The sequence below is a fragment of the Clostridium pasteurianum BC1 genome (assembly GCF_000389635.1).
Classification (GTDB): Bacteria; Bacillota; Clostridia; order Clostridiales; family Clostridiaceae; genus Clostridium_I; species Clostridium_I pasteurianum_A.
Map to the genome: position 1 here is coordinate 1 of NC_021183.1, position 53,393 is coordinate 53,393.

At 28.9% G+C, this 53,393-nt stretch carries 52 protein-coding genes and 3 pseudogenes; 19 read left to right on the top strand and 36 right to left on the bottom strand.

The features are described 5' to 3' along the window. Positions 1–454: 454 nt before the first annotated feature. Entirely contained in the window at positions 455–1,519 is a 1,065-nt protein-coding gene (locus CLOPA_RS23225; RefSeq protein WP_015617852.1) for a replication initiation protein, read from the top strand. 459 nt (positions 1,520–1,978) lie between these two features. Here CLOPA_RS23225 and CLOPA_RS23230 read toward each other — a convergent pair whose 3' ends face one another. Then, positions 1,979–2,299 (bottom strand): hypothetical protein, encoded by a 321-nt coding sequence (locus tag CLOPA_RS23230; RefSeq protein WP_015617853.1) that lies wholly within the window; start codon positions 2,297–2,299, stop codon positions 1,979–1,981. A 12-nt stretch (positions 2,300–2,311) separates the two neighbouring features. After that, the gene (locus CLOPA_RS23235; RefSeq protein ID WP_015617854.1) at positions 2,312–3,316 is read right to left on the bottom strand and encodes a ParM/StbA family protein; all 1,005 of its coding nucleotides are present in this window, start codon (positions 3,314–3,316) and stop codon (positions 2,312–2,314) included. Between the two features lie 279 nt (positions 3,317–3,595). Here CLOPA_RS23235 and CLOPA_RS24005 point away from each other — a divergent pair, with 279 nt between their 5' ends. Further along, positions 3,596–4,300: a hypothetical protein gene (locus CLOPA_RS24005; RefSeq protein WP_015617855.1), complete on the top strand. Its 705-nt coding sequence runs from the start codon at positions 3,596–3,598 to the stop codon at positions 4,298–4,300. 143 nt (positions 4,301–4,443) lie between these two features. Continuing rightward, entirely contained in the window at positions 4,444–4,578 is a 135-nt protein-coding gene (locus CLOPA_RS26595) for a hypothetical protein (protein ID WP_015617856.1), read from the top strand. A gap of 426 nt (positions 4,579–5,004) precedes the next feature. Here the strand turns inward: CLOPA_RS26595 and CLOPA_RS23245 are convergent, their stop codons facing one another. Beyond that, positions 5,005–6,426 (bottom strand): IS4 family transposase, encoded by a 1,422-nt coding sequence (locus tag CLOPA_RS23245; RefSeq protein WP_015617857.1) that lies wholly within the window; start codon positions 6,424–6,426, stop codon positions 5,005–5,007. 418 nt (positions 6,427–6,844) lie between these two features. Here CLOPA_RS23245 and CLOPA_RS23250 point away from each other — a divergent pair, with 418 nt between their 5' ends. Beyond that, on the top strand, positions 6,845–7,477 hold the full coding sequence (locus CLOPA_RS23250) for a CatB-related O-acetyltransferase (protein WP_015617858.1): 633 nt from the start codon (positions 6,845–6,847) through the stop codon (positions 7,475–7,477). A 203-nt stretch (positions 7,478–7,680) separates the two neighbouring features. On the opposite strand, the gene CLOPA_RS23255 is transcribed toward CLOPA_RS23250, so the two are convergent. From CLOPA_RS23255 to CLOPA_RS23265, 3 genes are all read right to left on the bottom strand, one after another. Further along, positions 7,681–8,265, bottom strand: coding sequence for a group II intron maturase-specific domain-containing protein (locus CLOPA_RS23255; protein ID WP_051115711.1), 585 nt, complete (start codon positions 8,263–8,265; stop codon positions 7,681–7,683). Between the two features lie 52 nt (positions 8,266–8,317). Next, a complete protein-coding gene (gene ltrA, locus CLOPA_RS23260) occupies positions 8,318–9,565 on the bottom strand; it encodes a group II intron reverse transcriptase/maturase (RefSeq protein WP_015617859.1) in 1,248 nt (415 codons plus the stop codon). A gap of 508 nt (positions 9,566–10,073) precedes the next feature. Then, a complete protein-coding gene (locus tag CLOPA_RS23265; RefSeq protein ID WP_051115712.1) occupies positions 10,074–10,922 on the bottom strand; it encodes a reverse transcriptase domain-containing protein in 849 nt (282 codons plus the stop codon). A 472-nt stretch (positions 10,923–11,394) separates the two neighbouring features. Here CLOPA_RS23265 and CLOPA_RS26700 point away from each other — a divergent pair. The 5 genes and pseudogenes from CLOPA_RS26700 to CLOPA_RS23280 all read left to right on the top strand — a co-directional run. Then, positions 11,395–11,667: pseudogene (locus tag CLOPA_RS26700) on the top strand (isocitrate lyase/phosphoenolpyruvate mutase family protein); the annotation flags it as partial. A 102-nt stretch (positions 11,668–11,769) separates the two neighbouring features. Continuing rightward, complete coding sequence (locus CLOPA_RS23270) at positions 11,770–12,198, top strand: RrF2 family transcriptional regulator (protein ID WP_041711869.1); 429 nt, start codon at positions 11,770–11,772, stop codon at positions 12,196–12,198. Between the two features lie 109 nt (positions 12,199–12,307). Continuing rightward, positions 12,308–13,327: pseudogene (locus tag CLOPA_RS23275) on the top strand (NAD-dependent epimerase/dehydratase family protein). Position 13,328: 1 nt separating this feature from the next. Continuing rightward, entirely contained in the window at positions 13,329–13,469 is a 141-nt protein-coding gene (locus CLOPA_RS25445) for a hypothetical protein (RefSeq protein WP_015617861.1), read from the top strand. Continuing rightward, on the top strand, positions 13,466–14,218 hold the full coding sequence (locus CLOPA_RS23280) for an EFR1 family ferrodoxin (protein WP_015617862.1): 753 nt from the start codon (positions 13,466–13,468) through the stop codon (positions 14,216–14,218). Before CLOPA_RS25445 ends, CLOPA_RS23280 begins: the two co-directional genes overlap by 4 nt. Before the next feature lie 762 nt (positions 14,219–14,980). On the opposite strand, the gene CLOPA_RS23285 is transcribed toward CLOPA_RS23280, so the two are convergent. Continuing rightward, the gene (locus tag CLOPA_RS23285) at positions 14,981–16,168 is read right to left on the bottom strand and encodes a DUF4158 domain-containing protein (protein WP_015617863.1); all 1,188 of its coding nucleotides are present in this window, start codon (positions 16,166–16,168) and stop codon (positions 14,981–14,983) included. Between the two features lie 12 nt (positions 16,169–16,180). Further along, complete coding sequence (locus CLOPA_RS23290) at positions 16,181–16,780, bottom strand: site-specific integrase (RefSeq protein WP_015617864.1); 600 nt, start codon at positions 16,778–16,780, stop codon at positions 16,181–16,183. 183 nt (positions 16,781–16,963) lie between these two features. Between CLOPA_RS23290 and CLOPA_RS23295 the strand changes: the two genes are divergently transcribed. Further along, positions 16,964–17,866 carry a transposase gene (locus CLOPA_RS23295; protein WP_015617865.1) on the top strand — a complete coding sequence of 301 codons (903 nt, stop codon included), beginning with the start codon at positions 16,964–16,966 and terminating at the stop codon, positions 17,864–17,866. A gap of 588 nt (positions 17,867–18,454) precedes the next feature. Here CLOPA_RS23295 and CLOPA_RS24010 read toward each other — a convergent pair. The 5 genes from CLOPA_RS24010 to CLOPA_RS24630 all read right to left on the bottom strand — a co-directional run bounded on the left by CLOPA_RS24010 (position 18,455) and on the right by CLOPA_RS24630 (position 23,165). Continuing rightward, positions 18,455–20,005, bottom strand: a complete 1,551-nt coding sequence (locus CLOPA_RS24010; RefSeq protein ID WP_015617866.1) for a S8 family serine peptidase — start codon at positions 20,003–20,005, stop codon at positions 18,455–18,457. Continuing rightward, positions 20,006–20,302, bottom strand: coding sequence for a hypothetical protein (locus CLOPA_RS23305; protein ID WP_015617867.1), 297 nt, complete (start codon positions 20,300–20,302; stop codon positions 20,006–20,008). Positions 20,303–20,317: 15 nt separating this feature from the next. After that, positions 20,318–21,430, bottom strand: a complete 1,113-nt coding sequence (locus tag CLOPA_RS23310) for a TIGR04066 family peptide maturation system protein (protein ID WP_015617868.1) — start codon at positions 21,428–21,430, stop codon at positions 20,318–20,320. Continuing rightward, positions 21,427–22,878, bottom strand: coding sequence for a Cys-rich peptide radical SAM maturase CcpM (gene ccpM / locus CLOPA_RS23315; RefSeq protein ID WP_015617869.1), 1,452 nt, complete (start codon positions 22,876–22,878; stop codon positions 21,427–21,429). Before ccpM ends, CLOPA_RS23310 begins: the two co-directional genes overlap by 4 nt. Positions 22,879–23,015: 137 nt before the next feature. Continuing rightward, positions 23,016–23,165 (bottom strand): CLI_3235 family bacteriocin precursor, encoded by a 150-nt coding sequence (locus CLOPA_RS24630; RefSeq protein WP_015617870.1) that lies wholly within the window; start codon positions 23,163–23,165, stop codon positions 23,016–23,018. 302 nt (positions 23,166–23,467) lie between these two features. Here CLOPA_RS24630 and CLOPA_RS23320 point away from each other — a divergent pair, with 302 nt between their 5' ends. The 3 genes from CLOPA_RS23320 to CLOPA_RS23330 all read left to right on the top strand — a co-directional run bounded on the left by CLOPA_RS23320 (position 23,468) and on the right by CLOPA_RS23330 (position 27,607). Beyond that, on the top strand, positions 23,468–24,934 hold the full coding sequence (locus CLOPA_RS23320) for a glycosyltransferase family 39 protein (RefSeq protein ID WP_015617871.1): 1,467 nt from the start codon (positions 23,468–23,470) through the stop codon (positions 24,932–24,934). A gap of 25 nt (positions 24,935–24,959) precedes the next feature. Continuing rightward, entirely contained in the window at positions 24,960–26,762 is a 1,803-nt protein-coding gene (locus tag CLOPA_RS23325) for an ABC transporter ATP-binding protein (RefSeq protein WP_015617872.1), read from the top strand. Positions 26,763–27,247: 485 nt separating this feature from the next. Further along, on the top strand, positions 27,248–27,607 hold the full coding sequence (locus tag CLOPA_RS23330) for a hypothetical protein (protein ID WP_015617873.1): 360 nt from the start codon (positions 27,248–27,250) through the stop codon (positions 27,605–27,607). Positions 27,608–27,769: 162 nt separating this feature from the next. Here CLOPA_RS23330 and CLOPA_RS25450 read toward each other — a convergent pair whose 3' ends face one another. From CLOPA_RS25450 to CLOPA_RS23360, 7 genes and pseudogenes are all read right to left on the bottom strand, one after another. After that, positions 27,770–28,027 (bottom strand): hypothetical protein, encoded by a 258-nt coding sequence (locus CLOPA_RS25450; protein ID WP_155242025.1) that lies wholly within the window; start codon positions 28,025–28,027, stop codon positions 27,770–27,772. 308 nt (positions 28,028–28,335) lie between these two features. Then, positions 28,336–29,787: an IS1182 family transposase gene (locus CLOPA_RS23340; protein WP_015617719.1), complete on the bottom strand. Its 1,452-nt coding sequence runs from the start codon at positions 29,785–29,787 to the stop codon at positions 28,336–28,338. A gap of 106 nt (positions 29,788–29,893) precedes the next feature. Beyond that, the gene (locus CLOPA_RS23345; protein WP_155242026.1) at positions 29,894–30,802 is read right to left on the bottom strand and encodes a group II intron reverse transcriptase/maturase; all 909 of its coding nucleotides are present in this window, start codon (positions 30,800–30,802) and stop codon (positions 29,894–29,896) included. 52 nt (positions 30,803–30,854) lie between these two features. Then, positions 30,855–31,838 (bottom strand): annotated as a pseudogene (gene ltrA / locus CLOPA_RS23350) (group II intron reverse transcriptase/maturase); the annotation flags it as partial. 63 nt (positions 31,839–31,901) lie between these two features. After that, the gene (locus CLOPA_RS23355; protein ID WP_431602587.1) at positions 31,902–32,528 is read right to left on the bottom strand and encodes an IS3 family transposase; all 627 of its coding nucleotides are present in this window, start codon (positions 32,526–32,528) and stop codon (positions 31,902–31,904) included. Next, positions 32,525–32,734 carry a hypothetical protein gene (locus tag CLOPA_RS26905; protein ID WP_431602588.1) on the bottom strand — a complete coding sequence of 70 codons (210 nt, stop codon included), beginning with the start codon at positions 32,732–32,734 and terminating at the stop codon, positions 32,525–32,527. The genes CLOPA_RS23355 and CLOPA_RS26905 overlap by 4 nt, the downstream gene beginning before the upstream one ends. Positions 32,735–32,808: 74 nt before the next feature. Continuing rightward, complete coding sequence (locus tag CLOPA_RS23360) at positions 32,809–33,093, bottom strand: transposase (protein WP_015613496.1); 285 nt, start codon at positions 33,091–33,093, stop codon at positions 32,809–32,811. A gap of 143 nt (positions 33,094–33,236) precedes the next feature. Here CLOPA_RS23360 and CLOPA_RS23365 point away from each other — a divergent pair, with 143 nt between their 5' ends. Then, positions 33,237–33,644, top strand: coding sequence for an amidohydrolase family protein (locus tag CLOPA_RS23365; RefSeq protein ID WP_242834353.1), 408 nt, complete (start codon positions 33,237–33,239; stop codon positions 33,642–33,644). Positions 33,645–33,783: 139 nt separating this feature from the next. Further along, on the top strand, positions 33,784–34,554 hold the full coding sequence (locus CLOPA_RS23370; RefSeq protein ID WP_015615004.1) for a flavodoxin family protein: 771 nt from the start codon (positions 33,784–33,786) through the stop codon (positions 34,552–34,554). Positions 34,555–34,827: 273 nt separating this feature from the next. Here the strand turns inward: CLOPA_RS23370 and CLOPA_RS26705 are convergent, their stop codons facing one another. From CLOPA_RS26705 to CLOPA_RS26345, 5 genes are all read right to left on the bottom strand, one after another. After that, positions 34,828–35,154: a hypothetical protein gene (locus tag CLOPA_RS26705; RefSeq protein ID WP_242834352.1), complete on the bottom strand. Its 327-nt coding sequence runs from the start codon at positions 35,152–35,154 to the stop codon at positions 34,828–34,830. A gap of 188 nt (positions 35,155–35,342) precedes the next feature. Beyond that, positions 35,343–35,504, bottom strand: a complete 162-nt coding sequence (locus CLOPA_RS26710) for a recombinase family protein (RefSeq protein ID WP_242834283.1) — start codon at positions 35,502–35,504, stop codon at positions 35,343–35,345. Positions 35,505–35,990: 486 nt separating this feature from the next. Then, positions 35,991–36,725 carry a YiiX/YebB-like N1pC/P60 family cysteine hydrolase gene (locus CLOPA_RS23385; protein WP_015614968.1) on the bottom strand — a complete coding sequence of 245 codons (735 nt, stop codon included), beginning with the start codon at positions 36,723–36,725 and terminating at the stop codon, positions 35,991–35,993. 95 nt (positions 36,726–36,820) lie between these two features. Then, positions 36,821–38,026, bottom strand: coding sequence for a macrolide family glycosyltransferase (locus CLOPA_RS23390; protein ID WP_015614967.1), 1,206 nt, complete (start codon positions 38,024–38,026; stop codon positions 36,821–36,823). Positions 38,027–38,175: 149 nt separating this feature from the next. After that, the gene (locus CLOPA_RS26345) at positions 38,176–38,733 is read right to left on the bottom strand and encodes a group II intron maturase-specific domain-containing protein (RefSeq protein WP_080648292.1); all 558 of its coding nucleotides are present in this window, start codon (positions 38,731–38,733) and stop codon (positions 38,176–38,178) included. Positions 38,734–38,963: 230 nt separating this feature from the next. On the opposite strand from CLOPA_RS26345, the gene CLOPA_RS23400 reads away from it, so the two are divergent. The 4 genes from CLOPA_RS23400 to CLOPA_RS23415 all read left to right on the top strand — a co-directional run bounded on the left by CLOPA_RS23400 (position 38,964) and on the right by CLOPA_RS23415 (position 42,762). Then, positions 38,964–40,757, top strand: a complete 1,794-nt coding sequence (locus CLOPA_RS23400) for a multicopper oxidase family protein (protein ID WP_015614966.1) — start codon at positions 38,964–38,966, stop codon at positions 40,755–40,757. An 807-nt stretch (positions 40,758–41,564) separates the two neighbouring features. Then, on the top strand, positions 41,565–42,104 hold the full coding sequence (locus CLOPA_RS23405) for a sigma-70 family RNA polymerase sigma factor (RefSeq protein ID WP_015617874.1): 540 nt from the start codon (positions 41,565–41,567) through the stop codon (positions 42,102–42,104). Positions 42,105–42,123: 19 nt separating this feature from the next. Continuing rightward, the gene (locus CLOPA_RS23410; protein ID WP_015614964.1) at positions 42,124–42,360 is read left to right on the top strand and encodes a BhlA/UviB family holin-like peptide; all 237 of its coding nucleotides are present in this window, start codon (positions 42,124–42,126) and stop codon (positions 42,358–42,360) included. Positions 42,361–42,399: 39 nt separating this feature from the next. Beyond that, positions 42,400–42,762, top strand: coding sequence for a hypothetical protein (locus CLOPA_RS23415; protein WP_015617875.1), 363 nt, complete (start codon positions 42,400–42,402; stop codon positions 42,760–42,762). Between the two features lie 260 nt (positions 42,763–43,022). Here the strand turns inward: CLOPA_RS23415 and CLOPA_RS23420 are convergent, their stop codons facing one another. From CLOPA_RS23420 to CLOPA_RS23470, 11 genes are all read right to left on the bottom strand, one after another. Continuing rightward, positions 43,023–43,601, bottom strand: a complete 579-nt coding sequence (locus CLOPA_RS23420; protein ID WP_015617876.1) for a site-specific integrase — start codon at positions 43,599–43,601, stop codon at positions 43,023–43,025. Between the two features lie 315 nt (positions 43,602–43,916). Beyond that, positions 43,917–44,546, bottom strand: coding sequence for a transglutaminase domain-containing protein (locus tag CLOPA_RS23425; protein ID WP_015617877.1), 630 nt, complete (start codon positions 44,544–44,546; stop codon positions 43,917–43,919). A 298-nt stretch (positions 44,547–44,844) separates the two neighbouring features. Further along, a complete protein-coding gene (locus tag CLOPA_RS23430) occupies positions 44,845–45,999 on the bottom strand; it encodes a MerR family transcriptional regulator (protein WP_015617878.1) in 1,155 nt (384 codons plus the stop codon). Between the two features lie 369 nt (positions 46,000–46,368). After that, positions 46,369–47,799, bottom strand: coding sequence for an IS1182 family transposase (locus CLOPA_RS23435; protein ID WP_015617879.1), 1,431 nt, complete (start codon positions 47,797–47,799; stop codon positions 46,369–46,371). A gap of 56 nt (positions 47,800–47,855) precedes the next feature. Further along, positions 47,856–48,356 carry a conjugal transfer protein TrbL family protein gene (locus CLOPA_RS23440; protein ID WP_015617880.1) on the bottom strand — a complete coding sequence of 167 codons (501 nt, stop codon included), beginning with the start codon at positions 48,354–48,356 and terminating at the stop codon, positions 47,856–47,858. Positions 48,357–48,385: 29 nt separating this feature from the next. Continuing rightward, positions 48,386–48,721: a DUF3852 family protein gene (locus tag CLOPA_RS23445; protein ID WP_015617881.1), complete on the bottom strand. Its 336-nt coding sequence runs from the start codon at positions 48,719–48,721 to the stop codon at positions 48,386–48,388. Positions 48,722–48,810: 89 nt separating this feature from the next. Then, on the bottom strand, positions 48,811–49,233 hold the full coding sequence (locus CLOPA_RS23450) for a helix-turn-helix domain-containing protein (protein ID WP_015617882.1): 423 nt from the start codon (positions 49,231–49,233) through the stop codon (positions 48,811–48,813). Positions 49,234–49,332: 99 nt separating this feature from the next. After that, a complete protein-coding gene (locus tag CLOPA_RS23455; RefSeq protein ID WP_015617883.1) occupies positions 49,333–49,533 on the bottom strand; it encodes a helix-turn-helix transcriptional regulator in 201 nt (66 codons plus the stop codon). Between the two features lie 268 nt (positions 49,534–49,801). Further along, positions 49,802–50,407, bottom strand: a complete 606-nt coding sequence (locus CLOPA_RS23460; RefSeq protein WP_015617885.1) for a response regulator — start codon at positions 50,405–50,407, stop codon at positions 49,802–49,804. A 3-nt stretch (positions 50,408–50,410) separates the two neighbouring features. Continuing rightward, positions 50,411–52,252 carry an ATP-binding protein gene (locus CLOPA_RS23465; protein WP_015617886.1) on the bottom strand — a complete coding sequence of 614 codons (1,842 nt, stop codon included), beginning with the start codon at positions 52,250–52,252 and terminating at the stop codon, positions 50,411–50,413. A gap of 3 nt (positions 52,253–52,255) precedes the next feature. Continuing rightward, the gene (locus tag CLOPA_RS23470) at positions 52,256–53,227 is read right to left on the bottom strand and encodes an alpha/beta fold hydrolase (protein WP_015617887.1); all 972 of its coding nucleotides are present in this window, start codon (positions 53,225–53,227) and stop codon (positions 52,256–52,258) included. Positions 53,228–53,393 lie beyond the last annotated feature (166 nt).

Consider the following 53,393-nt stretch of genomic DNA (forward strand, 5'->3'; position numbering starts at 1 on the left):
CAATACAAATATAAAAAATAATTATTTAAATAAAACAAAAACAACAATACAGTTTGTTGTTTTATTTGTTTTATTTGTTTTATATATATTGTTTTATATGTTTAGCATAGTCTTGTATGTTAGTGGTATCAGTGCTTTACAAATTTAAATAATACATTTCCATACCTAAATAATACATCTTCATACCCTTAAATAATACATTTCCATACCTAAATAATACATTTCCATACCTAAATAATACATTTCCATACCCTTAAATAATACATTTCCATACCTAAATAATACATCTTCATACCTAAATAATATATCTTCATACTCTTAAATAATACATTTCTATACCTAATAATATATCTTCATATTTTTAAATAATACATTTCTATACCCAACTAATACATATACATATTAGTTGTATTAGTATTATATGTATGGTATTATATTTATATGGAGGTATATTATGAATGAAAATTATTTAGTTACAAAATCAAATACATTAATAACATCAAGTTATGATTTAAGTTTACAAGAACAAAGAATTATATTAACATTAGCTAGCTTGGTACAGCCTACAGATGAGAATTTTAAATCTTATGAATTCAGTATAAAAGATTTTAAAGAGCTGTTAGGCGTTGAAGATAAATCTAAATATACTGAAATTCCTAAAATAACTAAAGAACTTATGCAAAAAGTACTTGAAATAAAACAAGATAAGAAAATAATACAAGTTGCTTGGCTTTCTAGTGCTGAATATGAAAAAGGTTCGGGTAAAATTGAATTAGAATTTAGTCCTAAACTTAAGCCGTATATGTTAGGGCTAAAAGAGTTTTATACTAGTTATAGATTAAAAAACGTATTAGAGCTTAAAGGAAAATATTCAATAAGAATGTATGAAATTTTAAAAAGCAATGAATTTAAAAAAGTTGCAGAAATAAAAGTAGATGAGCTAAGGAAAATACTAAAAGCCGATACAGGTTCGTATTTAATATATCAAAATTTTAAAAACAGAATAATAGTACAAGCTAAAAGGGAACTTTGTTCAAAAACAGATATATGTTTTGATTTTGAAGAAATAAAAACAGGTAGAAAAGTCACGGCACTTAAATTTCACATAAAATCAAATAATAAAGATGTAAACTATATGGCAGCGCAAATTGAAAGTGAAAAGGAAGAGAAAGAAGAATATATAGAAAAAGTTAAAAAGGTAATGTATGACCATAAGATTACGTCCCTTGAAGCAAAAAAAATATATGATAGCTCAAATAGTAATATAGAGCTTATATCAAAGGTTTATAATCACTTTAAAGCTAGAAAAGTAGAAAACTTTATAGGAACTATGATAAGCATGGTTAAACCAGGAATTTTTCAAGAACCTATGAATAATACACCTAAAACACACTTTAATGATTATGAGCAAAGACAATATGATTACACTGAACTTGAAAAAAAGCTTTTAGGTTGGGATAAAGAAGAGCTAGACAGAGTTGGAGAGAAATCTAAACAAAGCAAAATAGAAGCACTTTAACGACTACTAGATATAATGGACACCTTGTCAACTTCGTACCTACGTTGACCACTTCCATTACATCTAGTAGTATTATTCTTAATGATTACTTCTATTATACTTTTCTTATATGGCCCAGTACCAGCAAACGTGTTATGAAGTGCAAAGTAACTTCAGTAAATTGAATAAAATAAACGATCATTTAATTTACTGAAGATATAAGATATATACAATATAAATCTAATTATGCGTGACAATTAACATATAATAGTATCTACTTTGCCCCTGGTAACGCGTTTGCTGGTATTACTCCATGTTGGTATGTATCGGTAGTTAGGTTTACATAAATTGCATATTACATAATGTAAATTATGTAAACTAATAATATGTAAACAAATGCACAGACCACATTTATAACATAGAGATGGTTTGTGCATTCAAATTTTATTAATTTTAAAAAATTACCTTTTTACCTCTTGTTTAATCTTCTTCTAAGCAGCTTTCATCAATATCATTTATATTTCCATTGAAACTAGCATCAAATATATGAGAAGAAGTATTATCAATTTCTTCTGCAGTAGGGACATATGCATTTGGTAATTCCTGACGCATTATTTCAACAACTAAATTTCTCAAATCAGCATTATTCTTACCATACTTTTCGTAAAATCTAACAGCTTCGCACATGTAATCTGTAGTTACAAAATCTTTATTTTCTTTTTTCTTTGCTGCAATTATTTCTTTTACATCATTATTACGCTTTGAAAATGTAAATGTAAAAGAACCTTCTCTTTTGGCCATTAAATCACGCCCTTAAATAGCTTTTCCATATTTTTTTACTGCTATTTTAAATAAACCTTCTACAGTAGTAAATTGTGAATTAGTTGCTATCATGCTATTTGGAAGTTTATCTGTTATTTCATCTGTTAAATGTTGTGTGGTACCACCAACACATATAACTGTATCTAAATCTCTAAGAGAAATTCCATGTCTTGCTATTTGTTCACATGCTTCATCAAAGAATCTAATTTTAGCTTTCTTTATATATTCTACTGTAGTTTCATCTTTTTTACCAAAATCTAAACCATATCCACGATCTAAAGCTTCTTCAGCAACATTAACATTAACTCTATTCCCCTTTTTGTTATGATCTGTTAATGCATCTGATACATAGTTTATCAATTGTACAGCTCCAAGGAAATCTTCAGCAAACCTATCCTTTTGTGGATTTGCACAAGAACCATCTGTGAATAGTGTAAATGTCATATTTTGTCCTCCAAAATCTATTACTCCAACTTTTTTATCAGTAAATAGTTCAGGAGTAAGATAACGTACTCCGCTGCCTTCTGCTTTAAGCATTATCTCTGCAATTTCAAATTCAAAATCATTATCATCTACATTTATTTTAATTACTCCATCACCTTTAATAAAACTTTTATAACTCTGTTTAGCATCTTCATTTGAAAGAACAGTAATAGGACAAGCTAACACAAGATATACCTTATTGTCCTTGGTTCCAGGTTGTAAATATTGAGTTATTGAAACATAAGAGCATATTTTATGTAATAGATTCTCTTTAGAAGTCTCAAAATTCTTTCTTTCTCCACCTTGTTTTCCTACAATATATTCTCCTTCATCAAATACTACTTTATGAGAATCATCACCTTCTACGTCAATATATCCATCTGTAAGATCATACATTCTTGATAAAAAATGTTTTGGTTTAGCTCCATCTAACTTTAAATTATTACCTAAGACAACCCCCATAACTTTCGTTGTATCTTTACCTGGATCAAGTGATATTACTACCGAACTCATATATAATTCCTCCTAAATTAAAATTTACTCTGTATGTCTATTGTATGTCTAAATAGACATACAGTCAATAGATTTTATAAATTTTTTTATATTTTAGACATACATTTAGACATACATTGTATGTGCATACTAATATATTCTACATAAAAAAATAATATCCTTTAATTTTGTAAAAATTTTACATTTAGATATGCGTTTTTTATTAATTTTAAGATATACTTTAAAATATAAAGGAAATTAAATATATACATAGAATTATAAAAAGTGGGCGGTGATTAAATGGATAAAATTAATTTTGATAAAAAAGATATAACAGCACAAATAAAATATATAAACGACCATCTTATGCACGGATCATCTTTTAATAAGACCTGTAAAGATATTGGCATTCCAAAATCAACACTTAGAGACAGATTTAATAAAGCTGGATATAGTTTTTCTAAGGAAACTTACCAATATGTTATAACATCACATAATAATAACATATTGGTAAAGTCATCTAAAACAGCTAATGAACCTACTATTAGACTTAACAGTTCTAAAAATATTACAAATATAACACCTAAAGGAATTGAGCCTAAAAGAATAGAAAAAGAAAATAGTTCTTTATGTTTAAAAGATAACACAACAACAACTGTTGAAGATAAACAGATTAAAAATAGTTATAATTATGTTATAAATGCCAAGCTACAGAAAGATGTTATAAACATGTTAGAATGGTATAAAGATTATAAAGATAAAGATGATCAGATTAATGAGGCTTTAAAATGGGTAGAAGATCAGAAAAATAGAAAAGATATAATTGACATACCAGAGATAACAATAGATTCAGAATGGATAGATGGAGAAATCTGGACACGTTCTTTTACTGTATATAAAAAAGTTCTAAATAAGTTTAATGACTTTGTAAAAAAACAGCCATTCACAAAGCAAGATCTCATGAGTATGGCCTTAGTTGAATACATGAAAAAATATAATAGATAATATACAGATTCTGCTTATATTAATTACTTTCAATATGATATAATATTTTTAGAAGATAAATAGTATTTAGGTTGCTACCTTTCGGGTTATTTATCTCCGCAATGGAAAGCTGTTATGGGACTGACAACAAAGGAGGTGGCTGAATGAGTGATAAACTTGCTATAACTGCTATGGTATGCATTACTATAGTAGCTCTTGTATTAGGTGTAGTAGGCATATTTGCTATACTGGCTTATGTGAAAGATTTATCAAGAGTAAAATTTAAAAAATATTATTAATACTTAATTTTAATATAATATACATGTATAGTATATTATTCTAAATAATAAAAAGCCAACAAAAAATTGTTGGTTTTTTATATATTGGGGTAAGGCAACATAGCCATCAAGCTAAGTCATATTAAATAGTATTTAGTTCTGAATAAGCACTATATTTTACCAATCATTCTTTCTTTTCATAAGATTCAATGGTGTATTGTAAGAGTACATTATTATTTGGGGTAGTACCCCATAGCCATCAAGCTAAGAAACGAGAATAATGTATTAAATCAATTAGTGTAAGAGATTAAGGTAAAACCAGTTTACTTCATTACAAATTTTAACATAAACGCTATTTTAATATGATTTTTTGCATATCAAAATAGCTCCTGTATTCATAATTTTTTTGAAGACACGAACTTTAAATTATAGTATAATAAAATTGTTTTATGCGGCGGTTTTACACCTTCTTTCTTGATGGCTGTAGGAGACTCCAAGAATGTCAAAAAAGGTATTTTTGTCCTTACGGTGTGATTTCCGTCCGTTTTTACATATGCAGTTATATATTCTTATTAAAACTTTAGAATTATTTGAAGGTGTCATAAAGCTAAAATAAAGTTCTTCAACATATTCATGTACTATTTCTGCAGTTTTGATTTCACTTGCCTCAAACTTCTTCTTTTTTAAGAGTTCAGATCTCATTTTAAATATCACTATGGAACTTAAAACTAGTAAAATGAGCTTACCATACAACTGGCATTTAAATCGCTCAATCCTTACTGGTTTTACATTAGATATATGAAATATTGACTTCCATATCTTAAATATTAGTTCAATCTGCCACCTTAATGAATAAATCTCATGTATTTGTTTTGTAAACAATATATCATTTGATATATTAGTAATGTATATTGTTATTCCCATCAAACTAATTGTATTAGCACTTTTCTTAATCCCTTTCTTTTTAGCATTTTTAAAAACTTTTTCTTTCCTTTCTTTAAGCTGATCTTTGGTAAGTCTATAGATGACGAGCCTTACTTTGCGCTTTTCAGTTCTTCCAACAAATACATCTGGTATTTCCTTAATTTCACCTTCTTGCATTTCATTTGCCACATCTTTTAAAAACACCCTTTTATAAATAGTTGATTTCCTTGGCTGTCCATTTTTAAGATACTCCACATTTTCATTTTTTACATAAACAGCTATATTAGGTTTAAGCCTTGAAACATAAAAAGATTTTTTATTCTCCATATCCTCAAAATCTTTAAAATTAAAGTATCCCAGATCTCTTAATGAAAGATCTCCAGCCTTAAATGTATCTTTTATTTTACTTCCAAATGTATTGTCATTTCCACTTCCAGGTCCTACATCTATGTGCATAAAGTTTCCTGATTTTAATTCATATTCAAGCTGTATCTTTACGCCGGAAGGCTGTGAACTTCCTCCGGAACCTGGATATACACTTCTATATATTTCTGGAACTTGAAATGCTGTAGAATCCACTATTCGTATTCTTTTAAAATGCGAATCCCACATGGTAAGTATATTTGAATTTGTAAGCTTTACACTGTTTAAAAGCCTTGTAAATACTTCTTTTAAGAACTCTACTGCTTTGTCATTTAAACGCTGATCTATTGCTTGGCTGCTTACTGTTGTTTTTGTCTTTGAGCTTAGATTAGCGCTCATTGTTACAAGTGTATCTTTTGATACATCAAGTTGTGAAAATGCACATAAATAAAGAAACTGCCATGCTTTTAATTTACCTTCTCTTTGTACAAATCCAACCTTTCTAGCTATCTTTTCAATTTCTTCTTTGGAAAAATATTTTAGTAAATGTTTTGATAAATGCTTAATTTCATTTTGCACCATTAATTTTTCTTTTGTGATTTTTTAAACCCCCTTCATAAAAAACTGAATTTTTTATTATTGTACTATTTTTTATAAATGGGGGCGAATTTTTTATATATTTATTTTTAGCTTGATGGCTATGGGGTACAGCCAACATTTCCGACAAAACCCACGTTAAGACAAAAAATGGATGAGAAGTTTAATTTTTATCAACTCTAAGAAATGTCAATAATTGATTTCATAATGGTATAATACACTTAATAAATTAATTCGTCTTGGTAATTAAATACGACATAAGTAGAAATATGCCCTTGAAAATAGTATAATAGAGCATAAATTAAAAAATAAGGATTATTTTAGGAGTGATTCTATGAAGAAATGTATTGTAATAATGGGATAGTCAGAAAATTAGCATAAAATACAAAGGAGAGAGTTAAATATGACTATTCCAAATACAAATAAAGTATATCCAAGAAGTAACGATTACCAAACAATATATCTTAAAAATGTAATTACAAGAGATAATATAAAAGTTGGAGATTATACAATATATAATGATTATTATAATGATCCAAGGGATTTTGAAAAAAATAATGTATTATATCAGTATCCTGTAAACAATGATAATTTAATAATTGGGAAGTTTTGTTCAATTGCATGTAAAGCGAAGTTTCTCATGACAAGTGGAAATCACACACTGAAATCACTATCTACTTATACATTTCCAATATTTTATGAGGAATGGGGTTTAGACCTCCGCCATATAACAGATGCTTGGGATAATAAGGGAGATATTGTAATTGGAAATGATGTGTGGATAGGTTATGACGCTATAATTATGTCAGGTGTGAAAATCGGTGATGGTGCAATTATTGGAACCAGAGCAATAGTTACTAATGATGTTCCACCTTATACTATTGTTGGAGGCATACCTGCAAAAGTTATAAAGAAAAGGTTTAGTGATGATATAATTTTAAAATTATTGAAAATTAAGTGGTGGAATTGGCCAGATGAAAAAATCCAAGCAAATATTCGACACATTCAGTCAGGAAATATTGATAAATTAGTTTAATGTTTTGTGGCTAATTATTCTTATTTAACGTCATAACAGCCACAAGTTGAGTAGATCCATTCTTGATTTACAGTTTGCAAAAAAATGGAAAATACTGTCTTGTGACTGTTTTTTAGGTAAGTAGACGGTAATCTTTACAGATACCGCCCCTTTCAGAACCGGACGTGCCCAATTAAGGCATCCGGCTCCCCATATGAACCTATTCACACGTAGATAGGATTTAGATTAACTAAAGAATTAGGTTTAGGATTTGCTAGTGGGTAATGTTCTAATAATTGTGACATTTCATCCCAGTTCAATTTAGTTCGTTGACTTCTTTTCTTTAACCAGTAATACATTACTTTTATAATTTGCCTTTTATATTTAAGCAGGTTATCCAAGTTATCGCTAACACCATAATAATTATAATGCCCTCTTAGTTTTTGATTTACTTTTTCCAATATTAGACCTAGTGGAAGATTCCTATTTTCTTTTATCCATTTATTAAAATCATTAACTTTGGCTCGAAATTTCTTCGAGGATGTTTTCCATTTCAATTTAAAATTACCTTTTCTGCTCTTACCACAGTAATGTGTAAATCCAAGAAATTCAAATGTTTCTGGCTTATTTCCACCTTTACGCTTTATTCGTTCTTCTGCAAATCGACCAAATTCAATAATTTTAGTCTTTTCTTCTGCAATACTCAGTCCAAATTTCATTAGTCTACATTTTAATGCTTCATGATATGCTTTTGCATCTTCTTCGTATTGAAAACATGCTACACGGCAAGTAGACCAAGGGAATCTCACCCTTAGTCTCTCTCAGAACCGGACTTGAACCTCTCAGCTCATCCGGCTCCCATCATCCAGCCGTAGGCAGAATTCCCATTTGCCAATGTGCAAATAACTTTGGCAATTGCTTAGCAATTCTTCCCATCCATCTTTCTGCTCTTGTTCTGTGTCTTTGTAATTTCTTATATTTTCTTCTAGCCCAATGAACTAATGCTTTATTCATATGACGCAGAACTGTGTATAGCGCTGATTTGTAAAAGCATCCATAATAGTTTATCCACCCTCTTATAACCGGATTAAACATAATAGCTATATCTATTATTTCCTTATCTGGTTTCAGATGTATCCTCCAATTTCTTATAACTTGCCTCATTGCTTTGCAAGCTTTATTACTGGCTGCCGGTAAGAAACTTATAAAGTATTTGCCATACTTGTTCTTAGACCTTCTCGGTCTAAAGGTATATCCAAGAAAATCAAACTTTGTTATTGGATAATTCCCACGCCTGTCGTCATCTTTACAGTACACTATTTGTGTTTTCTCCGGATGTAGCTCTAATGCGCATTGTTTAAACCTTTGGTTTAATTTTATCAATAGATTATCAGCTTCATATTTTGTTTTGCAGTGTGCTACCGCATCATCTGCATAACGTGCCCATGGATTGCTTGGAAAATTAATTTCCATCCATTTATCGAAGGTATAGTGTAGAAAAAGATTCGCTAAGACCGGACTAATCACCGAGCCTTGAGGGGTCCCAGATGTTCTCGTTATTATGCTACCATCCTTATCTTGAAGTGGCGCTGTTAGCCATCTTTCAATATAAAGCAGTATCCATGTACAGTTAGTATGTTTTCTTACAGCTTTCATTAGTAGCTCATGGTTGATGTTATCAAACAGACCTTTGATATCAAACTCAAGAACCCAGTTATATCTCCAGCATCTTTTTCTTACTATTGCAATTGCATCAATTGCAGATTTCATTGGTCTATACCCATAAGAGTCTGGATGAAATATTGGTTCTACTTTTGGTTCAAAGTGTATCTTTACTACCATTTGAGCTATCCTGTCTGATACTGTCGGCACTCCTAATATTCTTATACCTCCATTTTTCTTGGGTATTTCTACCGCTCTTACTGGTGGTGGAAAATAGGTTCCCGAGGACATTCGGTTCCATATCTTATATAGATTATTCTTAAGATTCTTTTCAAAGTCTTCGATAGATTCTTTGTCTACACCAGCAGACCCTTTATTTGCTTTTACTCTTTTGTACGCTTCCCATACACTTTGCTTTGTTATGTTAAACGGCTTTGTTTTCTCCATTTAGTTCCTCCCTCATTTTGGTTGACCAAATTTAAAACTGGATAATACATTCCCTTCACTCCACTTCCATTACAGAAGTTTCATCATTACTACGGTCAGTTCCGCCCCTATACTTCGCATTGGTACTCTAATTCTTATGGGATCTCCACTTGAATTTCTCCCTTAGCATCGAAGTCGTAGGTTCCCAAGTTCCACACAAAAGCCTGCACTATGTTCACGTCGCCTCCATGCCGGTCACCATTTAGACAGTAGACAGGTTTCTTCTAAATTTATCCCAGGTTAACGACTCCCCCCTGGTTTTGATGACATTTATACGCTTTCGACACCTTGTCAGCGATTGACTTGTGTTCGTCTCCATAGCCCATACCTGACGAAGTCTTGCCTCGCCTTTTCCCTTAACGCTCACTACCATAGCTTTTGACTACAGCAGCTTAAGGTGGTTTGAAACCTCCACCTGCATGGCGGTTTCGAGGGGCCCTCCCTCATCTTCTGTGCAGCATAGCTCCACCTATGGGACTAACGTCGCATCAGTGCGCCTTCTTGGCGCACTATCATCCGCATATCTTGTTAAGTAGCATCCACCTTTACAGCTTTTGGCTATTACTTTTGTAAACCATAAATCAAGTGTGTAGTGCAAATATATATTGGCTAAAAGTGGGGATAAACTTCCACCTTGTGCTACACCTTCTGTAGTTTCAATGAATTTTCCTTTTTCCAGTATACCTGCTTTTAGAAACCTTTTAATAAGAGCAAGTATTTTACTATCATTTATTCTAAGTTTAAGAAATTTCATCATCCATTCATGGTCAACGTGGTCAAAAAAGGCTTTAATATCAGCATCTACAATATAGTTAACTTTCTTCTTCATTATGTCATTGCTTAAATTTTTCAACGCATCATGACAGCTTTTATTGGGTCTAAATCCAAATGATACATTAAGAAAATCTTCTTCATAAATGTTTTGCAGAATAATAACTAAAGCACCTTGTACTATTTTATCTTCCAAAACAAGAATACCAAGTGGTCTCAGTTTATCACTTCCTGGTTTAGGTATATACTGCCTTTTTACTGGGTTAGGTCTGTATGAACCTTTCTTTAATTTAATTAGCAAATTACTCACATTTTCATCTAAATTTATTTTATAGCTTTCTTTAGTTTCTTTATCAACACCTGGAGATGCAGTATTATTCAATCTTTTAAAAGATTCTTTTAATGTATTCTTGTTCATTAAATAAGCCAATGAACAGAACTTTGCATCTTTGTCTCTTTGGGCTACCTGTGCTATGCTTGCAAGTTTTGTTCTCACTGTTATTCCGGTTCTAAGTCCGGGCAATGTTTCCCTTTTAAGCTGTTTCATATGTTACTCTCCTTCCTTTCTCCGGCATTACCCGTTATCATCAGTACTATAAGAGTATCCGACTTCCTGCTGGCATTTGCCTTCCTTACTTCTTCAGTTTGTACTGCATACTTTTCATTTGAAAAGACCAGTCAGGATCTCCCCGAGTTTCCACATATTCTTAATGTTTAGCTAGGTAGGGTCTCTGACCTCGGATGTGTTTGTTTGCACTCGCTTTAACGCACAAACAAATATTGCTTTCCACGTTCGTGAACGTTTCTGCCACATCATCGAGCAACTTTTCGGAGCTCTATACCATTCACTGCAGGGTTACCACCCAGTCAATTCTACCTCGCTAACTTTCTGCCTACGCTTAAAATATTACGTTACCGCAACATCTCCAAGACTCGATACAAAGCTATTTGCTAAATATTACTTTGGCAGGATTCCCACCTGCTAGAATATGTGCCCTGTCGGGACGCACCACGAATCGTTGCCGTACCACATTATAGAAAAGCAAAGAGATTTAGCAAAAAAGTTTCAAAAAATACACAAGACAGATGGTATGTTTATTCTTCCGAATGTATGGAGTGCAGGAAGTGCCTGTATATTTGAAAAGCAGAGATTTAAGGCAGTCGCAATAACAAGTGATTGAATTGCTTATGAACTTGGTTATCCTGATGGAGAAGAAATCACATTAGATGATGTTGCACTTACTGTAGAACAAATCGTACGAAGAGTGGACATACCATTGTCAGTCGACGTTGAGCATGGATATATTTGTTTAGATTATAAAAACACATTGACAACTAGTCAAACTAAATATATACTATATATAGTTAAACTAAATATAGTAAGGATGATAATAATGGCTTATTCATTAGCTATGTATCAGGCAATATCTATAATAATATTAATTGCCTCAAAAATGGAAGAATGTAAATGTAGATGTGAATTTTTAACTACGAGAGTAATATCAGAAAATTTAGAAATAGCTGCTCCTACAGCAGTTAAGATATTGAATAATTTAAATGCAGCAGGAATAACAATAACTAAAGAAGGTGCTAAAGGCGGTATTTTACTAGCAAAATCTCCAGCTGAAATTACATTACTGGATATATTCTTGATATTAGAGAGGGATAGACCATTGTTTAAAACAGGATTAAATTTTAATATTCATGGTCAAGAAGTAGAAGTTTTAAAAAGCCGAGTAGACGGATGTCTGGTTGATGCTGAAAAGGCAATGAAGAATTCTTTAGAAAAAATCACAATAGAGGACATAATGAATAATAAATAGTTCATTTTAAATTGAATTCTATCTTAAAGATAGAGTTCTAATTTTTAAATATAACTATATATATATTATATATAGTATATAATATATAATTACTAGGAGGAGTTAAATTATGAAAAATATTTCTTTAGTAACAGGTGCAAATGGACATTTAGGTAACAATTTGGTAAGAGAATTATTAAAAAGAGGCGAAAATGTTAGAGCAAGCGTACGTAATTTAAACGATAAATAACCATTTTCAGGTCTTAACTGCGAAATAGTCTATGCAGATCTAATGGATAAAGAGTCACTTCGTAAAGCCCTTGATGGAGTAGATATTTTATATCAAGTAGCCGCTGTATTTAAACATTGGGCTCAAGATTACGAAAAAGAGATAATTGCCCCTAATATTGAGGGAACTCAAAACATATTGGAAGCAGCCGAAGAAGCAAACGTAAGAAAAATAGTGTATGTGAGCTCCGTAGCAGCATTGTCATTGAATAAGATTAATTCAAAAGGTAAAATTGACGAAACTACATGGCTTGAAGATAGTTATGGAAATCCGTACTTTGATTCAAAAGCACGATCAGAGAAAAAGGCTTGGGAAATAGCAAAAAAATACGATTTCGATATGGTCAGCGTTCTTCCAGGTGCAATGATTGGTGGAGGATTTTTAAAGAAAACTCCTACTACGATAGGTTTTGATAGTGTTTTTTTAGGAAAGATGAAAATAAACTATATAAGCGAAATGACACCAATAGATGTAACTGATGTTGTACAAGGTATGATTGCAGCATCTGAAAAAGCAGTAAAGGGTACAAGATACATTTTGACTAATGAAGAGCCCGTAACTTCAGATTATATCATTGAATCGGCAAAAAAATTTATTCCGAGTCTTGATATACCGCAAAAGTATACTAAAGAGCAGTTGTTAAATCTAGCAGATAAACTTGAAGCTGAAGCTAAGAAAACTAAGACTCAGCCATTAATTCTTAGAAGTCAGGTAGAATTGTATTATGGTGGAATAAATAGGCATTATGATCTTACTACATCAAGAAAGGATTTAAAGTTTAATCCCAAATCAGGTAAAGAAGCATTAGAAGAATATTTTAAGCGAGTTTATAAAAATCTTCAAATAAAGGAGAATATTTAATATGAAAGGAAATGATCTACAAATTGTTGTGCTATATTATTCATTTGAAGGACATACAAAATTAATTGCAGAGTTTATCACCGAAGAAATAGATAGTAATATTTTGAAATTAGAAGTTGTAAAAAAAGGAGGGATTTTATGATAGTTTTATATTTTACAGCAACAGGGAATAACCTGTATATAGCTAAAAGAATTGGAGAAAAATATTACTCAATTCCAAAGTTACTAAAAGAAAATAAATATGATTTTGAAGATGATAAAATAGGTATTGTATTTCCAACATATAATTTAGGTGTTCCTAAAATTGTTGAAGAATTTTTAAATAAAGCAAAGTTAAAAAGCAAATATATTTTTGCAGTAACATCTTATGGGGCATTTTCTGGAGGAACTGCAAGACATCTTTTAGAGATAGGAGAGAGAAATGGAATTCAATTCTCATATATTAATGAAATACTTATGATTGATAACTATATTCCAATATTTGATATTAATAAAGAACTAGAAAAAGAACCTAAGAAGAAAATAGAACAAAATCTCGAAAAAATAGTTAAGGATATTAAAGATGGAAAACAATATATTAAAAAACATCCTCCTATTAGAAGAATTATTGAAAAACTAATTGTGATTTATAATTCTAAGAATAAAGAATCCTTTGAGAAGAATTTCTATGTAGAAGATGGATGTAACAATTGCAAAATATGTGAAAAAGTTTGTCCTGTAGACAATATAGAAGTAAGAATACAACCTTCTTTTAATGATAAATGTCAGAACTGCTTAGCATGTATTAATCATTGTCCACAAAATGTAATAAGATTTATGGGTGAAAAAAATAAATCAAGATTTATTAATCAAAATGTTAAGTTGAAAGAAATCATAGAAGCTAACAATTAAATTATAACAGCAGAACGAAATAAATAACTGTTGAAAATAATAATTTAATCAAATTGTGAATTTAAAAAAACAAGGCAATAAAAGAAGAACCCTTTAGGTGGTATGGGCAGATTTTTGCAAAAAACGTACGCTAAGAGCTTAAGTGATAAAAAAACAAATAATTTTGTACGCTAAGGGTCAGAAGTGAATTTAATAATTACTCCATTATTTCTCAAGAATTCTAACACAACACAATTGATTTGTTAGTGTACAATAGTAAATTAGTGCAAATTAACCTATATTTTTAGCAATACAAATCCACTTTCATCTCTTTAAAAATGAAAGTGGACTTACTTTTCTTATTCTTAATGGGGTAGTGCTCGCAAAACGCGGAAAATATACGTTAAGAGAGTTATTACCCAAAATATATCTTATCAAAACATTCTGACTTAGAATTAATACTAAATAGTTCTAACTCGAAAAAGTATATAACATCAGTGTAAAGCATGGATATATCTAGGGTTTAATCACTAAATGATAAAACTCTTATTTTTTTACTCAAAACAAGTTAGCTAAAGTACAATTATAGTATTGATAATACTAACTAAGTCAGGGATAAAAATGGCAAATGATAAAAGGAAACAAAACAGTAGATCCAATAAAAAGTAAAAGAGAAATTCGTGACTCAAATCCTACCTTTTTCATTTTTAAGGAATATGTTTAAAATATATCGGTGTTTTGGTAATATATGTCTTAACGTATATTTTCCGCGTTTTGCGGTTACTACCCCAGTGTGCTATATTTTTCAGTTATTAAGTCCAGAAAATTATATTCTTTAGGTCTAGTAATTTCAGATACTTCATTTATTGAGCTTACAAATTCATCCCAGGGCATAATATCTTCAATTGTCTTAAAATCAACTGCTGTTTTACCTTCTTCTTTAGCTTTAATTATTATCTTACCAAGATCTACATAATTAATTAGACCTATATTTGCTTTTTTTCCATTTTTCTTCATAAGATTTTCCTGCTCTTTTTTACCGAAGGACTGAATATTTTTTATCTGAATGTCATGGATTTCAATAGCCTGATCTATAAGTTTTCTGCAAAAATTAACTAAATATATTGAAAGAATAGAATATCTTTTTTTATCATCAAATCTCTTAAAATCATAGGCTTCATAATTTGATCCTAATTTATATAATTCATCAATTCTATTGTTATGTATACTGCTTAAATCAATATTTTCAAGCTTTAAATTGCGAATATATTCAATTCTATCCGCAACTGCATTGAAAGCTTTTGATGAGGACTTTCCTGATATTTCACGAAGCCAGGATAATTTAGTTTTTTTCTCTGTACTTTGAACATTTATCAAAATATCAAGACTTTTCTTTTGTTCATTTGATACTGATGTAGATATTAAATCAAAAATTTCATTATCAACATACTTTCTAACTTCAATTATAATATTTTCAATAGTTACTATAGAAGGCAGCAAAACTTTACATTTTTTAAGTTCATTAATTGCTTCTATAATCAGATATTTTAGATTATTATTTTTTAAGGCTTTATCTATTAAATAATTAACTAAATATTCTCTATCTTTAGTTTTAAATCTCTTATACCCATATAGTTTTAATATTTCTTCTAAATGTTCATATCTTGTAGGTTGTCGCTTATTGTATGATTGAAATTCAAAAGTACTGATTTTTAATTGTTCTGAAATATATAATATTATTTCAGAAGGTATATTTTCAAAATCCATCAAAGTCCACCCTGTAGATCTAATTATACAGAGCTGAACTGCAAATCCTAATTTATTGCTAGTTTTTCTATGTTTATTTATAACTTGTATGTCTTCATCTGAAAGCATAAAAAATTTTTCTGTTTCAAATGAAGCTACATTATTGGGAAGTTTCATATATTCTTTTCGCTCTTTGCTAGTTAAAAATTCTCCACCACGTGCCATTTAATTCACCCCTTATAAATTAATGTTTAAATAAACATCATTTATTTCTTCTTGAGTTATTCCAATATATCGTTTTGTCACAGATTGTGATCCGTGATTAAGTATTTTCATAAGCGTTTCAATTGGTACACCCTGCTTCCAAGCCATAAAGCAAAAGGTTTTTCTCATACTATGGGTCCCTATATGAGTACTCAGCTTTACATTATCCTGTATGTCCTTAAATATCCTCCAAGCCATTTTTACACTTAAATGGCTATTGCCTCCTTGTCTTGATTTAAAGATATATTTATTATCAGATGGCTTATCTGCATATTCAAAATACTCCAAAAGAGCTTTTTTCATAGATTGATTTATAGGGAAAACTTTTTGTTTGCTTGTCTTTTTTTCAATTAGCCTAATTTCTTTTTTTAGTTCTCCAATTTCATAAAAAACATCTTCCCATTTTAATTTTACAATATCGCTTACCCTTAGAGCTGAATTTATACCTACAACAAATATAGTATAATCTCTTAAATTTTTTCCGGATAGATAATTTTTTACTGCCTGAATTTCTCTTTTACTTTTTATTGGTTCTACTGTTTTGCTTCCTTTTTTCATTTTATCATTTGCCATTTTTATCCCTCACTTAGTTAGTATTATCAATACTATAATTGTACTTTAACTAACTTGTTTTGAGTAAAAAAATAAGAGTTTTATCATTTAGTGATTAAACCCTAGATATATCCATGCTTTACACTGATGTTATATACTTTTTCGAGTTAGAACTATTTAGTATTAATTCTAAGTCAGAATGTTTTGATAAAATATATTTTTGGTAATAACTGTCTTAACGTATATTTTCCGCGTTTTGCGAGCACTACCCCTAAATGCCTTACTAGAGTTGATAAAAATGGTGTTATTCATTATTTTCATAGATCAGTTGTTTGTGCAACAGTAGGCTCTGATCCTCATCTTATTATAGGTCAGGAAATGCTTGAACCTAAAAAAGATGGTTCTGATAAATCCGAAGGTGAGATTACTGGAGGCAAAAGATTAATAAAAAGGCTATATAAAGACTTCCATCATTTTGCTGATATAATAGTTGCTGACGCTTTATACTGTAAATCAACTTGGATTAAAAAGGTTCTCGCTATAGGAATGGATGCAGTAATTAGAGTTAAGGATGAAAGACTTCATATAGTGAAAGATGCACTTGCTTTATTCAAAAGCCGTGAGGCAGATAATGCATGGAAAGTTAACAAAAGCAGTAATAAAAAGATATTTGTTAAAGCTTGGGATGAAGATGATTTTGAAATGTCTAATCTAGATATCAAAGTTAGATTTCTGAAATTTGTAGAAGAAATTCATATTGGCGATAAAATAGAATTTAGGGAATCGTGGATTATAACAGCAGATAAGTATACTTCATCGGAAACTTTATGGAAAATAATGCATAGTAGGTGGCATATTGAGAATAATGCTTTTCATCAATTAAAAACTGAATGGCATTTAGATCATTGTTTTCTCCATAGCCCTACGGGCGTTGAAACAGTATTAATGTTTATAATACTTGCTTTTAATTTAATGCAGCTATATTTTTTTCGTTGTATAAGAGATTTTAGAAAAAATAAGATGCTTCAAATAGATTTTGTGGAAGATATGAGAGATGATTTGATTAGAATCTATAATTGGGTAAATCCTATATTAGAAAGTACCTAATCAAAATTAAAACTGGAAATTAGTATATATAATTATGTGGGGTAAGGGGAATTTATAACTATTCCATCGACCTAACGGTCTTAAGGCTTACCAATACTTTAACTAAATGTAATAAAATATAATTCCAGTAAAAACAAAATTTTTACTGGAATTTAAGTGCTAAAGTTCTGATATTTTATTCTTAGCTTTATGTCTATATATCGATACCTCCGTTGTTATATGTAAAATGTTATATAACAAATTAAACCATTAGCAAACATTATTAACAAATTTACAATATATATAATATATTGGCCCAGTACCAGCATAGCTGTCACCAAGTGCAAAGTAAAATTTAAAACGTAGCAATATCAACACTTTGATGGAGCTATGCATTTCTAAAAATATTGAGAAAATATAGTAATAAGTAATCTTGAGAAATGGCTATTTTACTGGATTTCTAATGTTACTTTGCACTTCATGACACGTTTGCTGGTATTGGGCCTCCATAAAATTTTATTATTATTAATTATACCATAAATATACTTTTATAGAAAAATAAATAAATTAAAATTGTCTTTGATGGGGTGGAGTTCGTAGATATTATATTTATTGTTCATTGTTTACAAATAACCCCAAAATATATTTATATAAAATATTTAAACTTTCATATTTAAATATTTTATAATCATTATCAATATGATAATCAGTTGATATAATTAAAGGTTTATAAAAATTTTCTTTAAAAAAATGCTTAAACTCAGATGTAAAACAATCAACAGTAAAAATAACTTTATCAGGATTTAAGAGAGTATTAATACTTTTTATTTTGTAAGTACTATCTTTATTAATACTTAATCCTAAAATCATAATATCGCAGTCATAAATTCCATATAATGCTTCGATTTTTTCTTGAATTTTGACTAGATTTTCATTCTTATTCATAGGAACATATTCCAGATCGCATAAAATGCCCAATGGATCCGTACACATACCTATAGCATAGTAACCATCATTTCTAAATTTATCTATTAGTGTTTTTAATACTTTTAATAATCTAGCATATGTAAAGTCATATATTATTATCAATGGAATATCAATTTTTTTCTTGTATAAGCAGTTTTCAAAAAAAAGGTTTACTATTGAAGGTTGCCAAAATTTAATGTTAACATTATTATGGTTAATTTTATAAACTTTTTTATGTAAATTAGTGTCTATAACAACAATGTTTTTTCCTAGTTTAACAAGTTTGTGAATAATAGATCCATATTTATCTGATATATTTCCAATAAAAATTATTGTATTAAATTGAGATAATAATTTTACATTATCAACTTCTTCTATTTGATTCATTTTGTTTAAAAGAATTAACTCTTGAAAGTGTTCTTTTTTTTCAGTATATTTAAATGCAGCAGTATCAATCCAATCTATATTTTTTATATTATTTATTTTTAATGCTTTTTTTGTACAATTAAGTGAATTTTTATATAATTGTTCCTTTATTTTTTCTAAGGTTATATCATAGAAACTAATTATTATTTTACAAACTTCAGCTGTTATCATTGGTGTTGCAAAACTATTGCATTTTTTTGAGACTATCGAATCTAAATTTTTTTTTAATAATGTATGTGTGCTACAAGATAGTATTTCAATGCCATCTATAGGATATAGATTAAAGATGTACTCATCTTCTTTTAAATTATACTTATCAGAGCACTTCACACCAATAACATTAGTATAAGATGCAGGATATGTAAATACATCTTTATTGTTACATGCTGCAATAATAATAAGTCCTTTATCATATGCTTTGTTAATTATTTTTCTTATAGGTTCACAATCTCTATAATCTATAGTACCTAAACTAAGATTAACAACTTGAATATTATTGTTTATACACCATTCGATAGATTTGACAAGTTGAGCTTTTGTGCACTTACGTGTTTTATCATTGAGTATTTTTATGCTAGTAAGAACTGCTTCAGGACAATACTTTTTTATTATAGCAGCGCAAGTGCTTCCATGACTAATATTGGATGAATTAAAATTAGTAACAGTATGTATTATGAGATCTAAAGTTATTTCTATACTATTTGAAATATTGCTTACTTCATAAAATACATTATTAATGCCATCATCAATTACTGCAACAGATATCATTTAAATTACATCCTGTTCATTTTCAGATAGTTTTTTGTTAATGATATAGATAATATTATTAATTGTATTAAATTTAATATTATCTATATCATTTATTGAAATATCAATATTGAATTCTTTTTCAATGTAATAGATTAAATAAATAAGATCTCTTGCTCTAAATTTTAATTTATTACCTAATAAATTATCATTGATGTCTATTTCATCATCACAGTTAAACAAGTCTATGTTGAATTTACTTTTAAATATACTATTAAGTGCTATATTTATGGAATTATTTTCTGAAAGATTTTTCATAAGATAGACCTCCGATTAAACAATTTGATTTTTACCATATTCTTGTAATTTGTTAATTATAAATTCAGCCATTTTTTCTGGATCTTCAGAATTTAAAATATTATATATTGGAGTATTTATGTCAGTATATATCTTTTTCTTTTCATCAATAAATTTATAATCTAGTGTGATATATTGGGGTGTTCTTGCAAGTTGACTACCTTGAAGATTAAAATATGAATTAGAAATATTATAACAATCAATATCATAACCAAACTTATATTTATATGATTTTGATATAAGGTCAAAAAAATCTTTTGAAAGATTACTATATGGTAGACTTAATGCAACAACATCTGGTAAAATAGCTTGAGAAATTTCATAAGCCAAAATGCCAAATCTATTTGTAAATTCATAATTAAAAGGCATTGTACCACCAGGTATACCAATTACTATTATATCCGGATTTTCTTTGATTGATATACTTTTTATATAATAATTAAATAGAATAATTTTTTCTGATTCAGTTATTAGTGTACTATACATAAATCTAGGGAATGAATGAAAATCAAATAGTTCGCAATAATGACGTGATCCTATCTGAGAAACCTTGTAACCCATTTTTTTAAAATTTTCTCTTAGATTTAATTGTATTTCAAATTTATTTGTTCGTTCACTTAGACCAACCACAAAAATTACTGGTACATCAATTGTGTAAATTTTTTCACTTAATGGCTTTTTTGTGTCCATATCTTTATTGGGAAAATATTTAAATAATTTATTATTTTTTGTGCAAATACTTGATATTTCATTTATTATTTTTTGTTCAAGTTCAATCGTACAAATTATATTTTTTAAACTATTAACAGCTTTCATAATGTGTGGAAATATAAATTTATTAAAATCTATATTTCTGCTAGGCTCATTAAAAAACACTGTATCGCAATTTTTTAATGATTCATCAAAATCACTGCTTATCTTTAAATTTATAAGTTCACCACTATCAACATTTCCAATATCTTTACCATTAAACCCCCATCCATTTGGAGATACAGCAGCTACAATATCATATTCATTAATAAGATTATTATGTCTTATTAATGGAGCAGATTCAATGTCAAATGGATATATCATTACCTTATTCTTCACTTTATCACCTCATTTAAATTCATTTCTACATTATTTTCAAAATCATGACCGAATTCTTTTAAAAAACAATAATTTTTAAGTTTTTCTTCTAAAGATAATTTGAATTTTTTACAAAATTCCTCTTTTCTTTTTTCTGAAAATTCTTTTTCTGTAGAGTCTATTAAGGATGCACATATACCACAAAGTCTTATTGCCCAACAATTTTTACAAGCGTTTTCATTTACCTTACCAATATTAAGTATCTTTTTAACCTTATCTATATCAAAACCCGTATCTATATGTCCTATTTGCATAAGATTCGAAGATTCACTAACTCTTTCACATGGATAGAAAAATCCATCTGCATTCATAAATAATCTGTGAGTACCAGGAATACATGGACCAGAAGGATGTGCTCTTTCAGGCAATATTTCTTGAGGAACTAATTTTTTTGATAATTTTGCAACTTCATTATATTCTTCTATTGCTATCCTTGAACAATTTTCAGTACTTTTTTCTTTTATCAAATGATAGAAAATTTTAAATAATTCATATGATTGCTTAGAATAGTAGTCTTGACGTTTTTCATTAATAACTATATCATCTTTTTTATAGTTATTAGATATAAAGGTTGATCTTAATGCTATATTTTTTACAGTATCATAACTAAGAAAAAATTTATCTATACAATCAAAATCATTTTCAGTATCAATAACTGTATTAAAAAGAATAGTTTTTATATATTCAGGAAACTTTTTTTCTATTCTAACAATATTATTAATTACTTTATCAAAACTTCCATTATTATTTAAAGCAAGTTTTCTATGAGAGTTATGTATTTCTTTAGGACCATCCAAACTAATTGTTAACAATACACTATGTTTATATAAGAATTCTACAATTTCATCTGTTAAAAGGGATGCATTTGTAGTCATTGAAAATATTATTTTTTTACAATCAGACTTTTCTTCAGCATACTCTATACATTTCTTTATAAAATTAAATTCAAGCAATGGTTCTCCACCATAAAAACCTATATTGATTGTTTCAACATTACTTGAATGGTTAATAATAAAATCTATTCCTTTTAAAGCTGTTGAAATATCCATTTTTTTATTTGAGTGACTTCTGTTTAAATAGGCGCCTGAATAAACACAATATTCACATCTAAAATTACACTGCTGTGTTACCTGTAAAATTAACATTTGCACATTATTATTTAAATAGTATGGTAATAATTCCTCAGCAGGATGAACTATATTTTTTACTTTATTTGAAGATAAAAATCCATCCTTATACAGTCTATTAACTTCTTTTGTTTCAAAGCAATTATCATTAAACTCTAAGCAATTTTTTAAAAAAGTATACTGCTTATTATCAATATTTAATATAGTATTTTTGTTTACATCATACATATAATACTTACTACGTGTTTTAAAAAGTTTAATAAATGGTTTGTTGATTAACATAAAAGTACCTGCCTTTGAAATAAAATTTTATAATAAAGCGTAGGATAAATTTTTTTATCCTACGCTTTTTACTTTTTTAGAAGAATACATCCCAGTATATTTGATCATTAAGTGAACTGTAAGTTGTACCAGTATCCCTAGCTCCAGAATACATCCCAGTATATTTGATCATTAAGTGAACTGTAAGCTGTACCAGTACCACTACAATTACATATTGCTACACCTGAACAGGCATATGCCTCGATTGTTTCCATAACTTTAACATGTTTTTTACCTAATAATTTCATTTTAAAATCATCCTCCCATATGAAAAATTTATAAAATTATATATCAAAATCCTTTATTTCTTTCTAGAATTGAAATAAGAATTCTAATAACTAATAATCATTTTTATATAAGTACTTGTCCTATTTTTGTAAAATAGAAACAATGATGTATATAAATATAACTAATCCCTTTATATTTTATATAATATAATAAAATTTCTTTTATGTCAAATTATACAAAAATTTAAAAAAACAAATTTGACTGTATAATAATTTTAATATATTCTATATTATGTAAGTCACAAGATTATTTAGGAGGATTCATGAATTATATGCAGGATAAATTTAACAATTTTGTAGGAGTATTTTTAAAAATTCTTTTTTTTCTTATTATGGTAGGAAGCATAGCAATGCCATTTTTAAGTTTTTTTAAACTTTCCTTTAAGAATATAGTATACTCAATAGTAATCATATTAGTTATTTTATTAGCTTGTTTATTTTTAGGACACTTTATTTATAGTCTAGTAAAAAAGGATTTTTCTAATAGATTAATTTTATTAATTATTTTATTATTAGCATTTTTGTTAAGATTATCCTACATTCTGTTAATAGATACAAAACCATTTTCAGATTTTGCAGTAATTTATGCAAGTAGCCAAAAATTTGCATTGGGAGATTATTCCGTTTTCAAGGGTGTAAGTTATATTGCTAGATTTCCTCATTTAACAATTTTATCAATATACCTTGGTGAACTAATAAAGATATTTCATAAACCTATATTTGCAATTAAATTTATAAATATTATTTTGTCTACAATTAATGTATATATTATTTATTTAATTAGTTTTGAATTATATGAAGATAAAGTGAAATCAATTATGATTTCATTTGTGGCATGTATTTTTCCAGCCTTTATATTTTATAATTCCGTTCTTTGCTCTGAAAATTTGGCCATGCCATTTTTTTTAGGAAGTGTATATTTATTTATTTTAGTAATTAAAAATAAAAAGAATTTATTATGGATCTTCATTTCGGGAATATTACTAAGCATAGGCAATCTTTTTAGGATAGTCGGTATTATAATTCTTATAGCTTATATTTTGCACTTATTAATTTATTATAGAAATAAAAAAAGCATTTTAATAAGTGGAATCTTAATCGTATCATTTATCTTACCTTTAATTAGCGTTAATAGTTTACTGTTACATAATAATGTAACTGAATATTCTCTTTGGAATGGAAGGGAACCATTTGAAACATCTATTTTAAAAGGAACAAATATTAATTCGTTAGGAATGTGGAATATTGATGATGCTCAGTTATCAGAAAAATATAACTTTAATTATAACCAAGTTAAATCTGCCAGTATACATATTATTACAGAAAGACTTACTAAAACACCTTTATATAAATTAATTGGATTTTACTTAATTAAATTTATAGCTCAATGGTCTAGTGGAGATTTTTCTGGAGCTTATTGGTCTACAGGTGATTTAAGTATATTGAATCCTAATTTCTCTATTAGTATTATATTATTTGTTTATTCTCAATTACTATACATTATTTTAATAATATCAATATATAAAAATTTGTTTGTAAAAAAGATAGATTCTTATGATAACAAGCAAATACATTTAATTCATATAATATTTTGCGGATTTGTCATGTTCTATTTAATCATTGAACAACAACCAAGATATGCATATATAGTATCTTGGATATTTATATTATTATTTTATGAAATACCATTCAATAAATTATATAGAAATAGTAAAAAAAACAACAAATAATCATTCGTATTTGTGGGAGGATACTATGACAACTATAGATTATCGAAAAGAAAAACTTCTCAATAAAGTTAATAATAAAAATGATACTGAAAAAGATATATTTTTTAGAATATTGCATTATTTTTTGCCTTATTGGAAATCAATGATTATAATACTCTTTACAATAATATCAACATCTATCTTAAATATTGTACAACCTATCTTTACAAAAGACATTATTGATATTGCATTACCAAAAAAGAATATAAGATTACTGTTAACATATATTTTATTATCATTTGGAACTCTACTTATTTCTAGTTTGGTTTCGGTTGGGCAGAGTTATTTAAATACATTCATTTCAAAAAATATTATTCGAGATTTACGTTCTGATATGTATGAAAACTTACAAAGTATGTCTATTAAATTCTTCACTAATGTAAAATCTGGTGAAATCACCTCAAGAATTAATAATGACATAGGAGGAATTGAAGGAATATTTTCAAATACATTTATACAAGTTATACAAGGTGTTTTTTCATTTGTAACAATATCTTTAACTTTATTTTTCATGAATTGGAAATTAGCAATTATAAGTATTATTTCAGTACCAATCTTTTTAATTCCTTCTAAAAAGGTTGGTAGAAAAAGACTTGCGATAGCAACTGAAACTCAAGTGAAACTTGCAGAGTTAACAAACATCATTACAGAAACATTAAATATTAGTGGTATTATGCTTATGAACCTTTTTAATATAGAAAAAGAGAAGAATAAAGAATTTGAAAAAATAAATGAGGATGTAACTAAATTGCAGATTCGTGAAACAATAGTAGGCCGCTGGTTTATTATGACCATTAAAATTTTATCTTCACTTACTCCATTATTGATTTATCTTTTTGGAGGACTTATCTTAATAAAATATAATAATATTAGCATTGGTGAAATTGTTATGTTTGTTACATTAGTTACTAACTTGTATTCTCCAGTTAACACATTTTCTAATATACATGTTGACCTAGTAAGAGCTACGGCACTTTTTAAAAGAATATTCCAATATTTAGATCTAAAAAGTGACATAGCTGACTCATCAAGTTCAAAAATCATAACTAATATAAAGGGGAATATTGAATTTAAACATGTAAATTTTTCATATACAAAGAAAAGTAACACTCTTATAGATATAAACTTTAAAATTGAATCAGGTCAAACAGTTGCTTTTGTAGGCGCAAGTGGTGCTGGCAAAACAACAATTTCATATCTTCTTCCACGCCTTTATGATGTTGATAGTGGTTCTATATTTATTGATGGTATAGATGTTAAAGATTTTACTCTTACTTCTCTTCGTAGTCACATTGGTATGGTTACGCAAGATACATTCCTTTTTAATACTACAATAAAAGACAACTTACTTTTTGCAAAATCACATGCAACTGACCAAGAAATAATATCTGTTTGCAAAGCTGCTAATATACATGATTTTATCATTTCACTTCCAGATGGATATAATACAATTGTGGGTGAACGAGGAATTAAATTATCTGGTGGTGAAAAACAACGTTTATCTATCGCTAGAACACTACTAAAAAAACCTAGTGTAATTATTTTTGATGAAGCTACTTCTGCATTAGATTCTAATTCAGAATCATTAATTAAAAAAACAATTGATCCTATTTTAAAATCTTGTACAAGTTTAATTATAGCTCATAGGCTTTCAACCATTATATCTGCAGATATAATTTTTGTGCTTAAAGATGGTAGAATTATTGAATATGGAAATCACTTAGAATTATTGAAAAAATGTAGTGTATATAAAGATTTATATGATAAACAATTTAGACTACAGAATTAAACTAGTTTAGTTTTATATTTTATGAGGAACTAAAATCTTTGTGCCAAAAATTAGCACAAAGATTTTTTAACTATAGTGTGCCCAGCATGGGCGCAATCTAATGGGTGAAAGTCCCAAGCGCGGGTTGATAGTGCCAAGTGCATAGCTTAAGACAAGGGTGTCCACTGTGAGGTGGAATCTGAAGGAAGTCGGCGGCAAAACTCTGGTCTGACGGACAGAAACTACATATAAGGCATATGTCTGTGGGTAAGTTTGCTATACAAAACAAAGCCCTAAACTATCCGAAACAGGCGGTGTAAATGTAGCAGATAGATGGAGTGAAAGATTGCGTTCTTACCTGGGGAGATCTTAGATTTATGTTGCGGAAATGGATTTTGAAACAATAACCTTTACAGAGATGTAAAGCTGAAATCTGAGAAGTCAGCAGATGTCATATTAGTAGAAGTGTCATGAGACTTCTATGAAGGACTGAACAATAGGAGGTTTTGAAACTTTGGAAAACACAAAGAAATGTGATAACAGCAGACAACTTCATAATGAAGGTTACCTACAATGTGCATAATATAAAAATGTTAATTCAATTAGGAATCTTTATACCTATAATATGGGTTGCAACAAGAAATATATTATTTTCTAGAAAAAGAGATGAACGAGAAATTTTAGCATTATTTAAATCATTAAAAACAACCGTAATATCTGCGGTATTTGTAATAGGATTAATAATAATTTTAAATTTATTGAATGGAACCACTTCAATACCAATTATGTATATCTTTATAATTGCATTAGTTTGTTGTGTTTATTTAGGGGTAGCTCCACATAGCCATCAAGCTAAGTCATATTAAATAGTATTTAGTTCTGAATAAGCACTATATTTTACCAATAATTCTTTCTTTTCATAAGATTCAATGGTGTATTGTAAGAGTACATTATTATTTCAACGATTTTATGGTACACCAAAAAAACCACGTATACAGTGGAAATTTTTAAGATTTTATTTAGTCGGTTTATGCAGCAACTTCAACTATCCCTGATGTTTTTTTATAACAAATTCCAAGAATATCAAAAACAGTTTTCTTGTCCTTTCTATGAGATTTAAGACCGTTCTTAACTATATTTTTAAATACTAATTTTAAGGTATTGAAAGTCTCATTAGGAAATTTTATAAGTTCAAAGTATAGTCTTCCAATATATTCATGAACTATCTCTGAAACTTTCATTTCACTGACTTCAAGCTCTTTATTTTCTAAAACTAAAGTCCTCATCTTAAATATTACAGCAGAGCTGACGAGTAGCAGAATAAGTTTGCCATAAAGCTGACATTGAAACCGTTCTATTTTAACTGGCTTAACGCCATGTATATGAAATATAGATTTCCATGTTTTAAAAATTATTTGTAGGATAAGCAACACCACGCCTTTCTTAATTACTTAAGTAGGTTTTGATGTACTCTCCACCGAACCGTACGTCAGACTGTCTAACAATTAGTTTTTATACTGTTAATGATAAATTTTATCAGAACTATAAGTTTTACATTTTTCAGTTTTAGCAATTTAAGCTTTTTTTTAGCCAATTACCTTATGGATAATTGGCTGAATTTCTCAATCAGTATCGGCACCGTAAGAATATTTATTATACGTTTTAAATTATAGGCAACAAAAATAGAGGCGGCCTCAGCATTAACCGATTCCAATCCTTTGCGTAGAAAATATGTATATCCCAACGTTCGTTTCACAGTTCCAAATGGATGCTCCACAATGCATTGTCTTTTTTTATAGATATTGTTATTCCTATGTGTTATTTCAGCTACTTGATCTAGTAATTCCTCAAATTCCCAACGTTGAATATTTCGTCCTTCTTTTGCTGTGGTACATAGACTTTTTTTAGAACATTCTTTGCAGCTTTTACATTTGTATCGCTTGTACCTTATTCCATTTTTTGAGCTATATTCTGAGAAAGCAAGATCATTTCCTTCTGGACAAATGTAAGTATCTGTATTTTCTTTATATTTGAAATTCTCTTTTCTATATTCATTTTGTCCAGTTGTATTATTGGACTTTGATTTTTTTATATACAAAATTGCTTTTTTATCTAAACATTTTTTTATTTCTTCAGCATTATAATATCCTGTATCTGCAAGAACTTTCAATTTTCTTTTTCTCAATAAGGACTTTGCTCTTAAAGTCATATTTGAAAGTTGATTTAAATCATTTATATCATTTACTACATCGCAATCTACAATTAATTTATTTTTGCTATCAACTGAAGTCTGGACATTGTAGCAAACCTCAAATTTCCCATTGTTTTTCATCCCACGTGCATCACTGTCTGTTTTACAAATTTGGCTAATTTTTTGATCTTTCATTTCCTTTTTTTGTTGTTCATATGCTTCTTTCATTTGTTTATAGGACTCAATTTTTGATTGTAAATCTGCTACATTTTTATTCGATATTGCATTATTCAAATTTTCAGCAGCATCATTGGATTCTATCTGTTTTAAATATTCTTCGATTTTTTCTTCTACATATTCAATCTTTTTTTGGAGCACTGATTCGGTTATATAATTGTGCTTGCTATTTTGAGCCTTTAACTTAGTTCCATCTATAGCTATTAGTTTTCCATCAATTAAACCCCAGCCTTTTAATAATAATGTAAATTCTTTAAGTACATTTCTAAAGGCTTTCTTATTATCTTTAATAAAAGCAGAAATAGTTCCATGGTCAGGCTTTAATGAATTAAGTAGCCACATTACTTCTATATTTCTTCCAGTCTCTCTTTCTAATTTTCTAGAAGACCTAATTCCATTCATATATCCGTAAACATGTAATTTAAGCAATACTTTACGATCATAAGGACATTGACCTTGCTTATTTGAATCATAAACAACAAATCCAAGTTTCTTTAAGTTTAATGAATTTACAAATGCATCAATAATTCTAATTGGATTATCATTTTCAATAAAATCATCTAATGACGTAACCAAATAAGTAGTTTGATTTCTATCAACACCTGCCAAATAAGCCATAATCAACAACCTTTCTTTTCTTTAATATTCTATCTTAATTATACTACTTATTGGCATTGTTAGACAGCCTGACGTACACCTTCCAGCGTATACGGCTCTCCACTTATCAATCTAACAATCCTAAGTGTAAATTCTGATGACACTCTAAACATAATACTAACGTTTTCCTATTTTTAGCTATCATTACTTTTTCCCATTTCTTCATTCCACTTAAACTTTTAAGCTTTCTTACGTGGTGCACTTCAATGTTTTTTGAAGCTTTGAAACACCACTCACACTTGTTTTTAAGCAACCTTGAAATTAAACTTCTAGGTGTAAAATATTTCTCATATGTAGGGACTTTATCAATACCTTTATCTTTAGTAGCAAAGTTTTTTCTTTTAAATCCACCATTGTAGAAAGGAAGAATATTATAGCCTTTTTTTGAAATGTACCTAATTGCAAATTTTCCATTGCAGTTGAACTTTTTTCTAATTTTATGGACGGAAGATTCATATTTTGCTGCAAAAGTTTTATACATACTGTATTCCATAACATATTTAAATCTATGCACCATACTAGCGTTATTAGCAATACTATAATAATTATACAGTCCTACTATTTCACTATTATACTGCTTTAAAATCTCAATATCTGGCATATCTTTCAAGTATCCTCTACGTATAGGTTCCCATATTTCTTTTCCATTAGCATCCTTATTGATTTTAAGGGCTTTATAATCCATTAATTTCTTTTGCCATTTATCCCTTGGCATTATAAGTTTAACTCTGTTGTAAAAATACCTTCCGATGACACCTTTTTTGTTCTTAATTGTATTTGTTCTTCTATCAACTGTAATATCAAAACCAAGAAATCTAGCTTTGTTACTAGAGTTAGTAATTAGCGTTTTTTCTTCTGACATCTTTAGTTTGAGTTTATTTTCTAGGAAGTTACTAATATCTAACTTTATAGATATAGCATCCACTCTACTTCCTATTACTCCGACAAGAAGGCAAGTAGACCAAGGGAATCTCACCCTTAGTCTCTCTCAGAACCGGACTTGAACCTCTCAGCTCATCCGGCTCCCATCATCCAGCCGTAGGCAGAATTCCCATTTGCCAATGTGCAAATAACTTTGGCAATTGCTTAGCAATTCTTCCCATCCATCTTTCTGCTCTTGTTCTGTGTCTTTGTAATTTCTTATATTTTCTTCTAGCCCAATGAACTAATGCTTTATTCATATGACGCAGAACTGTGTATAGCGCTGATTTGTAAAAGCATCCATAATAGTTTATCCACCCTCTTATAACCGGATTAAACATAATAGCTATATCTATTATTTCCTTATCTGGTTTCAGATGTATCCTCCAATTTCTTATAACTTGCCTCATTGCTTTGCAAGCTTTATTACTGGCTGCCGGTAAGAAACTTATAAAGTATTTGCCATACTTGTTCTTAGACCTTCTCGGTCTAAAGGTATATCCAAGAAAATCAAACTTTGTTATTGGATAATTCCCACGCCTGTCGTCATCTTTACAGTACACTATTTGTGTTTTCTCCGGATGTAGCTCTAATGCGCATTGTTTAAACCTTTGGTTTAATTTTATCAATAGATTATCAGCTTCATATTTTGTTTTGCAGTGTGCTACCGCATCATCTGCATAACGTGCCCATGGATTGCTTGGAAAATTAATTTCCATCCATTTATCGAAGGTATAGTGTAGAAAAAGATTCGCTAAGACCGGACTAATCACCGAGCCTTGAGGGGTCCCAGATGTTCTCGTTATTATGCTACCATCCTTATCTTGAAGTGGCGCTGTTAGCCATCTTTCAATATAAAGCAGTATCCATGTACAGTTAGTATGTTTTCTTACAGCTTTCATTAGTAGCTCATGGTTGATGTTATCAAACAGACCTTTGATATCAAACTCAAGAACCCAGTTATATCTCCAGCATCTTTTTCTTACTATTGCAATTGCATCAATTGCAGATTTCATTGGTCTATACCCATAAGAGTCTGGATGAAATATTGGTTCTACTTTTGGTTCAAAGTGTATCTTTACTACCATTTGAGTGGTGCTATGTCAATAAAAAGTACAAATTAAAATGAGAAAGTTCTAATTAACTTCCATATTTTAACTTGCCATTGACATACTAAGTTCCTTGACTTTTTCATATGTTTTTTCAAACTCATTTGGTGACATATAATTGCAGTGACTATGAATTCTTGTAGTATTATAAAACGTTTCAATGTATTCAAATACAAGAATATAAGCATGACGATAATTTTTAATTCTAAAACGATTTATCCATTCACGTTTAATAATTGCGTGGAAAGATTCAATACATGCATTATCCCATGGAAAAGCTTTCTTGGAATAACTAAGTATCATTTTTGAAGCAGCCTTTTGATATTCTTTTGATATATACTGACTGCCCCTGTCACTGTGTATAATAACTGGGTTAGCAAGTTTTCTATTTTTCTTAGCTTTATTAATTGTGTCAATAACACATGAGACAGCTAAAGTTTCCGTAAGCGTCCAAGCTATAATTTTTCGAGAGTATAAATCCATGATGCTTGTAAGGTATACAAAACCTGCATTAGTCCAAAGATATGTAATATCTGTGCACCATACTGCGTTTGGTGCAGATGAATTAAATTGCTCATTTAGAACGTTTTCTAGTTTGCTGCTGAAATCAGAATCCTTTGTAGTAACGGTATATGGTTTTACATATTGAGCTTTAATGCCAAGCTCCTTCATGTATTTCCCAACTGTACGTTCTGATATTTTTTCACCAGCTTTTTGTTTTCTTTTGTGATTTTAGGAGCACCATAATTTTGGTGGGATTGATCATAGACTTCCTTAATTTTTTCCTTTACAATTTCTTTTCTCTTTTGTTGATTTGAAGGTAGGCGATGCAGCCATGAATTATACCCTGAACGTGAAACGCCTAATATACGAAGCATTCCGTTGACAGAAACTTGGCGTTTCCACTTGAGGTCTTCACATTTATCTTGGACTTCAAGATATATTGCTTCTGTCACTTTCCCAGAATGCTTATGGCTTTTTTTAATACATCAAGAGCATCCTTTGTATCACGAAGTTCACGCTTTAATCGTGCAATTTCCTTTTGTTCATCACTGGAATAATTACCTGAACCTCGAACTTGAATACCATTTTCGCTTTTAGAATCTCTAATCCACTTTGACAAAGTGCTACCACCTATATCAAGGTTTTGAGCACAGCCTCTTACTCCAAGTTCTTTATGATCCATATAATATTTTACAGCATCTTCTTTGAACTGCTTGTCATGTTGTTTTTTCATGATTAAGTTCCCCCATCTCTTATATTTATTCTAAAACTTATTAGGAACTTTCTCAATTTCTCTTGTACTATTTTTATTCTAACACCAGTTTACCTATTCCTATGATGGAATTTTTCTTTGACACTACTCGTACTGTAATCAATATGATATTAAAAGGAACCTTAAAGCGTTTCCAGGATATTAAATTTGTTATTCCGCATGCTGGTGCATTTTTATCAATACTAGCTGATAGAATTGTTCCTGCTCTTCAAATTACACCTGACTCATTTGGAGATAATATAAAAAAAGAAGAAGATAGAATAGATGTATTTGATGCTTTAAAAGGATTGTACTATGATATAGCCGGAGCTTGTCTACCTAGGCAATTAACTGATCTTTTACAAATTGTTGATGTTAATAATTTATTATATGGCAGCGATTATCCATATACACCGGAAGTTGGATGCATTGCCTTAGCGGCTGCTTTAGATAAAACTGATTTGCTTACTGATGAACAACGTTGTGCTATTTACCGGGATAATGCATTAAAATTATTTCCTCGCTTAAAGTAGGCCATAGCTGACTTATTTTAGGAATAAAGTTTGACCATTTCTAAATAATGCGATATTTTAATTCGTAAATGATAGAGAACTTCTCACTGTAAGGTTATAGATACTGGTAATAAATAAAGTTGATTTAGGGGGAGCTTAAATGAAAAAAGTAACTATATTTATCGGGAGCCAACGAAAACAGGCAACTTACCAAGCGGTGCAAGAATTTGAAAAGAATTTAAAGTCATACGCAGAAATCGAGTTTGAGTATGTTTTTCTTAAGGACTATCATATTGAATACTGTAAAGGTTGTAATTTATGTTTTAATAAAGGAGAAGAATATTGTCCCTTGAAAGATGACCGGGATTTATTGATCGAGAAAATGAATAATTCAGATGGGGTAGTTTTTGCTACACCCAATTATTCATTTCAGGTAACGGCGCTTATGAAGTGCTTAATGGACCGGTTGGCATTTACCTTACACCGGCCACGTTTTTTCGGCAAAACCTTCACGGCTATTGTTACCCAAGGTATATTCGGAGGAGTATCTATCGAGAAGTACCTGGAAAGAATAGGAGGAAATTGGGGATTTTGCGTGACTAAAGGATGCTGTTTGACAGCATTAGAGCCCAGAACGGAGCTTGAACAGAGAAAAATATCAAAGAAAATTAAAAAGACTTCTGTAAGATTTTTTAGAGAACTTATGCGTCCTGCGCCGTCGCCTCCTTCCTTTTTCAAGTTAATGGTTTTTAGATTAACTCGTACAAGCATGATGCTGATTCTGAATAAGAAGTACTATGATTATCGCTACTTTAAAGAAAAAGGCTGGTTTGAGTCTGATTATTATTATGATACTTCGTTAGGGTTTATTAAGAAGATAGCAGGCAATTTCTTTGATTTTATAGGAAAAAGATTGGCTAAAAAAAGATAGGACAACTGACATTGTGCAATTGAAGCAATAACCGTAAATACACATATAGGATACACCTTCAGTATACTCTATTTTTCTTTTATATGGTCAATTACCAGCATAGCTGTCACCAAGTACACAAGTAAAAAGTAAAATTGAAAACGCAGTGATGTAAAAGACCTGACATAGATATGCATTTCTGTGGTCTCTGCAGTAATGGAACAAAAACGGCAATACACAATACATAAAATTCCAAGCATATAAAAAATGGGAGTTTTATGTATTGTGCTTATATTACCATGTCAGTCCAAGTTCATCACAATGGGCATCACCTTCAGTAAAGCAGTTCTTCTGGTAAGCTTCGCTATCTAAATCACGTAATATTTCATATACCGTATTTTTTAAATCATCAATGCTCTTATATTTCACAAAAATTATATAGTCAGTATCCGTGGACCCAGATTCTTGCATATTATAATAATGCTTTAAGTATTTTTCAATATTTTCTTTGACTTTTTTCTTCCCACGTACAAATTTATTATTATTTTCAACTCTCAGACTTATACGGACTTCAGCTATTTTCTCACTGGAAGAATCAAGATCGTTTTTCAAGCTATTCACTTGCTTTTGTATATAGCGATATAAGGTTGCTTGGCTTATTCCAGACATTTCTACAATTTCGCTTATACTGTATTCTTTTGAATTATATAATTTCAAGGCTTTATCTATATTTCTATCTTTAACTTTTGGGCGACCCCCTTTTCTTCCTCGGGCTCTTGCACTTTTAAGTCCCTCCCTAGTCCTTTGAGCTATAAGATCTTTTGTACTTCTCCTAATCTTGAAAAACTCTCTATAACTAAAGTATCACCATTTCTAACTTTATCCTTTAATCTCATTAACTCCGGTCTATTAGTTTTGATACCAGACATTTTTTCAGTTAAGATTTCATTGCAGTTATATTTTTTAAGCATATCCAATTGGCGTATCAAATCTTATTGCTGCGTGCTAACTCTGGCATAACCGTAAATATAATTAATATTCATTGAAACAGCCTCCTGCTCGTGATAATATTATCCTAAAGGGAAGTTTATGTAAATTTGTTTTTGACAATAGTTTTGATAATGACTTCTAAGTGTTTTGACAATCCTAAAAACTAAAAATTTTAAGTTATCATAAACCAGGGTTTTTGATAAAAGAACTTGTAAGCATTCTATATCAATGGATTGGCAGTTTTGCAAATAATGTAATTTCTATTGCCATTATTGTTCCGTTACTACAGACACCCCACATAGTATAAAAATTAAAGAATTGAGCTTCTTGGTTTACTATGATTACTACGTATTTTTATAGTGTAGTTAATTGCACAGATGCTCCCTCAACCCCAAAAAGCTGCAATAAGCTTTTGCGAATTTACACAAAACTCATTGTAGTATCTTTTTTTATTGATTTCTAAGTCACTACTCTCCCTGTTTATATACAATTGTAGTTTTATGACTTATAAAATCATATGGGAAAACAGCTAGTCCACCATTTCTGTCTAAATCTAGTCCATTGTTAAAGTAACATCTCCATACAAATTGTGAACAATAGAATTTATCAGTTGTAGTTTTATTGAATATATCAAAATTAAAAGGTGTGTTTATTTTGGTATGTCCATATTCAATGGCACCTTTAATAGTTTCTTCATTAGTCTTTGGACGTAGAATAAGAATTTTTTTGTATCTAGTTCTCCAATCATTTTCAACGTTTTGAACACCGTTTGGCATGACTTCAAGAACTTTTTTTGGATCTGAATCTACCATAGCAGCATGGGTAGTAAGTGAACCCATCTTAATTGCATTAATATCAGTATTGTCAGCATCAAATACTGCTATTAATATGTCGCCAGGTTTTCCAATGGCTTTTCCTGTAGAATTATACAAGTCCATATCCTTGTCTACTTTTAAGTTATCCCAATTTCTATCTATTTTTATTTGAAATTGTAAAGTATCTACTATTTCTTTTGCAATTTCATCAGGTACGTTTAAACTCTTTTTTACATCATCAATAGTAATTTGGGCATCTGGTTTAGTTATAGTATAACCAGAGTTAACAGATCTGATAGGTAAAGGGGCCGCATCTACACTTAAATAATTGATATTAACAGATATTAACACTGCAATAAGTAAAGATAAAATTAATCTTTTTTTCATAATAACATCCTCCTATAAAATAAATATATTTAATTTACATATTAAAATTAAGATTTATATATAAGTTGAATTTTTCATACACTTGTCCTATTAAATTATGTAAATAAACTTGATTTTTTATTTATTAAATTAAGTATTTCATCAACCCCCTTTTTATACCCTCCTGCTTCTCTGAGCGATTTCCCAATCTTTTTACTGTTTATTTTAAAATTGTTGTCTGAAAGAATCCTAACTACTGACTGCTTCAATACTTCTGGAGTAACCTTATCTTTTTCAATAACAATACCTGCACCTAATTCAGCTACTCTATTAGCTACAGCAGGCTGATCAATAAATTGAGGAATAAGAATCAATGGAACATCATAATACAAACCCTCATTTGTACTGTTCATGCCGCCATGGGTAATGAACACATCTGCATGTTTTAAAATTTCAAGCTGAGGTACATAATTACGAATAATAAAATTTGATGGAATAGATTTAAATGTATTAACATCTATGTTTTTACCTACAGACATAATAATCTTTGCATCCATATTATCAAAAGCTTTAAAGCAATTTTCATAAAACTCAATAGAATTATTAAATATAGTACCTAAAGATATATAAATAACTTTCTTCTTATCATTAGTTTCCAAAGGAAAGCTTATATCTTCCTTTCTATCTGATATTGATGGACCAATGAACTTATAGCTTTCATCAAAACTTTCACCACAAAGTTGAAAATATTTAGAAGTATATACAATACTAATCATGCCTTTTCCAAAAATTACATTAGAAGCACTAGGACACTTTATACCATATTTTTCTTGTGAATATTTAACAAAGTTTATATACTCCGAACTATTTAGGAGTTCCTGTATCTTAGGTTCAATTTTATTAAATAGCGATGATAAACAATTTGTTCTTTCATTTGCTGCAAAAGTAGTAATAGAACAAATTGCAGGTATTTTTAATACTCTTCCTACTTCATTACCTAGCATAAATACTGAATCATAAATAATGTAATCAAATTTTTCCTTTGAATTAAATAAAATTTCAATTATTTTTTTAAAGATATCAATGAAATTTAACAGCGACTCACTATTTTCTAAATTTAAGTTTTCATTAACTAAATTTGCTATATCAAATGAATTATTATAACCTTTAAATTTAGCTCCTGTCTTTTCTATTTTATTTCTAAACTCTTCACCGGCAATATAAGTAACCTGTTCTCCTCTATTCATTAATTCATTAATGAGACCTATAGTAGGGTTAACGTGTCCATGACCGCACATATTTACAAATAATATTTTTTTCATTTAAGATCCCCCTTATTTATGCAAAAATCATACCATATTATACCATATTATTCTATAAATGAGCAAATTTAATTCAATAAATTATTATTATGGGTAGCAGTGAAAGCATTCGTGTCATATACTGAAAAGTAGATACCATTATATGTAACTTACTTCATAAAATCAGTTTTGAGATACCTTCTATAAATCCATTTAAACGGCTTGTTACGGTGTAAATGTTTCAAGTGCTTTCTTATCTTAATCCATATATACGTATCGAGATTTTCGAATATCTTCTTTGCAACTTGACTTGACCAGTAGTTTCCTATGCCTCTAATTATTGGATTCAACTTTGCAATTAGGTCTCCAACTGACATTTCCCACAGTTGTTTAAAAACATTCTTTATTGTTTCTCTGGCTTTTTTCACACTCGCCTTCGATGGCTTTATTAGAAGTTGCATCCCTTTGTTAGATTTATATTGTCTTAAATTGAATCCGAGGAAGTCGCAACCTTCGCTAATATATGGGGTAATGGGAGTATTGATGTCATGTACTGAAAAGTAAATGGAATTAATTGGGCTATTGGCTATTCGCCAATAGCTTTTCCTTGTATTTGCATATTGCCATGCTTTGTATTCATTAATTCTAAGCCTTTTAAGATTATCATGCTTAGTTCTAATCTTTTTCCACTGCTTCTCAAAGCACGTTCTCAATCTTCTTCTAGCCATATAAGGTTACAAATTATTTCTTAAAGTCTTTTTTATATATGTATACAGATTAATTTAAGAAATGAGGTTATGAAAAATGGATTAAATGGTTTTAGAATTACAACAATGGTTAAATGATACTTATGGAAATAACTCAATTTACACACCTGTAATGGGTAGTGGGAGAACACATAAACAAGAATTTTGTTATGTGTTTATTATAAAAATCATTTTTTAGGAGGGCTTTCATCATGACAATCTCACTTGATTCAAAATCAATACCAAAATATAATGAACAATTAGTAATACCGCCTGTTTATGAACCAACTGTGATAGCAGATACTCAAACAGGGAAAATAAGCCACAACTATACCGTAGATGTAAGCGAGTTTTCGCAACAAATTTTACCTTCTGGCTTCCCAATGACTACTGTATGGGGATACAGCGGGGCAGCAAAGGATCCATTGACAGGTACTTTATTTCCGAATTTTAAAAACGCTCCAGGTGCCACCTTTGAAGCAATAAGAGGTATACCAATTAATATCCAATGGGTTAACAGCCTTACAGAACCTCATCCTTTACCTGTTGACCCTACACTGCACTGGGCAGATCCTAACGGATTAGGTATGGTAGATCCAGCAACAGTTCCAGCTTTTCCACCAGGTCTTGCGGCAGCACAAAGTCCTGTTCCTATAGTTCCACATTTGCATGGTGGGGAAACCGAGTCTTCATCAGATGGACATCCTGATGCATGGTTCACTAATGAAGAAGCTATAAAAGGTTCGACATTTACTAAATCACTTTATACCTATCTTAATACGCAATTGCCATCTACTCTTTGGTATCACGACCATACATTAGGATTAACAAGACTGAATGTTTTAATGGGTCTTGCAGGTTTTTATCTTCTTAGAGATCCTAAAAATCCATTAGATAAGCCAAACTCTGTTTTACCAAAGGGCAAGTATGAAATACCTATAGTGATTCAAGATAGATCATTTAATACAGACGGTTCCTTTGCGTTTCCAAGCCTTGGAATAAACCCTGATATACATCCTTATTGGGTACCAGAGTTTTTTGGGGACACTATAACGGTTAATGGAAAAGTATGGCCAAACCTTAATGTAGAAAGAAGACAGTATCGTTTTAGAGTATTAAATGGATCAAATGCAAGATTTTATAATCTCCAGTTCTCTAATAAAATGACTTTTACTCAAATAGGTAGTGATGGTGGATATCTCCCAAGTCCAGTAAATCTTACGTCCTTACTTTTAGCACCTGGAGAACGTGCTGATATACTTGTGGACTTTTCCGGAGTTGCTGCGGGAGACAAGATTATTCTTGGGAATGATGCAAGTGCCCCATTCCCTACAGGGACTCCCGCAGATCCTGAGACCGTTGGGCAAATTATGCAGTTTACTGTGTTGGATGTTCCCGCAGTTTCTCCATCTGTACTTCCAGCAAGGCTTAACACTATTCCGGCTCTAAAAAGCGATTCCCCAAAAAGAACTCTTGTATTAATTGAATTAACGGGTTCTGCTGGGCCTGTGGAAATTCTTCTTGATGGTCAAAAATGGAGTGCACCAATTTCAGAACTTCCAAAGGTTGGTTCAACTGAGGATTGGGAAATAGTTAACTTAACTCCAGATGCACATCCAATTCATTTGCATCTTGTACAATCTCAGGTTGTAGCGCGTCAAACTTTCCAGGCTGAACAATATAAAACTGACTGGATAGCAATAAACGGCACTCCTCCATTTAATAGCCCAACTACTGTGTTACCTGCTACACAATATCTGGAGGGTAATCCAGCCTTGCCTGCAGCTAACGAAGATGGATGGAAGGATACTGTTAAAGCTAATCCTGGAGAAGTTACTACAATTAGGGTTCGTTTTGCTCCACAGGACACTTCGGTTGATGACACTTCGCCAGGTGTTAACTTGTATCCTTTCAGGCCTGATCTTGGACCAGGATACGTTTGGCACTGCCATATAATAGACCATGAAGATAATGAAATGATGAGACCATATAAAGTAATATTATAAAAACATTAAATTACAAAATCTGATAATAGAACCTTCAAAAGAAGTGTAGAGAAAGTTAAAGTTCCTTTATTTATAATTATAAATGAAGGAACTTTAATACAAATTTTTACAGTATATATTTAGAGTTCCCCTTAAGCAACTTTTACAGTTTTAAAAATAATCTCAATAGGTACATTACTTTGAGTATACTTATAAATTCATTGAATATTATCTTTTTTAACACTATTTCTGCAAATTAATAACTCTTTAATAAGAGAATCATTAGCATTTTCTTGAATTGAGATATAGCAATGATTCGTGTAAAAAACAGCTTCAAACCATTATTTACTGTATAAAAATAAGTAAAATGGCCATTTACAAGCCATATATTCACAAAAGGTAAGATTTTGTGTAAAAGGTTTAAATTAAATGTTATTTAATATCAATAATTTATATAATTATGTCATTATTCACTATTTATTGTATTAGGATGAGTGAAAATTAAATATTTTATTAATCATATCTCTTAATGTAGTTTCTATAAGCAATATTGATAACACCTCAATATATATCTGTTTCTGATTTCATTAAAGAATCTAACTATCCATTTAAGTTTTGATTTTAGATGATTATTCTTTCATATAACAAATATCATAAAATCAAATTTATTTAGATTTAACATTATTTTTATAATATGATAGTAAATTATTTTACTATTATATTAAATTAATTTGTTAATTTAATTATAATAAATTTGTAAAAACAGGTTACAAATAATACCAAAAACTCCTTCTTATATAGTATCAATATAAAAAATGGAGGGGTTTTATGAGAAATTTATTTAATTTAGTAAAAGAAGCACAATTAGACAATAAGGATTCTATGTTAGCTATTATAGAAAAATTTAATCCATTAATAAAAAAATATAGTAGAAAACTAAATTATGATGGTGCAAATAGCGATTTAATAATAGCTTTAATAGAAACAATAAGAGCTATTCCTATATTCACAAATGATGCTTTGAAAAAAGAACAATATATAATTGGATATATTAATACTTCTATTAGACATAAATATATTAGACTCTCTAAGAAACATATAGAGATAACTAATAAAGAAACAGAATTAGATATAAATATTCTTTTAAAAAATACAACAGAAGAAAGTCAAGATTTAATAGATAATTGTATTTTTTTAAACGCTTTATTAGACAAGCTATCTCAATATCAACATGATATTATAAATAAACTTTTTATTTATAATATGTCGGAAGTTGATTTAGCAAGACAACTAAATATATCTAGACAATCTGTAAATAGAATAAAAAACAGGGCTTTAAATAATTTAAGGAAAGTAGCTCTTGAATAGTGTGGTGAATTAAATCAAAATGGAAAGTGATGTATTAAAACTAGCTGCATCTCAGGGAATATGGGCATTATTATCTGTAATATTAATATATTATATTTTAAAAGCTCAAGAAAAAAGGGACTTAAATCAAGAGATTAGAGAGAAAAATTATCAAAATATAATTTTAAATTTAACAAAGGAATTTGAGGCAATAGAAGATGTAAAAAAAAATATTATTATAATTAGAGAACATATAGATAAAAAAAATAAGGATTAAATTTCTTAATAATATTATTAAGAAGATGGAGTGATTAATATGTTAAAAGAAATAGATAATCAAGTATTATCTATAATTATAAAATCAATAATTTCCATAATAGGTGTTGTTATTACTATATTATCAACCCATATTATTAATTTTATAAAGTTAAAAAATAATGAATTAATTAAAAATATAGGAATAACAAAGTATAATGAAGATAAGAAATTTGCTTTGAATATATGGAATATAGTTGAAGAACACTTTAGATTAAAAGAAATAGCTACTAATGTTATTGATAATAAGATTAATATGTTTAATCATGAATTAAAAAGGAAATGTCCATATTTAACTCAAGAAGAAATAGATTTTTTAAGACAAACTATTGCTGGTGAAATTAATAAAGACAAATTGAACTAATAAATTTTTAGTTTATGGGGTAATGTGAGCATCTCTTCAACCAGGGGCAAAGTAAATGATTACTGGTAATTTGACCTGATTTCAATGTTATACAACAGATTTTTGTAAAATGTTTATATTTATACTATTTTTCAGCATTAAATCATACAACAGTTACCATTTACTTTGCACTTCATGATAAAAATGCTCCCTCCACCCCAATTATTTCTACAATTGTAGGATAATTTTTTAGATACATAGTTCACAAAGTCAAAAATATTTTATAATTCAACTAGACGGTAAACATCATCAATATCATCCTGTGAGATCCCAAGATAAAGCTTGGTTATTGATTGGGTAGAATGATTGAACAGCTCCATAAGCACCGGAACAGGCACTCCCTTCTTCCATGAATGATATCCAAAGGTCTTTCTTAATGAATGGCATCCTACATGTTCTTTTATTCCAACTGCTGAACAACTCTCTTTTACTATTTTTATGGCCATATATCTTGTTATGGCTTTATTTTGTCCGTTACGGCTGCTGAATATATAGTCTGAAGAATCTATATCTTTAAGTTTCTTCTTATACTTTGAAAGTCCATCTATGGAATTCTTATTTAAAAGAAATTTTTTGTCCTTACCTGTTTTCTGCTCTTTTATGTAAACATGAGTTTTAAATTCCTTTTCTTCAAAATCATATACATCTTCCCAGGTTAATGAAAGTATATCTGAAATCCTAAGTGCTGTATTAAGCCCTAGAACAATCAAAGCATAATTTCTCATATTTCCTGATCCCAAAAGATACTTTTTCAGATCTTTAATTTTTTTCTCTGATCTTATAGGTTCAACTCTTTCCATAAATTTACTCCTCACTCTATTTTTCATATCTAAACTTGATTACCTTTTATTTACAAATTTATTTTTTATAAGTACCTATTCTATGATGCTCCACCGCATTTAATTAATTCCACATAATATAATATATATTATATTATGTGGAATTAATTTTTGCAAATTTACTTTTTAAAGGCAAAAAAATAAGAGCAAAGCTTTATATATCAATGCTTCGCTCTTATTTGGTGAATTCAACACAATATCTATTGTGTTGAATCGGCGTTCTTCATCAACAAAAATGTCATCTTAGTTTAAATTCATCACTTTTGCCAATCAGTTTTATTGGCTGCACGCCTTAAAGTTTTCCTGCTCAATAATATCTGGCTCATCAATAACATAATCTGGTATATGTTCTATTATATCTTGTATTGTAGCTGCACCTTCAAGCATAGTCATTGTATCTTCATGTGGATTTGCATATATACCATTCCAAAAATATTCATCATATTGTTTTCGATTTTGAAATGCAAGTAATGGTTTTTCTAAAGAAAACTGTGCATTTTTTCCATTCGTATTACCTCTGGCATCTACTTTTATCCATTTGTTATCAATAAAAATAGCATTAAAGCAATGTACGCAATAACCCATAGAATCATCAGCAGCTAATGTAATGTGCTGAAAACACATACCTGTTGGAATACTTTGTGTTCTTAATAAAGCAGCAAGAAGGTTAGCTTTTGCATGACAAATACCAGTCTTATATTTTAGAACATCAGATGCTTTTGCAGTAATAATTCTTGCTTGTATATCAAATGAATGTGGGATTTCGTCTCTAACATATTCAAATGCTATTTTAGCCTTTTCTGTATTACTATTTATATTTCTAAATAATTCATGTGATTTGCTCTGAATAATTTGAGATGAAAAATCGATATACTTATTTTCTTGTAAAAAAATCTTTAAATCCATTTTTTCCCCCCTGTATAGATTAAATAAAACTTAATTCATAAAGCCGATGTAACTTTTATAATATTATTAAGATTTAGATTGATTTGTTCCATTAATATCAACACTTCTTATAGAATTACAATAATTTATATAAATAATAATAACCATATGTATTATTATACATATTAACTAATAAATATGCAATAAACGTTTTTATAACTGATGGAACTAATTATTGGAAACAAAAAATTGGGCAACTTAATATTAAGCTGTCCAATTTAACAGAATTACCATTGTGTGGAACTCATACTTCCTAATCCTAATTATTTTCAGAATAGAATTTTAATGCTTCACCGATAAATTTAGATGCACCACTGCCATATTTCTTATCAGTAACTTCTATATACATAGGTTTTGATAAATAAGACTCTGCCATATAACCCCAATAGTTATCTCCCATATCCATTTTTAAAAATTCATGATATTTTTTAGTTATATCTGCCATTTCCTCAACAATTTGTTGAATTTCCTTTGATGAAGGATCTTTACTTAAGTCAGATGTAAGCTTTTTATATAGTGTTATTAATTTAGGCTGCTTATCTCCCAAATAAAATTTTAGGGCTTCTCCGATAAATTTAGATGTGCCATTGCCATATTTCTTATCAACTGCTTTTATCCACTCAGGATTTAATAAATAATTTTGCACCATATAGTACCAATTATCGTCTCCCATATCCATTTTGAAAATTTCATAATCTTTTTTAGCTGTATCTGTTATTTCTTCAGCAATTTCTTGAATCTCCTTTGAAGATGGATCTTTACTTAAATCAGATACAAGCTTTTTATATAGTTCTTTTAATTTAGGATGCTTATCTTCCAAGCAATCTTTTTTAAACTTATCATTTTGTTCCATTATAGTTGGCATATTACTAAGATTCTTTTTAATAGCTTCAGTATATTTTTCAATACTTCCATATTGCTTTATAGCCATTTTAGCAATCTTAGCTTCATTAGATTTACATTTTTCAATAAATTCATTATATTTATCTACACTACCATGGTATTTAATTACCATATCCTCGTGCTCTTTTTTAAATTCCTCCAATACATTAAAATATTCACTCATATCAAATTCTTCAAAACTCATTGTATTTTCTCCTTTTAATGTTTTGTTTATAAGCTCAATTAAACCATTCAATCTATTGCGTTTTAAAATAAGCAATTTTTTCTGATTTTTTAGCGCTTGCATTTTATCAAAGTGGACACTAGCCATGATCTCTTTAACTTCCTTCAAAGGAATATCAAGTTCTTTAAAAAATAAAATCTGCTGCAAGATTTCAAGAGCTTCTTCGTTATAAAGTCTGTAACCTGCTTCTGTGATTTCACTTGGTTTTAATAATCCGATTTCATCGTAGTAATGTAGTGCACGCACACTTATTCCTGTCAAATCCGAAACTTGTTTTACTGTTCTCATTACTGCACCTCAAAGTTTGATTTTAGAGCTATCACTACTATCTAACACTCCGCCGGCTGTGAGTTTTTGTCAATATAGTTAAGCTCTACTTATATATTGCACTATGACGTAGCGTTAGAGTCAACACTTTTTTAAAATTTTAATTCTAAGAATTCTTAATATCACTTAAGTGTTTCTATAACATCCTGTAAAGGCTTGTAAGTCGTATGTTTGGCTAAAATATTATTATATTTCCACCACTTAGTTCTGAATCACATTTAGAATATATTTCTTTTGAAATCAACACAACTGCTGGGCGTGGTGAAAAACTCAATTGAAAAAGGTAGTACATTACAAGATCCATGTAATATGCTACCTTTTTTTCTTAAATTAAGTAATAAATTGAATAGTTAAGGCTTTTATATAAGCCTTACATTCTCCTTTACTGTACTTTATTAACTTTTTAATGTTTAAAGCCAATGCTGAAAAGAGACATTGTTCTAATACATTTTTAATGCCCCTTTTTCTAGTTTTTCTTAAATTATGATTTTCCTTCATTATTCCAAAATTACCTTCACAATAAATTCTTCTTAAAGTCATAGCTTCTGTATATCTAAAGCTGTCTATAAGCTTATAGTTTTTATTCATAGATTTTCTATCAAAGCTAATATCAATTCGTCTAGCTACTTTAGAGGGAGAACACTTATCTTTTGAAGAACAATTTTGGCAATCAATATGCTTAGCAGAATAGCTTCTTTTTTTGTATTTGCCAGTATTAACACTAGTAAATCTAAGTATTTTATTATTAGGACATATAAAAATATCATTAAATTCATCATATTTAAATTTACTTGGTGGAAATACTTTTCCTTTATCTTTTTCTTCAGTATCTTTTTTGCTTATATATCCCTTTATTTTTAACTGATCTAAACCCCAATGAACTTGTGGAAAATCATATCCAGTATCAGCTGCAACTTCTTCTATTTTAAAACCAAACTTTTCTTGTTGAACTTTTAATCTATCTATATAAGGTATGAAATCATTCACATTGCCAGGTGTAACATAAACATCAGTAATTATCCCATATTTACTATCTTGACTTTGATGATTAAGATAGTGAAAACCTTTCGGTTTACCTGGTCTGCCCAAATATCCAGTTTCAGAATCTGTAATGCTTTTAATCTGCATTTTTTCTTTAACAAGATAATCTTCACTTTTTGCATCTCCACCAAAAGTATTCCTTTTACTGTTTGGATTATTTTCTTTAACTTTATAAGCGAGAGCTTTCGCTCTAAGATCAAGTCTTCTATTGTACTCATTTGGGCCTTCGTAAAGCAATATAGTTTCATGTCTTTCTTTTGAAGCGTTAGCTTTAATATGAGTAGAATCAGTTAATAATAGCTTCCCACCAACTATATTTTCTTTTATACAGAGTCTAACGATTTCATCAAATATTTCTTGAAATAAATTAGAATTTCTAAATCTTCCATTCCTGTTTTTAGATAAAGATGTTCTATCTGGTACTTTTTCATCAAGATCTATTCCTAAAAACCATCTATATGCTAAATTTACTTGTATCTCATTTAGTAGTTTTCTTTCAGAATCTATGTTGTATAAAGATGCTAAAAGTATTATTTTCACTAGAACTACAGGATCTATAGAAGGCCTACCCCTAGGTGAATATAAGTTATTTACTTTATCATAGATAAATGAAAAATCTATTTTATTGTTAATTTTTCTGAGCAAATGATTTTTGGGTACCAAATCATCAAGAGTAGAAGATATAATTTTAAATTCTTTTTTGATATTTTTCTTTAGCATTACGTCCTCCTTGTTAGTAAAAAAATAAGAACTAGATATAAATTCTAATTCTTATTTTAACTTATAATACTAAGTTTTTCACCACGCCCTATTAAGCAGGTTATAACTGCAAATAATGCTACTATGCCAATTAAAAGAGTCCATATCAATCCAATACCAAGATTATTTAGCACAGTATTTATAGTTGATAATTGAGTATTATAATCAGGTGTTGATACAATTTGAGATATATAAGTGTTAATTGTATTACTTAAATCGTAAAGAGCTATAGCACCTACACGTATAAATGTATAGGCGACAATAGCTTTAATGATGTTTATAATAAGCAAATGAACGTTTATACAGTCACTTTCTAAGTAGTCGATATAAACATTAGCAATGGCAAAAAGAATTCCTACAGCAAGCAGTATAAGCCCTATAAAGTCAAATAGGGCTAGAATATTAGTTACTAGATTGTTGCTAAAAAGATCAATTGAGGCATTAGTCATATATGTTAATACTTTTCCTGCCATACCAATAATTTGATCTTTAAGATAAGTAAAGACTATATCCATCATAAAGAATCACCTGTCTTTTTTTTATATTATTATCCAATTAAAGCCCAACCCCATACTGGGAATGTAGTTACAAGTGTAATTCCTGCAACCATTAGGATTATTCCTAAAAGCTCTATTTCTACACCACGTTTGTAAGACGCTACCGCTTTAGCTATCAGAACGCACAAAATAGCAACAAGAACAACGTCTATGACAGGTACAACAACTGTATTAACTATAGGTTTAATTTGGTTTATAACATTGTCTTTAGCTTGATTTAAGGCACCGTTTGCATCTGCATAAGCATATTGTGTTCCTGCTGTAATAAAAGCTCCTGCACCTGCTGTAATCACTGGTAATTTTTTTAATAAATTTTTAATTTTCATTTCAATTCCTCCTAAAATTTAAATAATTTTTTTAATATAAAAAACTGTATTGATTATCTTTTAATCAATACAGTTTTCATTCTTTATTATCAATAACTTGATGGCACATCATTAGTTATCGCTCCTCTATTTTCATCAAATATGAATTTTTTTCTTTTGCCCTTTTTATAAGACTGCCTATTCCAAAGTAAAAATGAGTAAGTACCAACACTTTCATTTGGATTTATACCGTAATTTTTTTCTTCTCTAAGTTCTTTTAAATCATCTGCACTTAGTAAATTACTATGCTCTAGTTCAAAAGCACTGTCATTATTTTTATCTATATTGAGTGATTTTTTATTCTCTAGCCTTTTAGAATTGATTTCATTATTGTTAATTACATTCCTTTTAAAGAATGATCTTAAAGTGTTTTCATTTACATTTAATATCTCTGCTATCTCCTTGTACTTTAATCCACTTTTATATAATTCGATTGATTTCTCTTTATTAAAAGTTATTTTTCTACCCGACATTTACATTCCTCCATTTGCAACATTTTTTATTGATTTTTGGGAACACTTCTAACCCCTTATACACCTGTGTCTATATACTGAATTATTTGACTTTCTTAATTATTTTTTGTAGCCTACTTCATTAAGTAAATCATCTTCAAAGTAATTTAGTATTTTTTTAAGTTTTAAGATAGTTTTATAAGGTGGAATAATTTTCCCATTTTCATATGAAGATAATGTGCTTCTGCTTTTTCCTATATACGTTGCTAATTTTTCCTGTGTTAAATTTCTTTCAAGTCTTAACATTGTTAGTTTTATCATTTTTTTGTTTGTATTCCCTCCTTTTTACCTGTATTCCCTCCTTTTCACTTATACATTTTTGTTTTTCACATATTCATTTATTATTTTAGCAACGTTTGGGTAAGTTAAACTTACCTTAATATAATTATATGTCAGTTTAACTGACGTGTCAATAGTTTTCAAAAAATGAAAAAATAAAGACACTAGAAGAATAATGTCTTTATTGACTATATGTGGTATAGGTGGTAATAGAATAATGTTATTCATGTAACCAATTTCCCTTTTAATATCATTTTTTTTCTACATCAAGTTCATAACAAAGAATATAATCCGTTGTAACATTATATAATTTAGCTAATTTTATAATGTTTTGAGTAGATGGAAGTATCTCACCTGATTCATATTGGCTCACAGCTGTTCTGTTTATACCTAAATATTTAGCTATGTCATCTTGAGTTAGATTGTTAATTTTTCTCAATTTTTTTAATCTTTCAGCAGTTGTACAAGATTTATTATTAAAAAAATCTATAGATTTTATTACTCCCTCTATGAATGTTATTAACTTTTTAAAGTCTCCACTTTTTTCAAAATAATTTTGTATATTTAGATTTTCTAATGATTCAGTTCCTGTGATCTCTTCACCATACCCTGTAATCAAAACTATATATAAATCTTTATTCGTTTTTCTTATTTCATTAACTATTTCTTTTCCATTCATTTCATCTACATAATAATCTAATAATAATATATCAAATTTCTTTTTTTGCAATTTCTTAATAGCCTCTTTAGAGCTTGTAAAGCCCTCTATATAATATTTATCTTCAAAGCTATCTTTTATAGCTTCAATAAGTCCTTCGTCATCATCAATTACAATTATTTTTATTCCTTTATTCATTTTTCAGCCCTCCATGTCCTTTAAAGGTAGTTCTACATAAAAAATTGTTTCTTCATCATCTGTATTAAAATATATTTTCCCCTTGAACATAACTTTTATTATTAATTTAGATATGTATAATCCAAGTCCAGTACCGTTCTTACCCTTAGTTGTAATCATCTGTTTAAATATTTTTTTCTGTATATTTTCTGGTATTTTATCGCCATTATTTTTTACATAAAAAATAACATTATTTATTTCTTTATATATTCCGAAAATTACAGTACCATTTTCTTTAGCTGAAACTGATTCTATAGCATTAGATATGAGATTATTTAAAACTTGAACTAGAGAGTTAATATCACCCTTAATTTTATAATTACTTTCTATTTTTATTTTTTTTATAAATTTACATTTACTTTTTCTGATCTGAAAATCCATTAATATCATAATCTTTTTTTCTATTTCTTTTATCGTAAAATAATCTTCATTATCTTTATCATAAGGAGTAACTTGACCTTTAACTGCATCTATTACATTAGAAATATAAATCAAATTTTCTGTAATTCTATCACTCCATTTATTAACCTCATTTATTGTTTTTTTTATATTAATATCATTTTGACTATTATCTTTAGTATATTGATTTATTCTTTCTATATCCCTTTTTATAATTTCAATTCCTCCTGAAGAACTCATGAGTGGAGTTTTTAAATTATGTGCTACACCTCCTATTAGTTGGTTCAAAGATAAAAGACGTTCCTTTTCAATTAATTGCATTTGATTTTCTTTTATAAGCCTTAAATTTTCTATATGAACACTGATATCTTTAAATACAAGAATTGTACCAAGGTATTCATTATTTATAATTATTGGATTGGCTTGTACTGCAAAATACTTTTTCCCCGATATATTCTTTATTACTATCTCTAAGTTCTTTATCTTTTTATCTTTAGATTCACTTATTAAATTTAAGAGTTTATTTTTATGCTTTAATAATTTACTGTCATTAATAATATCATCAAAATTTTTATATTTTTTTTCATCTGTTTTTTTTAATAGGAAATTTTCTTTAAATCTTTTATTAAATTCAATAACACTTAAATTCTCATTTAGTGCAATAGTTGAATCAGATACAAAATCTAAACTATTTTCAAACGCAAATTTATACCTGTGAAATCTTATTTTCACACCGAAAACTCCATATTTAAATGCAAAATATAAAAATTCCATAAACTGTATAGGAATTAAAAATGTAAAGTATTGCCAAGTGTTTTCTATCCCAAATGCTCTAAATATTATAGTAGACAACGCTGTGTAAAAAAAACATGGAGCGAGAATAACTATAGTTTTAAACTTATACTTTTTCATCAAGTAAGACTTTTCTTTAAAATAAGAGTAAACTAAGAAAATAAGTCCTCCAAAAATATATGGCACAGACCATATTGATAATACTTTAAAATACGACATCAGTTCTGCAGGTGTCTTCATAAAGTTGTTTTTTATTGGTACTAATATAAAATTTAAAACAGCTGGTATTAATAAAATAGGATATATTATTTTCTTCTTGTCTTTATGAATTATATTTGTATGGGATAATCCATAAAGTAACATACAATAAGGCACTATGAAGTAGTCAAGTGACATATAGACAGCAGCTATTTGATATATTAAGTTTATTCTTTCTTGAGTAAAGCTATAATATGGTATAAGATATATCGTAAAATATGTTTTAAAAACAACAGTTAACGTCCCGATTCCAGTGAAAAAACATATTGCTGACAACCATATAGTTGATTCAGTTTTATAATCCTTAATAATAATTATTAATGCCACTAACAATAATAATATACCTACAATTACCATAAACTACACTCTCTTATCTATAAATTTTAAAACATCTCTCCTAAGTCTATTTTTACAAAGCACCGTTCCGGAATGACCGCAATTATATATATATCTTTCTGAGCTTTGCCAGTTCTCCCACACCAAATTTGTATTTTTATTCAAAACAACTTTATCATGTTTACCAGATATAAGTAGTATTTTATCAAGATTTAACACGGGTTTCCTTAAGCTTGGATTGATAATACTCCAACTTTTTTTTAATAAACTATAGTCAAAATTATTTTTCAAAAAATCTTTTTTTATATACTTTCCAACCTCGGATTCAAATACTGTAAATGATAAATCATTACCATAAAAAAGTGATACTACCCCATCAATATTCTCTTCAGTTTCGGCTAACAAATTAGAAACTATTCCCCCTAAGCTTAAACCTATGATTATAATTTTTCCTTCTTTTTCAGTTTTAATATAACTTATTAAAGCTCTAATATCACTTACAGATTGCTGAACAGACTTTAGTGTTCTGTTTACATCTGCACTTATATAATATTCTCCACTATATGATGTATTTAGAGTTCTTTCCATGTGAAAAGGTTGTACATAACTATAAATATTATACCTTCTCTCAATAAAACTATCTAAAAAAATTTTATCTAATCTATGAAGAGTTTCAGATTTCCAACCATGTATCAAAATAATATTTATATTATTATCTGTGCCCAAATATTTTCTATAGTGAAATAAAGCCTCCTTATTACTGTCTCCATTCTCCACTTCACTTAAAAATTTTATTTTTCCTATCTCGTAATTATTTTTAGTTGTATCTTTTTCATAATGTATTTTCGGTAATATAGGCTTTTTATAAAACTTTGAGAAATCACTATTAAGTTTATTGACTTCCTCCTCATCATAATTAAACTGATCCTTTTTACTGTATTTTTTGTGGAAATTATTTAAAGCATAATTATCTGCTATATTTGATAGTATTTTCATTATAGCAAGTTTCACATCCTTTCTTGTGTATTTAGAAATAGAATATTCTTTAATTATAACGTATTAAGTATTAAAACATGAAGCGATATAAATAGATTTGAAAAATTTAAAAGAAACTGAATTAATAAATTTTGCTAATGAAATTCAAAGCATGATTAATGTTTTA

Bases quoted from the DNA above. Each gene is read 5' to 3' on its own strand.
- CLOPA_RS23225 (WP_015617852.1), top strand. From the start codon at position 455: ATGAATGAAAATTATTTAGTTACAAAATCAAATACATTAATAACATCA.
- CLOPA_RS23230 (WP_015617853.1), bottom strand. From the start codon at position 2,299: ATGGCCAAAAGAGAAGGTTCTTTTACATTTACATTTTCAAAGCGTAAT.
- CLOPA_RS23235 (WP_015617854.1), bottom strand. From the start codon at position 3,316: ATGAGTTCGGTAGTAATATCACTTGATCCAGGTAAAGATACAACGAAA.
- CLOPA_RS24005 (WP_015617855.1), top strand. From the start codon at position 3,596: ATGGATAAAATTAATTTTGATAAAAAAGATATAACAGCACAAATAAAA.
- CLOPA_RS26595 (WP_015617856.1), top strand. From the start codon at position 4,444: ATGAGTGATAAACTTGCTATAACTGCTATGGTATGCATTACTATAGTA.
- CLOPA_RS23245 (WP_015617857.1), bottom strand. From the start codon at position 6,426: ATGGTGCAAAATGAAATTAAGCATTTATCAAAACATTTACTAAAATAT.
- CLOPA_RS23250 (WP_015617858.1), top strand. From the start codon at position 6,845: ATGACTATTCCAAATACAAATAAAGTATATCCAAGAAGTAACGATTAC.
- ltrA (WP_015617859.1), bottom strand. From the start codon at position 9,565: ATGGAGAAAACAAAGCCGTTTAACATAACAAAGCAAAGTGTATGGGAA.
- CLOPA_RS23265 (WP_051115712.1), bottom strand. From the start codon at position 10,922: ATGAAACAGCTTAAAAGGGAAACATTGCCCGGACTTAGAACCGGAATA.
- CLOPA_RS23270 (WP_041711869.1), top strand. From the start codon at position 11,770: ATGGCTTATTCATTAGCTATGTATCAGGCAATATCTATAATAATATTA.
- CLOPA_RS25445 (WP_015617861.1), top strand. From the start codon at position 13,329: ATGAAAGGAAATGATCTACAAATTGTTGTGCTATATTATTCATTTGAA.
- CLOPA_RS23280 (WP_015617862.1), top strand. From the start codon at position 13,466: ATGATAGTTTTATATTTTACAGCAACAGGGAATAACCTGTATATAGCT.
- CLOPA_RS23285 (WP_015617863.1), bottom strand. From the start codon at position 16,168: ATGGCACGTGGTGGAGAATTTTTAACTAGCAAAGAGCGAAAAGAATAT.
- CLOPA_RS23290 (WP_015617864.1), bottom strand. From the start codon at position 16,780: ATGGCAAATGATAAAATGAAAAAAGGAAGCAAAACAGTAGAACCAATA.
- CLOPA_RS24010 (WP_015617866.1), bottom strand. From the start codon at position 20,005: ATGATATCTGTTGCAGTAATTGATGATGGCATTAATAATGTATTTTAT.
- CLOPA_RS23305 (WP_015617867.1), bottom strand. From the start codon at position 20,302: ATGAAAAATCTTTCAGAAAATAATTCCATAAATATAGCACTTAATAGT.
- ccpM (WP_015617869.1), bottom strand. From the start codon at position 22,878: ATGTTAATCAACAAACCATTTATTAAACTTTTTAAAACACGTAGTAAG.
- CLOPA_RS24630 (WP_015617870.1), bottom strand. From the start codon at position 23,165: ATGAAATTATTAGGTAAAAAACATGTTAAAGTTATGGAAACAATCGAG.
- CLOPA_RS23320 (WP_015617871.1), top strand. From the start codon at position 23,468: ATGAATTATATGCAGGATAAATTTAACAATTTTGTAGGAGTATTTTTA.
- CLOPA_RS23325 (WP_015617872.1), top strand. From the start codon at position 24,960: ATGACAACTATAGATTATCGAAAAGAAAAACTTCTCAATAAAGTTAAT.
- CLOPA_RS25450 (WP_155242025.1), bottom strand. From the start codon at position 28,027: ATGAGGACTTTAGTTTTAGAAAATAAAGAGCTTGAAGTCAGTGAAATG.
- CLOPA_RS23340 (WP_015617719.1), bottom strand. From the start codon at position 29,787: ATGGCTTATTTGGCAGGTGTTGATAGAAATCAAACTACTTATTTGGTT.
- CLOPA_RS23355 (WP_431602587.1), bottom strand. From the start codon at position 32,528: ATGAAGGAGCTTGGCATTAAAGCTCAATATGTAAAACCATATACCGTT.
- CLOPA_RS26905 (WP_431602588.1), bottom strand. From the start codon at position 32,734: ATGCTTCGTATATTAGGCGTTTCACGTTCAGGGTATAATTCATGGCTG.
- CLOPA_RS23360 (WP_015613496.1), bottom strand. From the start codon at position 33,093: ATGAAAAAACAACATGACAAGCAGTTCAAAGAAGATGCTGTAAAATAT.
- CLOPA_RS23365 (WP_242834353.1), top strand. From the start codon at position 33,237: ATGATATTAAAAGGAACCTTAAAGCGTTTCCAGGATATTAAATTTGTT.
- CLOPA_RS23370 (WP_015615004.1), top strand. From the start codon at position 33,784: ATGAAAAAAGTAACTATATTTATCGGGAGCCAACGAAAACAGGCAACT.
- CLOPA_RS26710 (WP_242834283.1), bottom strand. From the start codon at position 35,504: ATGCTTAAAAAATATAACTGCAATGAAATCTTAACTGAAAAAATGTCT.
- CLOPA_RS23385 (WP_015614968.1), bottom strand. From the start codon at position 36,725: ATGAAAAAAAGATTAATTTTATCTTTACTTATTGCAGTGTTAATATCT.
- CLOPA_RS23390 (WP_015614967.1), bottom strand. From the start codon at position 38,026: ATGAAAAAAATATTATTTGTAAATATGTGCGGTCATGGACACGTTAAC.
- CLOPA_RS26345 (WP_080648292.1), bottom strand. From the start codon at position 38,733: ATGGCTAGAAGAAGATTGAGAACGTGCTTTGAGAAGCAGTGGAAAAAG.
- CLOPA_RS23400 (WP_015614966.1), top strand. From the start codon at position 38,964: ATGACAATCTCACTTGATTCAAAATCAATACCAAAATATAATGAACAA.
- CLOPA_RS23405 (WP_015617874.1), top strand. From the start codon at position 41,565: ATGAGAAATTTATTTAATTTAGTAAAAGAAGCACAATTAGACAATAAG.
- CLOPA_RS23410 (WP_015614964.1), top strand. From the start codon at position 42,124: ATGGAAAGTGATGTATTAAAACTAGCTGCATCTCAGGGAATATGGGCA.
- CLOPA_RS23415 (WP_015617875.1), top strand. From the start codon at position 42,400: ATGTTAAAAGAAATAGATAATCAAGTATTATCTATAATTATAAAATCA.
- CLOPA_RS23420 (WP_015617876.1), bottom strand. From the start codon at position 43,601: ATGGAAAGAGTTGAACCTATAAGATCAGAGAAAAAAATTAAAGATCTG.
- CLOPA_RS23425 (WP_015617877.1), bottom strand. From the start codon at position 44,546: ATGGATTTAAAGATTTTTTTACAAGAAAATAAGTATATCGATTTTTCA.
- CLOPA_RS23430 (WP_015617878.1), bottom strand. From the start codon at position 45,999: ATGAGAACAGTAAAACAAGTTTCGGATTTGACAGGAATAAGTGTGCGT.
- CLOPA_RS23435 (WP_015617879.1), bottom strand. From the start codon at position 47,799: ATGCTAAAGAAAAATATCAAAAAAGAATTTAAAATTATATCTTCTACT.
- CLOPA_RS23440 (WP_015617880.1), bottom strand. From the start codon at position 48,356: ATGATGGATATAGTCTTTACTTATCTTAAAGATCAAATTATTGGTATG.
- CLOPA_RS23445 (WP_015617881.1), bottom strand. From the start codon at position 48,721: ATGAAAATTAAAAATTTATTAAAAAAATTACCAGTGATTACAGCAGGT.
- CLOPA_RS23450 (WP_015617882.1), bottom strand. From the start codon at position 49,233: ATGTCGGGTAGAAAAATAACTTTTAATAAAGAGAAATCAATCGAATTA.
- CLOPA_RS23455 (WP_015617883.1), bottom strand. From the start codon at position 49,533: ATGATAAAACTAACAATGTTAAGACTTGAAAGAAATTTAACACAGGAA.
- CLOPA_RS23460 (WP_015617885.1), bottom strand. From the start codon at position 50,407: ATGAATAAAGGAATAAAAATAATTGTAATTGATGATGACGAAGGACTT.
- CLOPA_RS23465 (WP_015617886.1), bottom strand. From the start codon at position 52,252: ATGGTAATTGTAGGTATATTATTATTGTTAGTGGCATTAATAATTATT.
- CLOPA_RS23470 (WP_015617887.1), bottom strand. From the start codon at position 53,227: ATGAAAATACTATCAAATATAGCAGATAATTATGCTTTAAATAATTTC.